Genomic DNA, 57,671 nt, shown 5'->3' with positions numbered 1-57,671 from the left:
CCAGGAGCGGTCATTTCCAGCAGCAGCGTGTTGAAGACGGTATGGTTCAAATAGGTCACCTGCCCATATTTCTCGCGCAGCGACACCCAGGCCTCATCGTAAATCTCTTCAATTAAGGCGGCTGCATCCCGCTCCCGATCATAAGGCTGGTACACCAGGCCGCAGGTTTGACAAACCACGAGCTTATGCGTGGCATAGGCTGCGAACATCTCGAAGCCCACGGCTGCGCATAGCGGACATGACATCCTTTCCCCTCCCACTTTACCTAGAATATTACTACTTTATGGTACATAACTTTCAATATTCCATGATTCGAGGGGAGTGGTGAAATGACCGAGCGGCGCATTCTCATCGGCAGCCCCGTCCGCCAGAAGGAAGAAATTCTCGTCTTGTTTCTTCAATCTTTGGAGAGGCTGCGCCAAACCGCCTGGAGATGCGATTATGTATTCGTCGACGACAATGAAGATCCCGCTGCCAGCACGCTGCTCGTCCAGTTTGCCGACGCCATCCATGCCAAGGGAACCGGTACGGTCAGGATCTTGGCGCGAAGCCCGGCAGCGTCCGATTATAGACGCGATGAGGTTACGCATTATTGGAATGACGATCTGATTCATAAAGTAGCTGGCTGGAAGGATCAATTCATCCAACTCGGCCGGGAAGAACAGTATGATGCGTTGTTTCTCGTGGATTCGGATTTGCTGCTTCATCCCGAGACGATGGAATCGCTGCTGGAGGCGGAGAAGCCGATCATATCCGCGATTTTCTGGACGCAGTGGTATCCCGAGAGCATGGAATTGCCCCAGGTTTGGCTGAAGGATCACTATTGGCCCTGGCAGACGGACAATGATCCGGCCGAGGCCCGCGACGAACAGATCAAGCTGCTCGCCAAGCTCCGAATGCCGGGCGTCTATGACGTCGGCGGATTAGGTGCCTGTACGCTGATCAAGCGCGAGGCGCTGGCGCAACCGATTTCGTTCCAACCCCTACCGAACTTGTCCCTTTGGGGCGAGGATCGGCATTTTTGCGTGCGCGCTGCCGCGCTCGGCATCGGCTTGTTCGTCGACACCCGCTATCCCGCCTTCCATATCTACCGGGATACGGATCTGCAGCGAGCCGGACAGTACCTCCGCACGACGGAACCGGCAGAAGCGGAGCAGCGGAGGCCGCTTTCGATTTTCATCAAATACGCGGGTCCGAAGCTGGTCCTCTCGATGACGGCGCGCAATGAAGAAGGGCGCTACTTGAGCGAGGCGCTGACACGGCACCGCGAATATATCGATGCCGCGGTCATCATCGACGACGGCAGTACGGACGCGACGCCGGATATCATCCACGAACGTCTCGCAGGCATCCCGCTGTACTATGTGCGCAATGAGGAATCCCGTTTCGCGAACGAGATCGATTTGCGCAGGCAGCAGTGGGACCGGACCTCCCGTCTTCGGCCGGCGTGGATATTGAATCTCGATGCGGACGAATATTTCGAGGACTGCTTCGCGCGCGAGATCAGGCAGATGCTCGATAAGCCGGAGGCGCATACTTATTTGTTCAGACTGTACGATTTTTGGAACGAGCACCAGTACCGCGACGACGCCTGCTGGCAGGCTCATATGACGTACCGGCCGTTTTTGGCCAGGTTTTCCCCAGGCTTCCCGTATCAATGGAACGAGGCCAAGCAGCACTGCGGACGGTTTCCGCGCAATATTTTCGATCCGGCGCCGGTGCTCTCGGATCTGCGGCTGAAGCATTTCGGATGGGCGCGGGAGTCGGACAGACGCCTGAAAGCCGCTCGTTACGCCGAGCTAGATCCGGATGCCAGATACGGTTGGAAGGAGCAGTACGATTCGATCCTTGGCATCCCGCGGCTGGTCGATTGGCAGGAGAACGAGTCTTCGATCGATTCAGGGGCTGTCCCAGCAGCCATGAAGTAGAGGAGTGAGACAAGAATGGCCAATGATTTCGATCCAAACGCAGAACCGCCAGCAATTCCGGTCACGCAGCTGCAGCTCAACCTGCTGAAACAGATTCTCGGCAAGCTTGCGGGTCTGCTGTCTTCCGTGCTTGCGAGTCCGACGCCCTCCGGCATTTCGCAGCTGAACACCCTAATGCGGGAGCTGCGGGCATTGGTGCTCGAGATCGACTTCCAGCCGGGGGAACAAGCAGCTCTTCTTGCCTTGCTGGAAAATTACATCACGCTGATCGAGACCCGCCCGTTCACCCCGCTGGGCACGGCAGCCGTCACCCAGGACCTGTTGAACCTGCTGGGCGGCTATATCCTGCTGTTTGCGATTCCGCCTTCGGATAAGGACGCGCTGGTCGCGCTCGGCCGAGCGAACGAGCAGCAGCTGGCAGCGATCTTCGCGCTGCTCGGAACCGCCGGCCCTCCGGGACCGCCGGGACCGGCTGGCGCTGCCGGACCCGCGGGACCGGCGGGGCCGGCAGGAGGACCGCCGGGGCCGGCCGGGCCTCCCGGGGCGCAGGGACCGCAAGGTCCGGCAGGGCCGCAGGGTCCTGCCGGAACTGCCGGCGCGGTCGGAGCTCAGGGGCCGGTCGGGGCTACGGGCGCCGGCTTGGTGGGCGTTACCCTATTCAACCCTATAGATGCGATCAACTATCCCCTCGGCCAGCTCGTCTCCTTCCTTGGGGCAACTTACTTGACGCTCGTCGCGGGCCCGTCGGGAATGCCGGGCAGCTCGCCGGATTTTGTTCGGCTTGGAGCTTCGGGCACCGGAGCGACGGGTGCGACTGGTGCGACCGGGGCGACGGGCGCGGGCTTGGTAGGCATCACGGCGTTTAATCCCCTGAATGCGCCGACTTATCCTGTCGGGCAGGCCGTTACGCTGAACGGCAGCACCTACGTCACCTTGGTAGCCGGTGCGACCGGCGTGCCGGGAAGCTCCCCGAATTATCAGCTCGTGGCGGCTGGCGGAGCGACCGGCAGCACGGGCACGGCCGGCGCTGCAGGAGCCGCCGGCCGGACCGGAGCGACCGGCGCCACCGGTGCTACCGGAGGTATCGGCGCGACTGGCGCGACTGGCTCTACCGGCTTAATCGGTTTGCCTGGTGCGACCGGTGCGACCGGCAGCGGGGCTACCGGAGCAACCGGAGGCACCGGAACGGCCGGAGTCACGGGCGCCACCGGGGCAACGGGTGCGACGGGCACCACCGGTACGCAAGGGCCGGTCGGGCCGACCGGTGCAGGATTAGCCGGCGTCACCGCCTTCAATCCCGCCAATGCGCCGACCTACCCTGCCGGTCAGGTCGTAACGTTCAACGGCAGCACGTATATCGCAACGGTCGCGGGGCCGACCGGTACGCCTGGCTCCTCGCCGGATTATTTGCTTCTTGCGGCAGCAGGCAGTACTGGCGGGACCGGGGCCACCGGTGAACCGGGGGCGACCGGGACTACCGGGGCCACAGGGACCGGCGTTACTGGAGCCACTGGCGCTACAGGAACTGCCGGCGCCACGGGCGCAACCGGCATTGGCGTTACCGGGGCAACTGGCGATACCGGTGGAACCGGGACAGCCGGGGTTACGGGCGCGACTGGCGCCACGGGCATTGCGGGCGATACCGGCGCGACTGGCGCTGCCGGGGCAACCGGCGCGACTGGCGCCACAGGCACTCCGGGAGATACCGGCGCGATTGGCACTGCCGGGGCAACCGGCGCTACGGGCGCTACGGGTACTGCGGGCGATACCGGCGCGACTGGCACTGCCGGGGCAACCGGCGCGACTGGCGCTACGGGCACTGCGGGCGATACCGGTGCGACTGGCACTGCCGGGGCAACCGGAGCGACTGGCGCTACGGGCACTGCGGGCGATACCGGTGCGACTGGCATTGCCGGGGCAACCGGAGCGACTGGCGCTACGGGCACTGCGGGCGATACCGGTGCGACTGGCATTGCCGGGGCAACCGGAGCGACTGGCGCCACGGGCACTCCGGGCGATACCGGCGCGACTGGCATTGCCGGTGCAACCGGAGCGACTGGCGCCACGGGCACTCCGGGCGATATCGGTGCGATTGGCGCCACGGGCACTGCGGGCGATACCGGCGCGACTGGCACTGCCGGGGCAACCGGAGCGACTGGCGCTACGGGTACTGCGGGCGATACCGGTGCGACTGGCATTGCCGGGGCAACCGGAGCGACTGGCGCCACGGCCACTCCGGGCGATACCGGCGCGACTGGCACTGCCGGTGCAACCGGAGCGACTGGCGCCACGGGCACTCCGGGCGATATCGGCGCGACTGGCACTGCCGGGGCAACCGGAGCGACTGGTACTCCCGGGGCAACCGGCGCGACTGGCGCCACGGGCACTGCGGGCGATACCGGCGCGACTGGCACTGCCGGGGCAACCGGAGCGACTGGCGCCACGGGCACTGCGGGCGATACCGGCGCGACTGGCACTGCCGGGGCAACCGGAGCGACTGGCGCCACGGGCACTGCGGGCGATACCGGCGCGACTGGCATTGCCGGGGCAACCGGAGCGACTGGCGCCACGGGCACTCCTGGCGATACCGGCGCGACTGGTACTGCCGGGGCAACCGGAGCGACTGGCTCCGGGGTTACAGGTGCTACAGGGGTCACCGGAGCCACGGGAACAGCTGGCGATACCGGAACGACTGGCGCTGCCGGGGCAACTGGAGCAACTGGCGCCACGGGCACTGCGGGCGTTACCGGCGCGACTGGCGCCGGAATTACAGGTGCTACAGGGGTCACCGGAGCCACGGGCACTGCGGGCGATACCGGAACGACTGGCACTGCCGGGGCAACCGGAGCAACTGGCGCCACTGGCACTGCTGGCGATACCGGCGCAACTGGCACTGCTGGGGCAACCGGCGCGACGGGCGTTGGCGTTACAGGTGCTGCAGGTTCTACCGGAGCCACGGGCGCGACTGGCGATACCGGCGCGACAGGAACGGCTGGTGCTACAGGCGCAACTGGAACAGCTGGGGCAACCGGCGTTACCGGCGCGACCGGAGCCACGGGTGCGACAGGCGCGACGGGAACGGCCTTTACCAACGTCAACGCCTTCGGCGCCAACACGACCGGCGCACTCATAGCCGTCGTACTTGGAGGAACGAACGTACCGGTACCGAACAATCAGGTACTGAACGGCGGCATTACGGTCAATGGCGCCAATGATACGTTTACCGTGCCGACGGCCGGCAGCTACATGATTTCGTATCAAATGAATTTAACGGCCGCGCTCTTGGTCAGCACGCGAATACTGATCAACGGCACTCCTTATACGCCGTCCGTGATCGCCCCGATCATCTCGATCTCGGAGTTCAACAATATGTTCATCACGACGCTTACCGCCGGTTCGACGCTAACCCTTCAACTCTTCGGCTTGCTTGGCGCCGCGACTTTGTTGACCGGCAGCGCCGGTGCGGCGGTTACCATCGTACATCTGTCATAATTCGAACTTCCCCTTTCCTCCGAAGTACCGCTTAACGCAAAAACCTCTCGCTTCCGCGCAATTCGGCGCAAGCGAGAGGTTTTTTCATGAACCGTTGATTAGGGTTCCTTTACGTAAAACCGCACTACCGGATTCCAATTCCACTGCTCGTAGAAATTGTCGCCGAGGTCGATGCCTTTGATCCACGCCGTCGCCTTCCCCGCTTCCTTCGCGGAAATCGCGACCATGACATCCGATGCGCTGCTTCGGTTCGATCGCACCCAACCGATCGAATCGGCGCATAGCGCCGTCGGCTGGAAATCCCCGCTGCCCCCCGGCGGCTTGGCAATGACGCGCTGCCGTCCGCCGGACAGGCCGATAAGGGCAAGCTCGGGCCACGGACGTTCGCCGGGGTTAGTCGACCAAGCGCCTTCCTTTGCCCTCGATACGAGGATGGCGTCTTCACCGTACCATGCGAAGTTCTGGTCGACGAAGCCGGCAGGCGTGTAAGCCTTCTTGTTCGTCGTCGGCACCGGCGTTACCGTCAGCCGCTTATTGGAGCTGGCTTCCCTCCCGACACCCGCGATATACGCCAGCCGATTCCCGCCTCGGCCGGGCTTCGGCGACCACTGAAACCATTGTTCGTTACGCGCCATGGCATCCAGCGTTATAAACGTTTTGCCATCCGCCGAGAGGACGCACAGCATATTGCCGTCCGCGGACAAGGATGCGGTCGGCGTCGCAAGAAAGGCCGCCCATTCGCCGTCGGCCGACCAGCGGAACTTGCTGGTACCGACAACGATCATGTCTTCGATCTGCTTGGGCAGCACGTACAGCGGCTCTTCCTGCAGGGGATCCGATGTCTCGGTGGGCAGCATGATTCGGCTGATCCTCACAGGCGTCCAGCCTTCCGGAAGCAGCTGCGCGGCCGAGGAAACCAGAAATCCGCTGCCGTCCGGCAGCCAGCTGAAATTGCCGATCTCCCCCGCAACCTCCACGGGCTCGTCGCCCGCATCCTGCCCGACCGTGTACAGCTTTTCTTCTTGCAGGTAGGCGATCCGGTTCTTGGCAGGCGACCACTCAAACCTCGTACCTCCCTCGGGAGCGGCTAGATGACTGTTCCCATTCCGCACGTCAACGACCCACAGCTGCCGCTGTTCTTCGCCCTGGTTATAAGCGATGCTGCGACCATCCGGAGACCATGCCGGATTGCGCGCAAAGGCGCCGTTCGGCGACAACCGGCGTTCCTCCCCCTTTTCCTTCACCCACAATGCGCCTTCGCGAATGAACGCAGCGGCTGTCTGCTCCTTCCCGCCCGGCTTCGCGTACGCCGACTGGACCGATGACTGCCTATCCGGCATCCCGTCTTCCGGCTGTAACGCCAGCGCCGCATTCCCCTCGGACGCAGAAGCCGGCAGCGGCAAGCCGCCGATCCAGATCGCTGCCGTTAACGCCAATCCCCGCAGCAAACGCAGTGCTTTGCTGCGGCCCAAGTAAACATTTCCGTCCATAGCGTCCTCTTTCCGCCGGCTCGTCATCAGCGGCTGTCCGCAGTCCGGCAGCTTAGTATTTGCCAATAGGCACCATATTATTGCCGCAGCATGCCGCACCACCTGCCGCCCGGAATCATAGACTATCTCGTCGGGCATACGCCCATATGAAATGTTGGTTTACGCGGTCGAATCGACGCTTGATCCTCCACCCTATATCCGTTAGCGAAGAAAGGCAGGAACGACGAATGGCAGTTTCCTATATGGATTACACCGCTCCGAACGTGCAGTTCACGTATGATTTGAAGAACAACAATTTCTTCACGAAGGATCCGCGCAACCTCATCAATGGATTATCGATCAATCAACTGAACACCCTCGGCAACGTGTCGCTGCTCGATATTTACCTTAGCACGGGCAACGTCGTCGAGCCTCATATCCATCAAAATGCATCCGAGCTCGTCTATTGCATATCCGGTGCGGCTGTCGTGTCCCTGATTAACCCGTTCACGAAACAATTGCTCAATTTCCCGATCCAACCCGGGCAAGTGGCGAACGTGCCGCAGGGCTGGTGGCATTACGAGATCGCTACCGCCGACAACACCCATCTGCTGGCCATCTTCGATGCGCCCGTACCGGAGTTCATTCCCGGCTCGGATCTGCTGCGCTTGACGCCTGCAAGCGTGTATGCCCATACCTATTGCTTGGATGAAGCAACCTGGAAAGCCGCGGTCGCTCCGATTACCAAAACGGTCGTCATCGGACCTCCGGTCGGCTGCCAGCCCGGTCAAGTCGCGGGAGCCGCGGCGGCTCCGCAAGCCCAGTATGCGCAGCATGCCCAGCAAGCTCAGCAAACCCAGCAGGGCGCCCATTATCCGCAAAACCCATACGGACAACGGGAACAGCCCGCATTCGGCTACGCTCGATTTCCGGCTCCCGTGATAGGCAACGGCTGGGACTACGGCAACTTTAACGGTTAAAGGAGGCCCTCCCAGTGGCGCAAGACCAACCTAACGGCGTGAACCCGGAACCCATCCCGCAGCCGTTCCGTCCGAGCGACGGCTTCGGCGGCCCGGACTTCGGCCCGCGCGACATTATGCGCGACAAAGAGAATTTGAATATGCTTGTCCCGCCCGTCACGGATAACGGACTGCTGCCGAACATGAAGATGTCATTCTCCGACACGCATATGCAGTTGAACAAAGGCGGCTGGTCGAGGGAAATTACGGTTCGCGACCTGCCGATCGCCACGACGCTGGCCGGCGTGAACATGAGCCTCCTTCCAGGCGGCGTGCGGGAGCTGCATTGGCATCAGCAGTCGGAATGGGCGTTCATGATTTGGGGCTGCGCCCGCGTCACGTCCGTGGATTGGCAGGGCCGCAATTTTATCGCCGATATCGAGCAGGGCGACTTGTGGTATTTCCCCGCGGGGCTGCCGCATTCGATTCAAGCTTTGGAGGGCGGCTGCGAGTTTCTGCTCGTGTTCGATGACGGTAACTTCTCGGACTTGAACACCCTCTCGATCTCGGACTGGTTCGCGCATACGCCGAAAGACGTGCTCGCCGCCAACTTCGGCGTTCCCGCCGATGCTTTTAAAGGCATTCCTTCGGAGCAGGTTTATATCTTCCAGGATACGGTTCCGGGTTCCATCGACAGTCAAGAAATTCAATCGCCCTACGGAACCGTGCCGCTCTCGTTCAAACATTCCATGCTCGCGCAGGAGCCGATCGTCACGCCCGGCGGAACGGTGCGGATTACGGATTCCAGCAACTTCCCCATCGCCAAAACGATCGCCGCGGCGCTCGTCGAGATCAAACCGGGCGCGATGCGCGAGCTGCATTGGCATCCAAACAACGACGAATGGCAGTATTATTTATCCGGCCAAGGCCGCATGACGGTATTCGGCGGGAACGGCGTCGCCCGTACCTTCGATTACCGCGCCGGCGACGTCGGTTATGTTCCGTTCGCGATGGGGCATTACGTGCAGAACACGGGCACGGATACGCTGTGGTTTCTCGAAATGTTCAAAGCGCCGCGCTTCGAGGACATTTCCTTGAACCAATGGATGGCGCTCACGCCTTATCAGCTCGTCAGAGACAACTTGAACGCATCGCCGGAGCTGATGAAATCGCTGCGGAAAGTAAAGTGGCCGGTCGTGAAATACCCGCCTCGATAGCGGCATAGGGATCTACGACGAAAACCACCCTCCGACCGGAGGGTGGTTTTCTATGGAACGATTCGTTTTATGGGCGAGAAGCGAGGTGCACGGGGTGCGCCTGTTGCTCGAAATCGGGTGCTTTTTCAGCCATGTGGTGCACTAAGTGAACCCCTTGCTCAAAGTCCGTTATTTTTCGGCCATCTGTTGCAAAATGGTCGCCTCGATCACTTAAGCGCCGACAACCGAACCCGCCGATCGTCTGCTCCGCTTCGCCGCCGCCAGACGCTGCAGGACGACGAGGCAGACGAACAGGAACATGCCGCCCGCGGAACACAGATACATGACGCCGTAATCGGAGGCCGACGAGATGGCACCCAGCAGGATCGCGCCGATGGCGACGCCGAAATCCGTGGAATTATAAAACATGCTGTTGGCCATGCCGTATTGCTCAGGCGCCGAAGAACGCAGCATCCAGGCTTGAATCGTCGGCTGGATCGCGCCGAATCCAAGTCCGTACAGCAGCGCGGATAAAATGAGCATCGGCATGGCATGCGTATCCGAAAGTACGACCATGCTGGCCGTGACGAACAATCCGGCAGGAACGAGTACGGCGACATGACCGTGCTTGTCGAAGATGCGTCCCGAGAACGGACGAACCAGGATGATCGTAATCGCGTTGAACATGAAGAACAGACCTACTTGCTCGATATGCACATAATCGCCGTACAGAGCGAGGAAACTAAGCAGACCGCTGTACGTGATCGACAATAGCGTGTTCAGCAGGGCGGGAAACAGCAGCTTGCGGTTGAAGCCGGTTTTGGCGACCGCGGCTGACGGCGAAACTTTCGAAGCGCTCGGCTGCGCGCCTGCGCTAGGCTGCGAGCTAGGTTGCAAGCTTGCAGGAGAACTTGCCTGCGAGCTTGCGGACAAGCTTGACTTTGATCCTTGTTCCGCTTTTGTCACTTGTTCGGTTTTTGATCCTCGTTCGGCTTCGGATACTTGTTCGGACGTTCCTTTCGCTCGGGAACGGGACAGCCACAGCACCGGGAAAATGAGCACAGCCGTCACCAATCCGATCATCGACAGCTGCGCGAAGCCCGCATGCTTCATGACGTTCAAACCGATCGAAGGTCCGACGGACATCGCCAGACTCGTGGACAGGCCGAAATATCCGATCCCCTCGCCCATGCGGCGCAAAGGAATGATACGCGACACGAGCGTCGGCAGGATCGTACTCGCCATCCCGAAGCCGATTCCGTAACCGATCCTCAGTACCAATAAGGTGCCCAATGAACCAGCCGCCGAATACAGCGCCGTCGTAGCGGCCGCGATGAAGAGACCCGCAAGCAGCAAACCCATTCGGGAGACGCGCTTCATGAGCGCTGCCGTCGCGAACCGTGCCGCGATGGCTGCCACGGCAAATACCGACGTTACCAGGCTGACCTGCACGTTGCCGGCATGAAACTCATCCTTCGCATAGGCGGGGAACGAGGACAACAACATCTGCAAGCTTAGGAATAATAGGAAGAAACAAGCCGTCAGGGCAATGAATGGCCTGGTCCATAATGGGGTTCGCTGCTGCTCTGGCTGCATATTCGCACCTCTGTTTATCGATTTAGTCATCTTCGGATACCACGCTGCTGAGCTTGCCGGCAATACGCCGCTGAATGCGCATCAGCATGTCCATCATCATGTCGTATTCTTCGTCCGAAATGCACTGCTTGACGTCGGCCGTCACGCTGTCTTCGATCGGCGTCGTCTCGCGGATGGTCTTCTGGCCCAGCTCCGTGCTGTATACGACAAAGCATCGCCGGTCCCGTTCTCCGGGCTTCTTATAGATAAGTCCCTTCTTCTCGAGAAGGTCCAATATGCGCGTCGTCGTCGGCTTGTCTTTCCCGGTTCGATCGGCGATGTCCTTCTGAATCAAGCCTTGCGCCTGGTCGATCTGATTCAATGCCGACCACTGCTCGGGCGTAATGCCGTGAGCGGCCAGACGTTGTTGGAATAACGCCGACAGCTTGCGGTGCGTAACGCCCATCGCGAATCCGATTGGCACATGAGAGGCAGATTGTGTCATCGTACCACCGTCCGTTTCTATATTAGTTGTTTAGACAACTATATGTGAGGCAACTAAATTTGTCAATGCATGATAACTGCGCACACATGGGAAGACGGGTACGACTCTATCCACTGCATACTTCTCGCCGTTAAGCTTGCTAATTCGGGAATTGTCGACGCAAGCAAGCAAACGGCAAAAGCCCCCGAGTCTCCATCCTGCTCGAGGGCTTGCGTTCCATACGTTCTAACACGTCGCTTGCATTTTCTTGCCGCATCTTGCAACTTGCTTTATCCTGCGTTACCGTACGAATTCTATCATTATCTCGCGTTATACAACCGATCCATCAACACGGCCGTTTGCGCCCGCGTGACCTGGCCTTTCGGAAGCAGGTTCTTGCCGTCTCCCTTCAGAATACCTTCCTTCACGAGCGCCGCCATGTTCCGAATCGCATAAGCGGCTATTTGTTTCGCATCGGCAAATGCCTTCAGATCCGCCTCAGTACCGACCTCGACCGTACGGCCGGATGCTTGCAGCCCTCTTACCACGAGCGCGGCCATTTCCTGACGCGTAATCGGCGCATTCGGATTAAACGCGTCCCGGCCGCTGCCGTTCGCGATGCCGAGCTTACGCGCGACGCCGATCGATTCGTAATACGGAGAAGCCGCAGGCACGTCGGCAAAGTTCGTTTCGAAGCGGGCGGACAGTCCGAGCGCTTTCACCAGCGCGTCCGTGAAAGCCGCTCGGGAGATGCTTGCGCCGGGACTGAACAAGGAAGCACTCGTACCGCTCATGATACCTTTAGCCGTCACCGCCTCGATGGCCGATTTGGCCCAAGCGAGCGTCTGAATGTCGGTGTAAGCCGTTGTCACGTAAGCGACGGCGTACTTGCTGAAGTGCGTCGCCTGGAATACCATCGCTCCGGCCTGCTCATCATAATGCCCGCTTGGAACCGGGACATGATTGCCAGCTTCGTCGATATACCAGATTGTTAGATGATCCGCATGCGATAATTCCTCTTCCGAAGGCGTATACGGAACCGTAATCGTGGCCGGCGCATCCGCATTGTTCCAACGCAGCGCCTTGCCGTCGGCTTGGAAGCCGATTTCGACGGCTTGCTTCACGCTGTCGCCGAGTTCGGAAGAATCCGCTTTGCGAATCGTGAGCTCCAGGGTGCCGACGCCTTCGAGATCCTTCGCGTCGAACATGCCGAGCGGCAGCAAGAACGTGCCTTGGGATGTTCGAACCGCTACCTGGCGGTCCGCGCTGTCCGCTCCGCCGAACAAGGCGGCCGGCAGCTGCAGGGCGTAACCGTCCGCGCCATTAACCGCTTGAAGATCTACGACAGCCGTCTTCTTGCCGTCGCTTCCTTTCTCCGAGCCGTTCCATGCCTTCGTTAATTCATCTGCCGTAACCGCACCCGATGCCATGCCGTTCGCCAGCTTCGGAGATACGGTGACGACTTCGTCCTTCACGACGTTCGGCTGATCCGGAATGATGACCGGTCCGCCTCCGCTGCCCGAGTCTCCGCCGAAGCTGAGCAGATAAGGCTTCTCCTGCTCGATCGTGAAATTCGACGTATCGACCGCGCCGCCGTTAATCAGTTCCTGCGCCGTGCCGGCCGGCTGGCCGTTCACTTCGATGCCGATCGTCTTGGAAGCGGCTGCCGGATCGTAGTCCGCGATATTGAGCAGCAGCTTACCGTCATACACGGTGCTTTGCCATTCGACGCCATCGACGATGGCGCCGGTTTCTTTATCCTTCAGTACGACGTTCATGAGACCCAGATTGGAAAGCGCCGCCCTGACCGTCGATTTGAGTGCCGAGGAATCAGCGAGTACCTGCGAACCGGCCATGACCGCATCCCGGTCGTCCGCGTTCAGCGGCTGATTGTTCTCGTCCTTGTCGAGCGAACCGCTGCCGACGACGATGACTTTGCCGCCGCCCGCTACGAATGCTTTGATCGCCGTCAGCGTCGGCGCGCTGACATTGGTCGCCTGCGGGACGATCAGCAGCTTATAGGCCGAGAGACCGCCATCAGTCGCTTGCTGCTCCGAGACGAATCCGGCTTTCTGGCCGCTCAGCGTGAGCGCTGAATAGGCATCGCTCAGCGTCGTGTTGTAGGCGCTGGAATAAACCAGCGACGGGAGCGAATAGAGAATGGCCGCCTGCGGCTTGATGTTCTGCAGCTCCGTCACCTCGTAGGACAACCGGTTCAGGTCAAGGCCGACCTTGCCGATCGCCTTCACGACGTCCGGACGCTCCAGCACGCTGCCGTAGAAATCGCTGTTCTTGTCATAGCTCCGTTCCCAGACCCAGATCGTCGACGCGGACTTGCCGTGCACCGCCGATTGGAATAGCGACGTCTCGGCGTGCTTTGCCTTTTGCGGTGAATAGTCGGTATCCCGATCGGCGATGATATGGGTTTCCGAGTTGAATACCGGCGCCGCGTGCATGGCATTTTGCAAATCGTAATACTTGTTCTCGTCCATGTAGCTGCTGACGTCGCTGGAGAAGTTCCAGTTGTCGTTGCCGTTCAGCGTCGTGAATTTGCTGAAGTCCTCCTGATTGATGCCGAACGAGACGGCATCGTCCATGCGCGCCATGGTTTTGGCGCTGACCGGAATGTCCGGCGCGAGCTCGTGAATGATGCCTGCCATCCAGGCATGCCATTCCGAGAAGTACTTGTTATTGAAGACCGTCCAATCGTAATTCGGCAGCGCCGCCTGCTTCCCAGCCGGCATGGCCACGTCGCCGAACGACGCGTAGTCCGTGCCGTACAGCTCGTTAAGCGCGCCAATGACGCCGTATTTCGCCTGCAGGAACTCATGCCACGGACCGACCGCATACGAATCCTTGCGCGTGTCGTAGTTCGGTTCATTGCTGATGACGAAGCTCTGCAGCGACTTGCAATCCTTCACCATCGGAACGATCGCCCGCAGGAACGCCTCGACGACGGCGCGCGCGCGCGGATCGTTGATGTTGTAATTCAGGAATCCGGCGTTGCCGTTCTTTAAATCCGGCCATTTCGCGAAGGCCCAGTCGGGGAAATAGTGCGGCGAAAGCAGCAGGCTGACGGCCACGTTATTCGCCTGCGCATTCTGCAGGACCGGAAGCACGCTGTTCGTAATCGCGTCCGTCGAGATGCTGTAATCCTCATCTTCGCCATTCGGAGCCATGACGGTGCTTCTAGGACCGATCTCCATCTGAATGATGTTGGCGCCGAGGTTATTGAAGATCGGAATATCGTTCTGCGCTTGGCTGAAGTGCCCGTAACCCGTAAAGAATACCGGCCGCTGCGCGATGGCATCCGATACCGACGTCTTCGTATCCGCGACGAGCGACGTTCCGCTGATCGCAGAACGGCTGGACACGTACTCCGGCACGGACATTGCCTGCTTGCTGCCGTCCAAATACGCCTTCAGGTTCGTCTCGGCTTCCGCGTACAGCTTCTGCAGCTCTTCCGCGACGTAGTTGGCGCGGGTGATGTAGTCATGGGCGATATCATCCTTGCCGTACGCGATGAACTGCTTGATGACCTCCAGATTCACCGTCTCGTAGTCGGCGGGAATGCCTTGTTCCTTGGCCTGCGCGAAGAGGTCCTCGAGCGCAGGAAGCTTCGCGTTCAGCGCATCCAAAGCAGCTGACAGTTCGTCTCCGTTCTGCTGGACGGATACGTCGATCGACTCCGTCCGCGCGGCCCCGCCTACGGTCACGGTTGCCGATACCGACCGGGAGCCCGTATTCTCGAACGTCACCCGAATCGTCTTCTTGACGACCTTGCCCGCCGGTACGCTGACATGCGTATCCAGATCGGCATCCGGCATGCTCACGGCGAAGTCGGCCGCATCCGTGCCGAAATTCGACAGCGTCAGCACGTAATTATAAGGCGTATTGGTTACGCCGGCGTTCGTTCCATGCAGCGCGGCTGCCCACGTCGTAATCGCATCGAGAAGCGACAGCGAACCCATGCTGGTCGCATCCTTAGGCGTGACGCCGATGCCCGGCGTCCATTCGATGAAGCTCTCGCGGCCGGTGCCGTCATTGTCGTTGACCAGCATCGTAAAGGCAACGTTGCCGGTCGGCGCTGCCGGAAGCGCAGCCAGCCACGGCATGACGATATCGTACGTGGTTTCTTTGGCCGACTCGTCCCGCGAGGCCTTCAGCTTGACGGAATCGACGTCCAGCTTCGCGCTGCCGCTGCTCCATCTGAATTTGCTGAGCGAGCCTCCGTTGTACGAGAAGCCATACTCCGGACCGTACGCATAGCCGTCCGCCGAGAATGCCATCTGGATGCTGTCTCCGATCCAGATATCGCCGCCCGATTTATCGAACTGCGTATCGTCCTTGACCTTCGCATGCACGTACAGGTTATCGGCGTCATATGCAAGCGATACATCGGCCGACAGATCGTCGGTGCCGTTCCAAGCGACGAGCTTCTTCACCTGCTTGCCGTCGGATGGAAGCTTAAAGCCCGTCTGGCCGCTCCAATCGGCAACATAACCGTTCTGATCGACGTTATCGGCCTTCTTCAGGCCCGCAACCATGCGGTCCAACGTATCCGCGACGTTATTCTTCAAGCCGAACAGCTCTTCGCCCGGCGTTCCCGTCCCCAGCGTGTACTGGTACGTGGATACGGCGCTCTTGGAGCCTGCGACTTCCGCGTACGCTTTGATTAGCGTCGCGTCGTTGACCGTAATCGGCCCCGTATACGTCTGCTTCGTGCCCGACGTCCGCGGATCCGTGCCGTCCGTCGTGTAGAAGATCGACGCGCCGGCCGTCGTCGTGGTCAGCGTGACCGCCGAGCCCGCCGTTACGGCTGAAGAATCGGGGGAAGCCGTCACGCCCTGCACTTCGTGCGTCATGACGCGCAGGTTGTCGAATTCGTATTGCACCGACGTTCTGCCTTGGATGCTGCCGCTGTCTTTGTTGTAGACGTAGAAGACGAAGTACGTGATCTCGGACCTATCTCCCGGCAGCTTCGTCAGGTCGAGCGCGTACGTCCGCCAGCCGTCCGCACCTTCGGTTACCGTCCATGGATTGCTGCCGTTCGACAGCGTATGCGTCGGAATGGCGTCTTCATAGATGGGCGTTTCGTCGTTGACCAGCTTGAAGCGCAGCGGCTCCATGTCGCCCGTGGTCGGGTTGCCCGTCGCCGGGTCGCCCAGCGGCTTCAAGTCGAATTTGAGCGTCTCGGCGCTCGACAGATCCACCGGGAGCGAGGTCGTGTTCCAATGGATTTCTTCCCATACTGCGTCTCCGCCCGGGTTTGGCACGGGGAAAGTCACGTTGTAGGACTGCTGCCCTTGCGTCTTATCGGCCTTGTCCGCCGCCGCGGCCATCTCGCCGTGATTCACCGGCCAGTCGGCCGTGTTATCGAAGCCGTTCAGGAGCTTTTCGGAAAGCGGAATGGTCGTATCGATCGTTTTGACTGCCCGCATATTATCGAATTTAAAGTTCAGCGACGTGCGCCCGTCGATCTCCCCGTCCTTGTTGTAGACGTAGAAGATCACTTTCTTTACTTCCGCCCGTTTGGCGGCAGGGATGCTGCCCAAGTCCAGCTCGAACGTATTCCAAGCGTCGGCATTGGGAATGGAAATCCCGCTCTCGTAGATGCCTTCGTCGTTCGCGTTGATCAATTTGAAATGAAGCGGGGCCGTGCCGCCGACCGGCTTGATATCGACCTTTAATTCCGTGGCGTCGGAGAGATCGATCGTGCTTGCGGATGTTTCCCAGCTGAATTCGCGCCAGGCGGCGATAATCTCATCATGGGCATCTTTGTCGGCCGGAACGGGAAACGTCACGCCGATCGACTGCGTCCCCTGCGTCTTGTCCTGCGTGTCCGCGACTCTCGCGACACCGCCGTCGTTACCGGTCCAAGCGGCCGAATTCTCGAAGCCGTTCAGGAGCACCTCCTGCGTCTGAACCGGATTTTCTGCTGCTAACGCGCGGCCTGCGGGCATAATGCCGAGACCGCTTGCGCCGAGCAGCAAGCCGGCCGATACTACGATGCTGCTTAACTTTCTTAACATAGTGGGACCTCCGTTACGTGAATTGGACTGCGGCTGCCGCATGACAGCCGCAGTCTGGTAGGCGTTACCCGTTGCGTAGATTATCGAAATAATAGCTGACGCTCGCGCGTCCGGCGATCTCGTTCGTAAAGCCCGACCACAAGTAGATATCGATGTTATCGATCTTCTGACGGTTGGCCGCCGAAATGCCGGACAGATCGATCGTGACCGTATTCCATTGATTGGCCGTCAGATGCGGCAGCTGCTGTTCATAGATGACGCCGCCGGTGACGTCATGGAGTTTGAATGCAATCGGTTCGCTATACGTACCCGGCGTTTGGGAGAGCGGATAGACATCCAGCTTGAGCGATGACGCGCCGGAGATGTTCACGTACGGACTGGCGATGTTCGTATAGTAGTTCTTCCATCCGCTGCTCACCGGATACGTCGCCTTAATGGACTGGCTGCCCTCGGTCTTGTGCGCCGTATCGGCGACGCCCGTCGCTTCCCCGGTCCACTGCGCCGTATTCTCGAAGCCGTTGATTGCCGCAACCGGCTGCGTGAACCGAAGGTTGTCGAAGGAATAAGCGACCGACGTCCTGCCGCCCAGCTCGCCCGTGAAGCCCGACCACAGGTACAGGTTGACGTTGTCGATCTTCTGGCGGTTCGCCGCCGATATGCCGGACAGGCTGACGGTGACCGTATTCCACTGATTCGCCGTCAGATGTGGCAGCTGCTGCTCGTAGATCACGTTGCCCGTCACGTCGTGCAGCTTCAAGTCGACAGGCTCGTTATACGTGCCGGGAGTTTGGCTGTACGGGTAGACGTCCAGCTTAACTTCCGTGGCGCTGCCCAGGTTCAGGTACGGGCTGCCGATCGCGTAGGCGTAATTCTTCCATCCGCCCGATGCGGCGTAGGTTACCTTCAAGGACTGGCCGCCTTCGGTCTTATGCGTCGTATCGGAGACAGCCGTCGCTTCGCCCGTCCATTGTGAAGCGCTTTCAAAACCGGTAATGAGCTGAACGCCGCTGCCCGGCGGAGGGTTAACCGTGCCGCTGCCGTAGCCCGAGGTCGGAACGGCCGGCGCGGGCGGCGTATTCGTCATGATCGTCGGAAGCTGGTTCATGACGGGCTTGAACGTCCAGTCGTTGCGGATCATGCCGAAGTTGAGCTCCGGATCGGTCGTGCTGACGCCGCCATCCTTGTACGTATACAGGATCATCGGTCCGGTCCACGCCAGCCACGACGACTGCGTCCATACCTGGAAGGCGCTCGCGATGTAATCGCTTTGCTGCTGCTCCGTCACCGTGTTCGGCCCCTTGGTCGGATAACCGAATTCCGTGGCCCAAATCTGCTTGCCGCCGTCCCCGTTGGCGGCCATCGTGTTATGCAGCTCGACCGTACGCAGCAAATGATTATACGTGCTGGTCGTCGTCGGCGCGAGCGGCCAGCAATACGGATGGACCGCCTCGGCGTCGAAGTAGTCTTTCCCGCCGTTCGCATAGATGCCTGTCAGCCACGCATATGGATCCACGATGCCGGATACCCCGATCAACGACGCGGAAGCTGCGTTCAGAATCGTCACCGGCACATGCACGTCGACGGAAGCCGCGCGAATCGCATCCGAGCCCGGCTTCAGGATATTGCTCGTATACAGGGCCGGACTCGACTGCGGCGAATTGTTCGGTTCGTTCCACAGCTCGAACACGGTCGCCCCCTGCGGCAGATAACGCCTTGCTGCCGTATCGAGAAACGTCTTCCACGCATTGACGTCGGACGGATAATAGCGCTCGTCGGTATGTCCTCCGTTCGCCCAGCCAGGCGAGTAGGAGGCGACGAGGATGACCTTCAGCCCTCTGCTGAGCGCTTTGGACACCATTTTGTCGGGCCAGCTCCAATCCCACGTTGCCGCGTTCGTCGGCTGAACCAGCGACCATTTCAGATCGATGCGAGTCCATCCGACCCCTGAATTCAAGACTTGATCGGCAGCGGTGTTCAATTCCGCATCCGTGCCGTAGTACCACTGGGCATTCATGCCGCCTCTGGAGTTGGGCGTGCCGTAGGCGCTGACGCCGGCGGCGGGACTGAATACGGAGAAGAGCATGGTGAGCATGACAACAAGCAAGGCATACGGAATGGCGCGCTTACGGTTCATTAGTCTTTCATACCTCCTCGAGATTGAAGAATGCTAGCATGCAAGCTGGCTAAGCAGGCGAGCCGCCCTTGTTCCGCTTCCCTCCCTCCGATCGTCGCCCGACGATCCCCGCATACGTCCTGCCTGCAGCATCACCTCCTTCACGTTAAGGCGGAGCTCCCCCGCCCTCGTCCACTTTGCACCCGATAAGCCATCGATCCGAATCCGCCCTTACCGCTGACCCTACCCTTTGATGCCCGTAAAATTAATGCCTTTCTCGATGGCCCCCTGCGTTCCCAAGAAGACGAGCAGCAGCGGGATCATCGACACGACGCCGCCGGCGCTGATCCAGTTCGCGCGCGGATTGCGTCCCCCCTGCATATCGTTCATCGCCACCGTGAACGTCCAGTTATGATGCGATTTGGTCACGACGTACGGCCATAGGAAGTCGTTCCACACCGGGATGAACGTCATGACCGCGACGATCGTAAACACGGGCACGGACATCGGTATGACGATGCGAAGAAACGTTCTCAGCTCCGATGCGCCGTCCACGCGCGCCGCCTGCAGCAGCTCCTTGGGCAGCTGGTCGAAGAAGCCTTTGAACAAGAAGATGACGAAGCCCCAGGCAAAGTGCGGCAGGATGACCGCCCAGAGATTGTCCACGAGATTCAGCTTCTGCATCAGCAGATATTGCGGAATCAAGACGGATACGCCCGGAATCATGATCGTCGCAAGGAAGTACATCAGCACGACGAACTTCGTCTTCTTGCTGCGCAGGAGCTGCGACAGCGCATAGCTGGCCATGGCGCCGAAGGTCAGCTGCCAGGCGATGACGATGACGCAGATCAGCAGGCTGTTGAAGAAGTAGTGATAGAATCCGAAGCTGACCGCGGCCTCCGAGGCCAGAATGTTCAAGCTCCGGTAGCTGTCGAACAGGCGCAGCCAATTGCGGGATTGCACAAGCGAGGTTACTTTGCCGTCCAGCAGCTTGCGCTCGCTGAAGAAAGCTTGGAACTGCTTGCCGAGCGGTTGATCCGACAGCGTACTCGCCTTTTCGATTTCCGCCTTGTTGCCTTGACCGTAGTACGTGAATTTGGACAAGCCGCTCTCCTTGATGCGCGGCAGCTTGGCTTTCATGACATTGTCGTTGAACACCTGCGTAGGAACGATGAACGGCTGCCCGACGTAGAATTCCGCAGCCGTCGTCTTGGAGTTATACAGCTCATGCCCGTCCTTAACGCCCGTAACTTTGATCTCTCCGATGTTCTCCCGCATGTTGGCCATCCAAGGAAACCAGGTCGCTTTCATGGCATCCTTGCGGTAGAATTCCTCGTTCTGATCCTGCTGTCCCGAATAATCGAGCGTGATGGCGATCGTCCGCGGGATGTCAGGCAGGAACTTCGGCGTTGTGGCATCGATGGATTCGTTGTCCATCATCGACGTCAGCAGCATCCACACGAGCGGAAGAATGCCGAGAATAATAAATACGACCGTAACGGCATAAGAGGTGACCGCGAGCTTACGTTCGCCTTTCTCAATGATGCGATGGCTCTTCATTGCGCTTAGTCATCCTCTCTTTGAAGGCGGAATTGTAGAACGGTCAGCACGGCGATGACGATGAACATGAAGAAGGACAGCGCTGCCGAGATGCCGAACCTGGACTGCACGAAGGCCGTCCGCTGAATCATGAGCGCGACGACGAGCGAGGCATCCGCTGGCCCTCCTTGCGTCATGACGAATATATTGTCGAACGACAGCAGGACACCGGACATGAAGCCGACGAATTGGATCAAAATGACGAACTTGATGTTCGGCAGAATGATAATCTTCATTCGGTGCCACGGTCCGCAGCCGTCGATTTTGGCCGCTTCGAATAATTCCGCCGAGATCGACTTGATCGCCGCGTAGTAGAGCAGCACGCCGATTCCGCCTCCCGTGAAAAAGCCGGGCAGGACGATGGCGAACTTCGTCATGTGCAGATCGTTCAGCCAGCCATAGGGTCCCAGGCCGATCTTGGCGAGCAAATAATTGAACAGGCCGCGGTCGGGATTGTACATCCACTTCCACAGCAGGACGCCGGCCACGACCGGAAGCACGCCGGGAATCTGGTACAGCACGCGGTAAAATCCGTTGAAGCGCTTGACCTGCGACAGGAACAAGGCCTGCACAATCGGCACCCAGAAGACGATCGCCACCGACAAGAGGAAGAAGATGAACGTGTTTTTCATCGCCACCCAGAACGTCTCGGATTTCAGAAATTCGAAGTAATTGCCGAGGCCGACGAATTTGCCGGGCGGGCTCACGATATCGTAGTTGAACAAGCTGATATAGACCGCATCGAGTATCAGATAATATTTGAATACGAAAAACACGATGATGGACGGCAGCAAGAACAGAATCGGCGTCCAACGAATGTTGAAGCGCGCGCGCGATCGGGTCTGCATCTGCTTCTGTGTCTGCGCCTGTGTTTGCGCTTGTGCGGCAGCCCCTTGTTTCAGCTCCACTTGATTTCCCATTTCCGCTCCACCTACCTTATGAAAACCATCGGGATCTCCGATTGGAAATCCCGATTTGCCGGTTCGCCGTTATTATTTTGCCGCTTTAAGGTCGTTGTTGTACTTATCGATAACTTCTTTCTGAGCCAGATCCTGCGCCTTTTGCAGCTCTGCCGCCGGATCCGCGTTCTTATCCAGCAATACTTTCTGGATCGGCTTGACGAGGTAGCTGCTCAGGCTGCTCTTCAGGAAGTACTCCAGATGCTGGTCCTTCGCCGATTCATTGACGGCATCCAGGTAGTCCTGCGGAACGTCCTTGATGAATTTCGTCACGTCGAAGTCCTTGAGCACGGTGAACGGACGCAGGCCGAGACCGTTGTCGACCTTGAATTGACCCAGCGCGTCCTGGGATTCCTTGGACATGGAGAACATCGCGTAATCGAACGCCGCCTTCTGCTGCTCGGGGGAGGATTTGGGATTCAGCATCCAGAAGCTGCCGCCGACTTGAGCCGGCGCTTTGCCCGATGGACCGGCCGGGAACGGCGCGAAGCCGATATCGTCCGGGTTCATGCCTCTGCCCACGAAGTTCGTGAAGCTGTCGGACGTGCCGATGATCATCGCGGAGCGGCCGCTGTAGAAGTCTTTCTCGTTCTCGCCGATATCCTGCACGACGTTCTTCTGCGTCACGTTGTATTTCCATTTCAGATCCTTGTAGTATTGAAGCGCTTTGACGGCCGCGTCGGACGTGAACGTCAGCTTGGCCGTTCCGTCCGGCTGCTGCTCCGTCAAGTCGCCGCCGGCCTGCCAGACGTAATACTCGAAGTGCCAATCCGCCCAGTCCATGCCGAGAATATCGAAGCCGACGATGCCGGCGTTCTTCTGCTGCACGAGCTGCGCGTCCGCCGCGAACTCTTCCCAGGTCTTCGGCGGTGCCGTGATGCCCGCGTTCGCGAACAGCTTTTTGTTATAGATCAAGCCGCTCGTGTACATGTCGTTCGGAATGCCGTAGATCTTGCCGTCCTTGGTCGCGAGGTTGAACGCGCCGTCGATGAAGCGGTCCTTATCCGGCGAGCCGTTGACGAGATCCGTAATGTCGGCCGCGATTCCCTTCGGAATGTAGACCTGCATATCCGGGAAAGCCGAGTACGACAGGTCCGGACCTTCGCCGCCGGCAACCGCCGTCAGGAATTTCTCGCGAACGTCCGGCTGCCAGGCTTCCACGTGCTTCACTTTAATGTTCGGATGCGCGGCATCGAATTTGGCGAACTGCTCTTCGACGAACGACTTGGCCGGATCATCCGGAGAAGGCTGATCCCATACCGTGATTTCCACGACGGCATCTGCTGCGGCGTCTCCTGTGTTAGCGGGAGCGTTCGTCGTGTCGTTCGCGCTTGCGTTCGTCCCTTCCGATGCGTTGTTCGTCTGCGAGGCGGCGTTGTTCGTGCCGCCTGCGTTATCCTCTTTCTCCGATCCGCAAGCCGACAGCAGTCCGGCTACGATCGTGGCCGCGACCAGTACGGAAGCCGATTTCTTGATTCCCCCATGCTTTTTCATGCGATGCGTTCCTCCTAATGGAATATCTGATTGGTTGTGCTTACGAATTAATCATAGCGGGAAAGGAACGGCCCGTTAATGGAAATAACGTACTTGTGAACTATGAATATCTTGACGTTGCGGCACTCGCCCGGCGATGCGAAAGCCGCCGGAACGGATTCCGGCGGCTTTCGTTTCAAGACATGCGGGCCGGTCTATATAACCGTCTGAGGCGTCGTTCGCGCCTGCAGGGCCCGTGCTCATTCGGCGTTTAGCGTGCGGAATTGATTCGGCGTCATGCCGGTCGCCTTGCGGAATACGCTGCTGAAATACGCGGCGTCCTTGAAACCGACCAGCTCGGCGACCTGTTGGATTTTCAAGTTGGGATCCCGCAGCAGCGACTCCGACTTGCGGATTCTGGCATTCGTCAGGTAGTTGACGAAGTTCTCGCCGAACCGCTCCTTGAACCGGCGGGAGAAATAGCTCGGGTGAAAGAAGAACCGTTCGGCGATCATCTGCAGATTCAGCGGCTCGTGCAAGGATTGATCGATGAACAGCTTGACCTCGTCGATCGCGATATACTCGGACGAATGACGCAGCTTATACAATTGTCCGATAATGTTGTGCACCATTTCGATGAGCGGCTTCGGAATTTGGCGCCAATGCTCCAGTCCCTGCAGCCAGTGCAGCAGATCGTCCAGCTCGCCGATCATCCATTCGGGGATGCCGGTCTGCGTCAGCAAATATTTGCGCAGCAGCAGATGGAATTCCACGCAGAAACTCTCGAGATGCGAGAAAGCGACTCCGCCGTCGGCGGCGATCGCCTCTACGCGCTGTTCGATCCAGGCGTGCATGGCAGCGGCGTTGCATTCGTTCAAGCAGCTGAGGAGGAACGCTTCGTCTTCTCTCGAGACGATGGAATGCGGCGATGCCTTGATATATTCGTTCTCCGCCATATAGACCCGTCCGGGACCGTGGATGATTCGATTGCGCAGCGACTGCTTCGCATGCTGGTACGATTGTTGAATGACCTCCATCTGACGAACCGCCGTGCCGCAGCCGATCGTCGCATCGAGCTTCAGATGACAGCGGATGCCCTCCAGAATATGTTCCAGCTCCCGCTGCAGCGACTCGGCTTCCACCGGCGTCTGCCCGCCGAGCACGTAGACCAGCTCGTTCTCGTGCATGACGTGGCGGAAGAGCACGCCGTTGCGGCCCGTCGCGGCCAAGACGGTAGAGATAATATTCTGCACCGCGAACCAGAGCAGCTTCTCGTCGTCCGTACGGAAGGAGAGATGCGGGAGCTTGAACGGCTCGAGCTGAAAGACGACCGCCGCAAAATAACCGCATGCGCGCGTCATCTCCAAGATTCGCTCGTCTCTTGCGGCCGCCTGCTGCCGCGAATCGTCGCCGTACTGAATCAGCTTGCTGAGCATCTGGTCGCGAAGGGATTCCTCGCTGCGGTCTTGCAAATGCTTGACCTGCTCGCCAAGCGACTGCTGCTGCCGGCGGCTGTCGATCTTGCGCATGATGCGCGTCAGGCTCTCCTTCAGCTCCTCCTTGTCCACCGGCTTCAGCAGATAGTCCGTCACGCCGTATTGGATCGCTTTCCGCGCGTATTCGAATTCCCCGTAGCCGCTGATCACGATGAACTGCAGCTCCGGCCTCATCTGCAGCGCCTCCTGCAGGAAGGCGAGGCCGTCCATCTGCGGCATGCGAATGTCCGTGATGACGATGTCCGGCTCTTCCTCGCGAAGCTTGGCCAGCGCTTCCATCCCGTCGCCCGCTTCCGCGATCACCGTCAAGGGCAGCCCCGTCGTTTGTATCTTCTTGCGAATGCCCTGCCGCATCAATTGTTCGTCATCGACGATCATTAATTTCATCGTGAGCCTCCTCCACCCGCATTTTTTTGACCCATACCGTCACCGTCGTCCCCTGCTCCTCGCCGCTGTCCAACGCTAAGCCGTAGTGATTGCCGAAGACGAGCTTGATTCGGTATTGCACGTTGAACAGGCCGATCGACGATGCGGCATTGCCCGCGTAATTCTGCTGCTGGCACTGTTCGAGCATCGTTTGCAGCGATGCGAGCCGCTCCGGATGGATCGGCGGACCGTTGTTCCACACGGTAATGGCGGCATCCGTATCCGACAGGCTGCAGGCCCGGATCCGGATCTCCCCGCCCGCGGGGAGATGGTCGATGCCGTGCATGAAGCTGTTTTCTACGAGCGGCTGGAGCAGCAGCTTCGGGGTTAGGATCGTTTGCAGTCCGTCTTCCATGTCGATCGAGTAGCTGAGCCGGTCCGAGAACCGGACCTGCTGGATGGACAAGTAAATTTCGAGCTGACGGATTTCCGCTTGAAGCGTGGACATATGTCCGGCGCTGATGTTATAGCGGAACATCTTGGCCAGGTTGGAGCTGATCATGCTGATTCGGTCGTCATCGTGCAAGGCCGCCAGACTGTCGATCATGCCGAGCGTGTTGTACAGGAAATGCGGATTGATCTGCGATTGCAGCGACTTGATCTCCGCATCCTTCTTGACGAGATCCGCCTCGTACACTTTGACGATCAGCATGTTGATTTCTTTGGCCATCTGATTGAACCGCCTGACGAAATAGCCGATCTCGTCCTTCGAGGACACCGGGACGGAGATGTTGTAATCGCCTTTCTCGATCGAGATGATCCCTTTCTTCAGCTGCTTGAGCGGCGTAATGATTTTGGAGGAGAGGATGCTGGCAATGATCATCGCCCCAAGCAAGCAGACGGCGCCGATAATCAGCGTTCGCAGCGCGAGCTCGTTCACTTGCTCTAGCAGCACGTTCAGCGGCACCTGCCCGACGAGCACCCAGGATGTGTTGTCGAGCTTGTTGGAGACGAACAGCGTCCTCTCGCCCTGATGGTCGGCGTAGAGATAACGGGAATTCACATGGTAGCTGAACGCGAATAACGGATCGAGTCCCGTCAAGCGTTCGCCGAGCTGTTTCTCGTCGAGCGCGAACATGACCTTGCCGTCCTTGGCATCGACAAGCTCGTACTGGCCCTGCTCCTCGTTGCCGATCTCGCCCAGCCAGCCTTTGATGAAATCGGAAGAGAGCCGGATGAACATCACTCCGACGACGGGATTATCCGAGTTGAAGTTGATCGTTTTGACCGCTTGAACGAAGATCAGCGTCTTCGTCGATTTCTTCGTCCGCGGATCGATGGCCACCGTAGGCAGCCAGACGCCTTTGCCGTCGTTCGCGATTGCAATCGTTTTCAATTGATCATAATCGATATCGAGGCTGCTGGCCTTGCTGAGGCCGCCGGAGGTCAGACGGTTGCCCCCGTTCAGCTGGCTCACCATGATCAAATCCGCGACGGGGTTGCGGGACATAAACTGGCTGAATTTCGTGGAATAATGGCTGTACGTCTCGGGATCGGCCCCGAGGTCTTTGACGAACTGCTGAAAATCCTTATCTCCGAAATATTCCCAGGCGAAATTCTTCACGTTCAGCATGTACGATTCCAGCGTCGCGGCGGACTGGCTGCTGATCAGCTCCATGTTGCCGATCGCCCGGTCCTTAATATCGGAGGACGTCTGCACGTAGTAATCCAAGCCGAGCGCAATAACCGTAATCGTAATGGTCACGAAGAAACAAAACCAAATTTTGCGATACAGGGATCTCGTAATGAACCGATACGGGATCAACAGCGCGTGGGTCGCCCTCGTATAGCTCTTGCTCGTCTTCATCTGCCCTAATCCCCTTGTCTCGCCATCGTCTATGGGTAAACGCCGAATGCTGTTATCGCAAATCAGCAAAGCCGAAATAAAGCCATGCCTGTAATTATAGAGGCAGCCGGCGATTTTGTTCATTAAATTTTTTACGTTTGGGTATGAAAATCTTGAAAGGTTGGCGGAGAGGGGAAACGCAAACCAAACAAGCATGCGATGACTCGCATGCTTGTCGGCAAAGTAACTTTAATCCAGTCTGTCATGACGACTCCGAAGGCTTGCCGTCGTCATTCCAAGATGCCGGTATTCAGAATCGTAACCTTCACCTTCGGTTCGATCTTGATCGTCGGATATTGCTCGCGCCAATTCATCTTCTTGTATAACTCCGGATGATACGCCGCCGCTTCCTGCCCGAACTGAAAGAAATCGCAATTCGTCTTTTGCAAGGTCGCGATCACGTTCTTTGACTTCGCGGTCAGGTCCGCCGCGATTACGTTCTCTACCTTGCGGGAAGGGTCAAACTTGCCGTTTTTCACTTTAAGCCCTTCTTCCAGCAATAGAAGATCCAGCTCTAAAGAAATCGCGATTTCGCGAATGCCTTTGCTGTCATAGGCAAAACGGTAACTCCTCTTCGTTTTCGTACCCGGGCGGAATAAGGTATAGAGGCGCCGGGACCGAAGAAAAGCTGGCCTTTGGCCGGCGCTCCTTTCATCAGCAGGGCAAGCAAGGTTTCGTCATTGTTCAGATTGACGCCTGTGTATTTCCCATCCCTGAACAAGGCCGTTCCTGCCAGACGAGCCCCATTGCCGAAGGGTTCGAAGCGATTGAGCAAGAAGTCGTTCATGAACCCCTCTCCGCCGAGGATATAATGAAATAATTTGTTGGACGGGATCCTACCTCTCCGTTTCTCGTCCTCCAGCAAGCCGACCAGAAAATCCGAAGTGGTCTGGCCGTTGATTTCCTTCTTGGCCAACAGTTTCGGGAGATCGCCGTCGTACAGGACCAAATCCGCGTATAACGTCTCAAACTGAGCCGCATTGTTCAAATAGTCCATCGGCTGATCTTTGGCGAATTCGGCACCGATCAAATACAACCTGGTTTCCAGCACGCTGAGGGTGCCCGGCATCTCTTTATTGATATTGCTTACCGTCTCGTAAATATTGGCGCCCGTGGATTCAAGATAGGAGTCGGAAGGCTTGCCTCCTCCTTGCGTCGTATCGCTAAGCTCGGAAACAACATAGCTGACCTTCAGCCGCTTGCCGTCCCCCTTGTTGTAATCGATCCCGGTTATATCGACAAAAAGCTGCTTATTCAGTTGAACCTGATCCCAGCAGCCCGACAACAGCAGGCAGACGGCCAGCGACGCAAGCAATCGCCTCATGCCCGGCTCCGCCCGGTCCCGCGCAATCCCGAAATCATAAGCAGGATAACCGGCAGCCCTACGATCATCAAGATGGAGAGCTTATCCTGCATCGAGCCATATTGCATAATGCTGTCGCGTTTCGATATAAAGAAGCTGGCGATAAAACAACCGCAGACGATAGCCCACACCCAAACATGCTGTTTGCCCAAGCCCCGACCCCGCAGATGTTGGAATGCTCTGGCCGCCAAGAAGAAATAGACAAAGACCGTAGCCGATACGATGCAGGCACAAGAGATGATGAACAAGATATCCACCCCCTGCAGGATTTTGAACCGGTAGTTCTTTAATAGGAATACGATCGGCTCCGGAATAACGGCAAGCTGTTTTAAACCCAACGTCATGGAGCAAACCAGGGTGACCGCGACATAGAGTACGATCGTACAGGCGTTGGCGATCGTCATCGCAAGAAGCAGCTTCTTCTTGCTTCGCGTCTCTATGTACGGGTAGGCATACAGCAGCAAATCGTAGCCCGCATAGGCGCTGAACGCGATGTAGATCCCTTTCATAACCGGATTCCATCCCTCCGTCAGCAGGGGAAGCAAATTCCTTATTTCAAGTCCTTGATTGCCGCTGAAAACGATAAATACGAAACCGACAATAGGAACGATAAGAAAAGATTGCGAGATCAACGCCAGATTTCTCAGACTTGACGTTGCCGCATACCCGATGACGATCAGAAGCATGAGCAGGATCGGCCACTTCGGCGTGAACGTAAACAACCAGCGGTTCAAAATATCGGCATACATCAAAGTCACCAAGAGACCGGAAATGGCGTAATAGCCTCCGTATGCGAAATTGATGACGGCGCCAATCGGTTTGCCGACGATAAGCGGCGCATAGGCATAGATATTCCTTGTCGGGTAGCGGCTCCCGAGCCACCACATGAGCATGATGCCTATTTGCGCGGCCAGTCCGCTAAGCAACACGGCGAGCCAAGAATCGCGACCGGCATGCAAAGCCGCAGCATGAGGCAGGGATATGACCTCGGTCCCCAGCTGCGCCATGATGATCAGCGTAATCAACTGCCTCCCGCTGATGGTTCCTTCTTTCATCATCGTTTCCAACTCCTCGGATTGCGCATCCTGGTCTGATCGCCGGCTGCCGTTCCCGTCGGCCGCTTCCGCAAGGTCCAGAGCGGCAGACGAAACAGCGTATCCTTCACATCGCTTAAACCGAAGGGAGGCTTGTAATAGGGAAGACCCATCGTATGCATGCGGCACAAATGAATGATGATCAGCATCAAGAAACAGACGAGGCCAAACAAGCCGAAAAACGAAGAAAGCAGGATTGCCGGATAACTCAGCAACCGCACGGCGCTGCTCATTTCGTACGATGGGATGATGAAGGAGGCCAGTCCCGTCAAAGCGGCTACGATCACCATCGTCGTGGACACTAAATTCGCTTGAACGACTACCGTTCCGATGACGATACCGCCGACTACGCCGATGGTTTGGGCGACCGGACTCGCTAACCGGACGGTCGCTTCCCTTAGTATCTCCAGCAGGAGGATCATGGAAAGCGCTTCGATCACCGGCGGAAGCGTAATATATTTGAGCGAACTTTGCAGCGTATGGACGAAGGCACTCGGCAGAAGCTCGGGATTAAAGGAGCTGACCGACACGTAGAAGGCAGGCAGGGCGATCGTTATGAAAAAGCAGCAGATGCGCAAAAACCGTAAGAGGGAGCCTAACATCCAGCTTATTTGATAGTCTTCCGGGCTTTGGAAAAAGGACCAAAACGACACCGGCAGGATGATGATGTCCGGGGATCCCGTTGCTGCAATGACGACCTTTCCCTCCATCAAATAGGCGCGCGCGCGGTCAGGCCGCTCCGTAATGAGCATCTGAGGAAACAGGCTGGATTTCTTCTCCTGAATCAGCTCGTCGATAAATCCCGGCGCTTCGACGTAGTCAATGTCGATGCTGTTAAGCCGCTTGTCCAACTCTTCCACGATTTCCGGTTTCGCGATCGACTTCATGTACATGACGGCTATCTTCGTCTGCGAGAGCCGTCCGAGCGTATACTGTTTGATGACGAATTCCGTAGAGTTGATGAGCTTGCGCATGAGGTTGAGGTTCGTATCCAAACTTTCGATGAACGCTTCGTTAGATCCGCGCAATACCCGCTCGTTAATCGGAATATTGATGGAGCGCTCTTTTTTCAAATCGACGCCAAGCAAGTAAAGCCTGCTCTCTTTGCCCCGATGCAGTACGACCTTGCCGTTCATGACCGCTTGAGACGCTTCCTCCAATTGCTCGGTTTCCGCATAGTCGAGTATCGACACGACATCGTGCACCGCGTCCTGCGGTCGAAGAAGCAGCGGCCTCAGGATGTAGTCCTGCACTTGGGAAGGATCGATCATCGTTTCGAGATAATACAGCGCATACGCTATCCCCCCGATGACCAACCGCTTGGATTGAAAGTCGCTTTGATTCGCAAACATGCGTTCGAAATACTGTTCTGGCGCTTCAATCGATGCGCTTGGCTTCACGTCGATTGCCTCCTCCCGTCTTCGTCGTCTATTCGCTTACTTTAACCGGATTATTCCCAAAACATGTAAGGATGGAAGCGGAATGATACCGAGCGCGCGAATAAAAGTCGTCAAACTCGAAAAAAAAGGCCGCCGATGCGTCGGCAGCCTAACCAAGCTATACGTCCTGCGAATAACCGCCTCATAACCGCGTCTACCCGACTCCGCCTATTCCCAAATCGATGCCATTTCCCAACCTTTAAACGTACGCATCGTTACTCCCTTAGGATCCGCGGCGAATAGACTGACCCCATCGCCGGACGCCAGAGTCGGATAGATTCGGGCCGTCAGACACAGCTCAGCGTTGACGAATACCTCCAGCACGGAGTGATCCAAGAAGAGATGAAGCTTGACATCGCTTTCAGAAGCGAAGTCCAGCTCGCCGCTTACGATCGACTTGTTCGGCTCGTCCGCCAAGCTCGAACGGGTACGATCGATGGAGACGGTGCCATTCGCCGGATCGAACGTCAAGACGGTCTCTTCCTCGCCGTTGGGCGAGCGGAGCAGCTTGATGCCGAAGGCCGGCGTATCGGATTCCAGCTGGAATTCGGCGGTAAATTCCAACGCCCGCCCGCGAATCGGCAGCGGCTCCTCCGCGGAGACGATCCGTTTCTCATCCAGCTGAATGCCATTCCTTCTCAGCATTTGCAGTTCCGCGGCAGGCTCCATGCGCAGCGTATGGTCCGCACCTAAGCTCAACACGCGCGGAATGGATTGAATCCCGGCCCAGCCCGCATTGCCTTTGAATTCCCGTCTGTCCGCTTCCGGAATCCATCCCCACATCAGACGTCTGCCATCGGGACCTATCATGCTGTTCGGGGCATAGAATCCTTCGAATCCATTGGCGTCCAAAGCCCCGCTTATCTCGGGCGTAAAGGTATAATCGGCCTTCCAGGTTCCCGTCAAATATTTGACCTGTCCTCCCGGCGAATAGACCAAGACATGCTTGTCCCCGAGCTTGAAGAAATTCGGGCATTCCCAGATCCCTTCCGTACCCTCGCACAGCTTATTCAGGAACTGCCACTGCAGCAGATTGGAGGATCGGTACACCAACGCGCAGCCCTTGCCCTCGTGAATGCCGCCGACCGCCATGTACCAGATGTTTCCCTCTTTCCATACGAAGGGATCCCGCCAGTCTTTGATCGTCATGCCGCCATGCGCCTCTAAGGTCAGCACCGGGTTGTCCGGGTGCTTCTCCCAGCTCGCCATTCCGTCCCGGCTCGTCGCGAGCCATTGCTCCGGACCGTCCGCGGCGCTGCGTTCGCCTTCGCCGACGCTCGTATATAAGATCGTCGGCACGCCGTCGTCGTTGACGGCACAGCCGGAATAGCAGTGGAGCTCGCCTAATTCAAGGGAAGGATGCAGCCCGATCGGCAGATGCTCCCAATGAACGAGATCCTTGCTCTTGGCATGGCCCCAGTGCATGGTGTCCCAATGATCCGCGTCGGGGTTGTATTGATAGAACAGATGGTATTCTTCGTTAAAATAGAGCAGTCCGTTCGGATCGTTCATCCAATTCTTCTCGGGGAGAAAATGGTAGATCGGACGGTATAGATTCATGGTCATCACCCTTTCTGTTTCGTATTATAGCAGTTTCTCCAATTCCGCTAGAAGCGTTTTTGTCAAAATAATCCTCGCTTCGCCTCGCCGCTGCCCCTCTCGGCCAATTCAATCCGCCTTCGTATGCCGGCTGGCTTTGACATGCTTGAGCTGCGCTACGATAATGACGCTGATGATGACGAGCAGAAACCACGAGCTGATCTTGCTGACGCTCACCAGCCGCCATGCTTGGTATTGATCCGGATATTTCCAAGCATTGAAGAACGTCGCGATATTCTCGGCCAGCCAGATGAAGAAGCCGACGATGAAGAAAGCCGCCGTCAAGGGCATGCGGTACGTAACGTTCCGCACCCGGTAGATGATCCGGGTTCGCCGGAAGACTAGCACCACGAGCGCCGTCAGCCACCATCGATAATCGGGAACGAAATGATGCGTGAAGAAGTTCAGGTAGATCGCGCCTCCGAGCAGCCAAGCCGATGCCGGCCCCGGCCAGCCGGTCATGCCCATCTTCAATCTTCGCCATACCTGGCACATATAGCTGGCAACGCTGGCATACATGAATCCGCTGTAGAGCGGCACGCCGAACAGCTTCGTATACGCCGGCTCCGGGTAAGCCCAGGACCCCATCCCGACCTTGTAGAGCTCCAGCAGCAGTCCGATAATATGAAACACGCAGATCACTTTAAGCTCATCGCGCGTCTCTAATCCGCTACGGTACATGAGGTACTGTACGGCGAGCAGCACGATTAGAATCGCGTCGTACCGATGAACGAAAGGCAGCCGAACGACGCCCGAAAGCGCCAGCGTACCGAAGATGGCGACCGGAAACAAGCAGCTCATCGCCTGATGATAGGCGAAATGCAAGAGTTGAAGCATGGATTTCATAGATGATAGCTCCTCGCCGGGCAGCATGGAATCGAATCGCAATTCATGTCTCCCTATTCAATATAGAGACAATCGCCCTCGTTATTCCACCGCGCTCCGATTAGCCGATTGTTGTGTTTCACCGTTTCACAAAAGTTAATTTATCATGATATATATCGTTTTACAATATATAATTTATGCAAATAAATGTTTTATTATTGTTTATACCAACTTACTATCCTAGTATTTGCTTAAGTATGTACCTTGCTTCAACTGCAAGGATCTTGCAAACGCGCGGCGTCGCACAAGAGCCTCGGCGAGCTCTATTGGTATGTTCCGATCAACTATATTCCGATCAAGAAACTAAAAGAAGGCTGCCGGGATATGCTCGGCAGCCCTTTGTCAGTCTTCCTATTCCCGCCATTTCGCCGATTGCGAAATGCTCTTGCCGTTCACCTGCATCTCGTGCAATTCGCCGTACAGCACCTCGATGTCCCAAGACGTCCGGCCCGTCGTTTCATCGCTTGATTGCTTATAGATGCCCCACGCCGTTCCCGTGCTCCAGAAGCAAGAGAAGTCCTCCCGGTACAGCTTGGGCGAGAAGGACATCGTCCGGCCGACCATATCGCAGCGATAACCGCTGATCGCGGGAAGCAATGCCCAGCTTGCCATCGAACGGGCGTAATGGTTACCGCATTCGACCTCGTTCCACGGATTCCGGCGAATGCCGTCATGACGTTCGCGCAGCGCTTTGACTAGCGTCAGCCCCTCCTCGACCAAGTCCTCGTAGATCAAGTGCGCCGCCACCTGGTATTCGATCCCCGTCCACACTTCGTCGGAATAGATGAACGGAAATTTAGGCCTTCCCCCGCGAGGCCAGGAGCATAACAGCAGCCCTTTCTCATCGCCGAGCGCATACGTTCGCTGGACATTGGCATGCTGCGAGAAATCCGTTCGAAAGTTATAGCGGTACACCGAACGAACGGCCGCCTTCACATGCGCCTCGGGCAAAATATAACCCAGTCCGGCGACATGCGCCATAAACTGCCCGATCAGCTGGTCGGACAGACAGCCCGTGCCTTGCTGATAACGATAAGCGTCCACATCGTCGAGCCTTTGGATGTAATACTCCCCGCCCCACAACATCGCGTCCATGGCGGCGCTGCCCCGCATCCAAGCTTCCGTATAGAATTGGCTGCGTTCTTCGTCGCCGATATGCGCGGCCATTGCCGCTCCGGCTTTCAAGGCGGCATAGAACATCGTATTCGTCAACGTGTTCGGGCCGTAGAACTCTACGTCGTACGTATTATGCTGCTCGCTGTCCAGCACGAAGTCGCCGTCGGAATCCCAATACCGGCATGCAAAATCGAGCGCCAGTCGCGCCTTCGGCCATAACTCCCGCAAGAACGCATCGTCCCCGCTCAGCTTCCACTCCCGATAGAGACGCACGATCGTGCCGAGTTGGCCGTCCGCCGCAGGAACCATATCCCATCGCTCGCCGCCGAACGCTTTGTTCGTGCGGAAAGACATGCTTCCTTCTTCGTCCGTCTCCAGCAGAAACTCTACCCGGCGCATCGTCCTCTCCAGCGAGGGGAAGAGAAACGCCAGCGTCTGCGCGTAATTCCACACATGCGTGCACGATCCCTCGCAGCTGCCCCGATGATCGAAGCCTCCCTCCCACCCGAGCAACGTGCCGTCTTGAATTCGAAAGCAGGTCGTGCTGCGGAGCACCGTGATGTTGGCCGCGAGCGCATCGATGACGTAATCCGGCAGTGTGCTGCCGAACAACGCGCGGTGAAAGTCTCTCGAGCTGCCTTCGAGGCGGGCCATATTCGCGTAGAGATATGTCCCGGCAGTCCAAGCGTCCGCGAATAAAGCCGCATAGTAATTACGTTCCATGCCGATCCCGTCGCCAACCGGCAAGATATGCCCCTGCCATTCCTTCGGCCGGTTCGGATAATGCCAGGTCAGCACGAATTCGAAGACCCGTTCCTCGCCAGGCGCAAGCGTATGCCGAATGCACACCGAGCCGTACCGCTCTTTGCCGCCCGCATGCAGCTTGCCCGTACCCGACTGCGTATTCTTCCAAGCTTCCAGTCTGCCGTCTTCGGAGAAATCGGTCCAGAACTCCTGAATGCCGTCCCACCAGGCGCCGGGAAGCCATTCCTCCTTCATGCTTACGCCGTCATCGCGCGTCATAAGCGACATCGTGCCGTTACGCGGATGCTTGGGAGGAAGGTCGGGCGAATAGAAGAAAATGCCTTGCAGCCCCTGCTCCGACCGGCATTCATTGCGGACCTCGCCGGCGAGCCGCATGTTATGGAACAATTCGCGCCCCTCGTATCCGGCCGCGTTCGCAAGCGACCCGGCAATCGAGACTTCCGCAGATTGGTCCGCCGTATTCGTTACGCGGTAACGAATGACCGCGCCCGGGATGCCGGACTCGTCGGGATTCAGCGGAATGAAAGGCGTAAAGGCTTCCATGGCGACCTTCACCGGCAAGAAACGGTCCGTGAAATCCACTTGGACGAACGGGTACTCGCCCCGCAGCACCGAAGCGTCCAATCGCGGCAATCCCGCCAGCTCGTCGGCGAAGAAGCCGTGCGAATTGGCGAAGGGCGGCGTCAGCTTGGCTTCAAGCACCTTGGCGACCGCCTCGCCTTCGCCGGCCTTGACTCGAATGGCAAAGAACGAATATGGCAGCGCATTGCCTTTGCCCTGGCTGTTGAACAGTTCCCAATCGCACAGCTGTCCGCGCGAGCCGACCGAGACATTGCCGGTGCCGATGCCTCCGAGCAGGAATTTGGCTTCCCGCGCATCATGCGAATAGGAACGCTGCGGCCCCCTGCGAAACAGTTCCTCCGCCGTGTACGGGCTATTATCGCGTTTATGATCATCATGATCGGAATGGACATTATGCTCGTGTTTCATAAGTTCTCTCCTTTCGCTTCCAGCAGCAATACCCAATCCTCGCCTCTCCCGCTCGACGGCGGGACGAATCGATGGATGCCTCCTCTGACGTACGTTCCCGCTTCCGCCCAGCCCCCGCTGAGGGGATCGAAACAGGAAGCGGCGACAACCGGAGCTTCCAGCCGCTCCGGCACCGCTTCGAAGGGAATGCCGTTCGGCGTATACAGCAGCGCATAGCCGCCGCCTCTTGACGCAGCCATGCGGTTAGCGCCGGCCGGTTATCCGCGATCATAGCCGGGTCCGGCACGCGGTCAAGCCCCGTCCGCGTCTCGATCAACGTCCGGAGATGGCGAATTTGCGTTGCGCCTGGCCGATCCAATGCCTGTTCCCAGATGCCGGAGGCTTGATGAAACTTGTCTCCATGTCGGAAGCAGGGCCTCGTAGAGACCCAGCTCCTCCGCCGTGTCGACGATGTAATCGACGTGATCCCAATAGGAGTAAGGCCCGTCGGTGTCCGGCCGCAGCGGGTCGGGAAGACTGTCCGCGCCAGGCTTGAACGGCAGCCGGCCGTGCGCGTTCGGCGACGATACGCCATCGAACTCCGCCAGCGTAACCGCTTGAATGACGTTGTATTCCCATTTCGCCCGATTCTCCAATACCGGCCTCTTCCCGGTTCAGCTTGTGGAACAGCTCCCATGCCGTATCGCCCTGCCAGAAGAACGGCGTACCGCCCTCCCGGACGAGAAATCTCCGATTATCGCTGACCCGCAGCAATTGAATCGCGTGTTCAGTCATCTCTCATCCCCTTGCCTTCATAATTTGCCTGTCCGTCTCCTAGTAAGGATAGGACCGCAGGCTGTCCGGCGGAAGAGAAAATCTTAACTTGTTTTCGTGAAAATCATGATGATTGGGATGCTCGGTCCGCTGCCAGCAGCGCAGCACCGCAGTGCCATCTGGGCGCACGCTTACTAACCCTCCCGATGTGAATCGGGAGGGTTAGATTTGTCCTGACGGTCCGACAGGCTGCCGCCGCGTACCTGAGTCAAAAGCCAAGCGCCAGCAGCCAAGCGTAGCCGCCGACATGCTAACTACCAAGCGCCAGCACATGAATGCGCCGTTAGATCAGAGCCAGCGCCAACAGTCAGGCGTGACCGCTGACATGCCATGCGCCTACGCCCAAGCCGAGTCATTCGCTCGTATTGGAATTGTAAAATCAAAATAAGTGCAATGATGCAACTATTTTCAGGAAAAACAAGGACCTAATTAAAATAAGTGCAGATTTGCAACTATTTGTATGAGGTTGAGCAGAATGCTCAGTTATTGTTCGGAATAAGTGCAGATTTGCACTTATTTTCAAATGAACGGCGATTTGGAAGGAATTAAGTGCAGATTTGCACTTATTTTCAATTTGGAAGCGGCAATGCACTGCCCCGCAGCGCTCGCTTCAATGCATGATTTTATGTCAATACTAGTAGCTCGTCACGAGTTCACTTGTTGAATCAGAGCAGGAGGCACGCATGTATTTAGCCCGTTTAAACGACCAATGGTCCTCATTCGCTCAAGAAGCCGGTCTTAGCGAAGCTGCCGCCATCCGGATTACGAACACGGCCCAGCTCAAGCCCGCGGATGGCCCGTCGTATTGGCTGGAATTCGAGCGGGAAGGCAGACGTTTTCATCTGTATCATCTGCATGGCCTTCCCGGCCATGCAGATGATCTGAGAGAATTGAGCGAGGCCTACGCCGATGCTTCTCCTGAAGCGGCGTTCGGAATTCCCGAACGGCAAGCGGCGGCCATCATGGAAGCTGTCCATGCCTTCATGCAGCAGCATTATGCAGCCATTCAAACCTCCGTTGATTGCGGGAACGGCATCGAGCAGGCCAGATCATACATACACAATGTTCGCATGAAGCATTGGCTGCCTCGCTTTCCAAGCTGATTTCCGCGGCCGGTACGCCTTTCTACTCTATCTCTACCGGCTTTCCACCTGCTGTTTCCTTGATCAAACCGACTGCCCGGCACAGCTCGACCAGCTGGTGCGCCCCGTCATATTGCCTGCGGTTGCGGGCATGGATCGACTGCAGCGCCTCCGCGGTCACGCTTCGGGCTTTCTCCAGACTGTGCTGCTCCACGGCCTTCACGATTTCCTTCATTTTCTCCAGAAAATACACCGTCCTGCGCAAGGTCCGGATCAGTAAGATCTGCCTGATATGCGTCGTGTTGAACAATCTGTACCCGTTATCCGGATCCCGCTCCGGCTGCAGCAGCCCTTCCCGCTCCCAATGCCGGATCGCCGACGCCGGCACGCCGGTAAGCTCCGCGGCTTCCCCGATCGTCATGACGTTCTTCGGCAGCTTGCCCGGAATGACCGGCAGTCCCGGATTGCGAAGCAGTTCCATCGTACGGTCGGCGACGGTCTTGTCCTCCTGCAGATTGGCCTGTTCCCGGTTGAGCAGCCAAAACGCCGCATCCATCTCGCCGGCTTGAATGTGACGGAGCACCTCGCAGCCGACCGCTGTGCCGAAGCCCGCGAACAAGGCGCGCAGACAGCGAAAATACGCCGCATGCGTCTTCGTATACAGCCGATAGCCGTTCGCCGCCCGCTCCGGGAGCGGCACGACGCCCCAAGCTTCGTAATGCCGCAGCGCGCTCGTGCTGATGCCGAGCTCCCGCGCGATTTCAACGGGCTTGTAATAGACCGGTTCCACCGCCTCACCCCTCCTCTTCCACGCGTCGACTGTTCTCCTACTATAAGCAATCAGGCACCGGAAATAAAGAGCCGCGCCTGTCTCCGGATCAGACCGGCTTACCGACCGCCGGCCCCTGGCACGGCTGCTGCTTCCCGCGTAATCAAAAAAACATGGCTCCCTATCGAACCGCTGGACCGCTTCCTTCGTTTCTCTCTGTGATGACCCCAATCTCAAGGAGGAATGAACCGATGAAGAGAAAACGTTTAGGCCTGTTCGGTTTACTGCTTGCACTATGTATTACTTGCCTGGCACCGGTGGGCAGCTCGGCCGCGGCGGCCGCCAGCGCCACCGTTACGACGGACGGCCAGACCGCAGCCGCGCTTGGCCTGCTGCTCGGGGACGGGGACGGCGTAACGGTCGCCTATCTAGGGAAGAGCGCGACCCGCGTTCAAGCCGCGATCATCTCGCTTCGCCTGCAGGGAAAGCTGGCGGAGGCGCAGGCATTCGAGGGAACGGACAATTTCAATGACGCCGCATCCGTCGGCGCGAGCAACCAAACGGTGCTCGGTTACCTGAAAGCGCATCCCGAGCTCGGCTGGAACGGAACGGGCGGAGGCAGCTTCAATCCCCTCGCGCCAATCAGCTCCCAACAGTTCTACAAGGTGCTGCTGGAATCGCTCGGCTACCGTTCCGGCAAGGACTTCGACTACGCGAAGGCCGAGACCTTCGCCGCCAGCAAAGGCCTAACGCAAATCTCGGGTACGGCCAGTCTAATGAACGCCCACATCGCGACCGCGCTGGTGGAGGCACTTAGCGCAGATACGATGGACGGCATGACGCTCTTTGCCTCGCTGCAAGCGAAAGGCGTCTTATCCGCGTCGGCGGCTCTGCCTGCCGCGGAGCGTCTCCTTCTTCATCGCGACGCGAAGCTTGGCACGCTCTTCACCGACAGCAAGGGCCGGACGCTGTACTTCTTCACGAAGGACGCCGCCGATCCGAACAGCTGTGCCCTCGACTGCCTGAAAGCTTGGCCGATCTATGCGGCGCAAGACCTGCAAATCCCCGCTGGGCTGAATGCCGCGGACTTCGGCGTGCTGAATCGCGCGGACGGCACCGCGCAAACGACGTATAAAGGCTGGCCGCTCTATTATTTCGCGAAGGATCAAGCGCCGGGAGACACGTTAGGCGAAGCCGTCGGAGGCGTCTGGTTCGTCGCCAAATCGGATTACGCGGCGATGCTCGGCACTTCGAAGACGCTAGGCAACTATTTGACGGATGCCAAGGGCATGACCCTGTATTATTTCGACAAAGATACGGCCGGCACGAGCGTATGCGAAGGAACCTGCCTGACGAATTGGCCGGCTTATCAAGCCGACGGCTCCTCTCTCCCGACGGGCGTCAACCCCGCGGATTGGGGTACGATTACCCGTTCCGACGGAACGAAGCAGGCGGCTTTCAAAGGGTATCCGCTTTACTATTTCATTAAAGACGCCCATGTCGGCGATACGCTGGGACAGGACGTGAATCACGTCTGGTTCGTTCTGGACCCTGCCGCGTTCAAGGGCACGACGGCTCCGGTCGCGAAGACGTACAACATCGACATCATGGATTACTCCTTCGGCATGGGTCCCCTCACCGTCGAGGCCGGTTCCCATATCGTCTTCACGAATCACGACGACATGCAGCACAACGCGGTCGCGGTCGACGGCAGCTTCAGCATTCCGCTTCTCTCGAAGGGCGAATTCGCTACGATTACGCTGACGAAACCAGGCGTTTACGATTATTTCTGCCAGCCGCATAAGAAGTTCATGACCGGTCAGATCATCGTCAAATAAGCCTAAGAAAGGCGGTATCGCAATGCCAAAACAACGACTACGAGCAACCCGCCGCCCTGCGCTGGCCGGAATCGGCCTCCTGCTGCTGGCCTGCTGCCTCATGCTCTCGGCATGCGGCAAGTCCGGCAGCAGCGATTCATCCCAGCCTTCGAATAACACGGCTGCAGCCCAGTCGGATGCCGGCAGCAACGACACGCCAGCCGGCACGGGAGACAATGACGTGCCGTCTGGCACCGCGGATAACGCCAAGGGCGGCAACACGGCGGCTTCCGGCAACGTGAATGGAAGCGGCGACGATCAATCCGCGGCGGCTCCCACCGAAGGAAAGGCCGATGATTCGGGCCATGACGCCGGCGACGACCACCCTTCGGCTTCGAATCAGGGCGGCGACGATAAGCCGAAGCCGGCCGATTCGGGCCATGACGCGGGCGACGATCATCCTTCCGCCTCGGATAAGGGCGGCGACGATAAGCCGAAGCCGGCCGACTCGGGCAAGGACGCGGGCGATGATCATCCTTCCGCCTCGGATAAGGGCGGCGACGATAAGCCGAAGCCGGCCGACTCGGGCAAGGACGCGGGCGATGATCGCCCTTCCGCTTCGAACCAGGGCGGCGACGACAAGCCGAAGCCCGGCACGGGCAAATCCGAACCCGCGCCAGCCGCCAAACCGAAGACCTACAACGTCGAAATCAAGGATTTCGCGTTCTCTCCCGACAAGCTCAGCATTAAGCCGGGGGACAGCGTCACCTTCACCAATCGCGACGAAGTGAAGCATTCCGCCACCTCCGTCGACGGCGTATTCGATACGAAGCTGCTCGCCCAAGATACGTCCGTGACCATCGTGTTCAAAGACGCCGGTTCGTTCAGCTATATCTGCACCCCGCATCCCGCGATGCAAGCCGTCGTCGAAGTGAAGAAATGACGGTTGCGCGATCGCCGTTTCACGTTACAATGAAGACTATAAACCAAGCCCGTCGTGGAGGCGCCTTGCATGCAAAACCTGTCTGATTACGAATTGATGCTTCTCGTCAAAGGCAAGCAGCATGCCGCGCTGTCCGCTCTGTACGATCGGTATGCGGGACTCGTCTACTCCTTTGCCTGGAAAGCATTGCGGGAAGAAGCGGCGGCCAAAGACATCGTGCAGGCCGTCTATCTCCGGCTGTGGACGACCGAATCGTCGTACGATCCCGAGAAGGGTAAATTCACGAATTGGCTGCTTACGATCGTGCGCAACATAACGGCTGACGTACTGCGGAAGCGGCGCAAAGAAAACGTGGGCGTGCTTCACTACTTGCGGGAAGACCTCGAGCGCATCCCCGATCGGCTGAGCCTGTCGCCGGAGCAGCAGGCGGAGCATCAATTCGTGAAAGAACAGATTCGCGGTGCCTACAGGCATCTAAGCAAACAGCAAATCACGCTCTTGGAGCATTTCTATTGGCAGGGCTACACGCTGAGCGAGCTGGCGGCGCTATACGACCAGCCGCTCGGCACGGTCAAGAATCGGCTCCATCAAACGTTGAAAATATTGCGAAGACACTTGTCTGCAGAAGGAGTAGGAACGGGATGACGGAACGAGGACGAATGCCCATATGCGAAGACTGCCTAAGCTATATAGCCGGCTTGTGCAGTGATGAAGAAAAGCGCGTGTTCGAGCTTCATCTCCCGACTTGCGACGGCTGCCGGCAAGAGCTTGAAGATTTGCGAATCGTGTGGGAGGCACTTCCGGCTAATATGGAAATGATGGAACCGCCCAAAGAACTGAAGGAACAAGTCATGAATGCCGTCCGCGAAGCAACGGTCGCGGAACAACCTGCCAGCGACGGCAAACGCATGCCGCCACCATTCACGCTCGGAAAGCCGGGCTGGAATCGGCTGCCGCGCAGGCGCAAGCCGATTATGGCCCTCCTCGGCACCGCCGCTGCCGCCGCGATCGTGCTGCTCTCCGTCTGGAATGCCGAGCTGCGCCGGGACGCCGCCGCCGCGCCGCTGCCCGTGGAGCAGGCGCTGTCCGTTCCCGCGTCCAGCATTCAACAGCTCGTGCCGTTGAAGTCGAAGGCGCCCGCAACCGCAGAGTCTTCCGGCGTAGCCTGCATCGTCGACAACGGGCAGAGCCGGCAGTTCGTCGTTTATCTGTTCGGCGCGCCTCCGACGCTGGGCGAGGAGGCCTATCAGGTATGGCTGATCAAGGACGGCAAGCGGAGCAGCGCAGGCACGTTCCGGGTCGGCGGGAACAGCCGCGGCATCGGCTTGCTGGCCATGCCGATTCAAGGCGAGAAGCTCGATTTCGATGCCATCGGCATCACGCTGGAGCCGGATGAACGCGGAAGCCAGCCGCGCGGGAGCAAGATGTACGGTTCGGCGTAAATCGGGGCCGCAGCTCCGGTCGTATCATTATTCGGCCGATCGGCTAACGGCACCCAAGTCATAGTCGGATTCCATAGGGCAGACTGCGGTCTGTCCTATTTTTATCGCCGCGTTTGCTCTCTGCGGCCGCATTGAAGCGGGCTTGGAGGTCGCTTGTTCGTTTGAAACGCACGGTCGTTTGTGTCACTATGGAAGAGAATGAACTACGTTTCCTACACGAAACCGATAAAGGAGCGCGATCCCCGTGAAAATCAATTATCATGGCCATGCCTGCATTCAAATCCATACGGGCGGCAAATCGCTCGTCATCGATCCCTTCCTGAGCGGCAATCCGGCTGCCAAAATCAAGCCGGAGGCGCTTAAGGTCGACGCCGTGCTGCTGACGCATGCCCATCAGGACCATATCCTGGACGCGGCGCCGATCGCGATCGCCAATAACGACGCTCCGGTCGTGTCGATCGTCGAGCTCGCGGCCTACATGTCGTGGCAAGGCGTGAAAAATTCCGTCGGCATGAACATGGGCGGCACGTTCGATCTTGGCTTCGCGCAAGCGAAAATGGTCCAAGCATTCCACAGCTCGGGCATCGTCATCGAAGAAACGAAGCAAATTTTATACGCAGGCATGCCGGCCGGCTTCCTCGTGTTCGCCGAAGGCCTGACGATTCTGCATGCCGGCGACACGTCGCTGTTCGGCGACATGAAGCTGATCGGCGATCGCCATCCGATCGACGTCGTCTTCCTGCCGATCGGCGACCACTATACGATGGGACCTGACGATGCGCTTCAAGCGGCGCAATGGTATAACGCGAAGCTGACCGTGCCGATTCACCACAGTACGTTCCCCGGCATCAAGCAGGACGCGGAGCAGTTCGTTCGCCGCCTGGAAGATCTCGGCCTGAAGGGCAAAGTGATGGAGCCCGGCGACGAGCTGGAAGTAGCGGGACGTTAGCAACGACTAAGAGAGATAGATGGGATTTTGAAAAGTTTTATGGTAAGCGATCGTTTTCCACCCCATTGACGGTAGATTATTCTTATCCTACTTGCAAGCAGCCGGAGCAGCTCAGCATTGAGCGCTTCGGCTTTTCTTATTTGGGTCCGCAGCCGAAACTTTGCCATCTTAAGACCCGTCTATAACGTGGGGGTGTGGTTTGAGCATGAGACTATTTAGACATTGGGGATTGATTTCACTCGCGCTTCTAGCGATGATCGCTGCCGGCTGCGGCCTGCTCGGCCAAGCAACCTGTCATACGACCGAGTTGGAATGGGATGACTTCCTCGTCATCAATCACATCACGTATTCTCAAAACCACGACGGAACCCGGCCCGTGACAGCCGAACAGCTTGGGGAACGGGTAGGGGAAACATCCTATATGCTGAACAATCATGCTTGCGCGGGTCATGTGTCTAAGAACGGGGATGCGGCATTCCTTCCGGTCGGTACCCCTGTTTATTCCTTACAAGGGTACGAATCGGACTATCGCGTCGCAGCGGATAACAAGGTTTACGAAGTGACGGATAATCCGAATGCCGCAACGTTCGGACAGCTCCTCGACATTGAAGGCAAGGTGAGGATCGTCAGCCTGGAAAGCGAAATCGACGGCAGTCCGATCGGCGACTTCAGCCCGGAAGCATCATCCGCATTCGTGCGTGCGCTGCTGACTCTGCCCTATGTCGGCTTCGATGCGGTATACGAGAAAATCAAGCACGACAATGGCATATACCTTCGCCTGCATCTTCGGGACGGCACGTCTTTTCGAATGGTCTTCTATCCGCAGGGAAATGCTTTCGCCAACGGTGCTTTCGGAACCGATGAGTTGAAATCGTTGATTCTGTCTCAGCGGCAGCACATTAAAGCCGCAGCCGGATTGTAGCTGGCGGAGGTATCGTAATGCTGTGCCTCCGTTCGCTTGGTTTCGTTCGTTGTATCTCCGTTCGCCGGGATTCGTTCGACCATTGGCATGACTGCATGCCAAATAAAACGGGAATCGATCATCCGATCGATTCCCGTTACTTCGCTTGCCGCAAGGCTTCATCCGCAGCGCCATTCGTTCAGCGGTTCGGCCCAGCCCAAGCTCCCCCCGTGTTAAACCAGCTTCGCCACGACTTCCGCCAGCTTGTCCAGGTTTTCTTCATTCCCGGGGCCGGCATAGTTCTTCACCTGCTCGAAGACGGCAGCCGTCTCGAACTGCTGACGGAAGATCATGCCCGTTCTGCCGCCCAAGTCCTCGAACACGGCGGTAAGGCGGAAGACCGGAGCGACCACATGCTTCAGGACGATGCGCTCGGGGCTGGTAATCTCTACGAATTCGTTCGTATTCGGATAATCGGCGCCGTTCGGACCATGCATGACGAATTCCCAAATGCCGCCCGGGCGCGGATCGAACGCACTGAACGTATTCGTGAAGCCTCTTGGTCCCCACCAAGCCGCAAGAAGCTCCGGATCCGTCCACGCTCTGAAGATCGTCTCCCGCGGCGCCTCGATGACGCGCACGGCCACCAATTCGTTCTCCCCCGGCGTTACCTGACTTATCTGTTGATTCGCCATGTCTTGTCCCCGCTTTCTTTTTGGTTGTCCTAAGCATTGCGACCGTTCCCTCATGCAATCATTTATTCATGCACTCATGCAGCCAAGCCTATTCACTCGTTTACTCGGACAAGCATTTTCCCAACGTATCCAGCATGATGCCGGTGCCATGCTCCCGCTGCGCCGCCGTATCGTGTCCGTCCAGAAACGCGCCCTGCTCGGTAAAGACAAGCCGCGTGCCGTTCTCCGCGGTCTTGAACTCCACCGTTACGACGGAGACCGAGACCCGCGCCTCGTTCATATCGAGAATATACGAGTACACGATCCGCTCCCCCGGAACGATTTCCTGATAATACGCTTCGAAATTGATCTTCATTCCGTCCGGAAACGTGTTCCGGCTGCTCTCCCGCCCTCCGACGCGAAATTCGAAAACCTCCGCCTTCGAAAACCATTCGGCCTTCGCTTCGGGATCGGACCAAGCGGCGAATACACGGTCCGGCTTTACGCCGTAGACGCGTTCGATTACAAACGTGGCATGTTCAGCCGAGCGTTCAGTTGTCTTCATGTTCATCCTCCTTCATTAGAATCGTCTTCTTGCTCCGAGAGAAATCGTCCCAGTCTGTCGAGGTTGTTCTCCATGCTTTTCTTCCGTTCGAAGAAATGCTTCTCATGGCTTTTCTTCATCGTTTGCAGCAGTCCGATAAAATCGTTCACGGACAAGCTCTCCTTCGACGCCATCAGGCTCGATACATGCTCCAGCTCGCCGAGCAGCTTCTGCTGCACGCGAATCGTTTCTTTCACGCGGGACGTCTGCTGCGCCACGATGTCCGCCGGACTGAATTCCCCGCCCGTCAATACGTCCCTGACTTCGTCCAGCGACAGATTCAGCTCCTTGAGCGCCAGAATTTGATGCAGCCTCGCAATGTCGGCCTCATTGTACAGCCGGTGGCCGGAATCGGATAACGACGATGGCGAGAACAGGCCGATGCCGTCGTAGAAGCGCAGCGTCCGAACCGTCAGGCCGGTCAGCTTCGCCAATTCGCCTACCTTCCACGTTTGTTTCATAATCATCTCCTTTGGCTCTCGGCCGTTTCTACCGGTACCTCTACTATAAAACATGACGTTACGTAAGGAGCAAGCGAAATGCTGCCATCATCGAAAAATATTTTCCGCTTGCCCGCATAAGAAGCAACTATCCCGCCGTACGCTGTTCGCAAGCGCGGGCGGAACGTCGCAGGACGCTATCGATATTCAGCCGTTCACGATGCCGATCATAAATCCGTCGTATCCTTTGCCCCCGACGGTTTGGATCGCGGTCGCCGAGATGCGCGGCTCCTTCGCGAGCAGATCATAGAAGGCCCGCACGCCTTGGACGCGGGGATCGGTGCTATGGCGGCTCACGACTTCGCCTTCTCGAACGACGTTGTCGCCGATGATGACCGTTCCGGGATGCGAGAACCGCAAGGCCCATTGCAGATAGGCGGGATTGCTCGGTTTATCCGCATCGATGAAGATGAGATCGAAGGATTCCGTCCCCTCCTGCTCCAGCTTCGCCAGCTGTTCCAGCGCGTTTCCGGACCGGATTTCAACCCGATGCGTCAACCCGGCCAGGTCCACGTTAGCCTGCGCGACTTCCGCGTGTTTCGGTTCCAGCTCCAGCGTAATCAACCGTCCTTCGGCAGGCAGCGCCCTCCCCATCCAGATCGTGCTGTAGCCGCCTAACGTGCCGATTTCTAGAATCCGCTTCGCATTCGTCATCCGGGCAATCAACTGCAGCAGCTTGCCTTGGTTCGGAGCTACGTCGATCGGCGGCAGATCCGCCTCCCGGTTCGCCTCCAATACCTGCTCTAATATAGGATCCTGCGGAATTAGCCGCTCCGTTATATACTCGTCGACAAGATTCCAAGCCGTATTCGCGTTCATGTCGCCAGCTCCTCGAATCGAATTTGGTGTTGCTTTCGACTTCATTGTAGCTCCATTGGAATCATAAATATAATATATCTTTGGCTCATACTGATATAATAAATATATGATTCCCATTGACTGGCTGAGAAATGTATGGAGGACTATTTGAGAACGTAAAGAGAACTTATCGAGGAATTACCAAAGACTTATTGCGGACTTAGGAAGGAGACCGGTTATGAACTTGCATGCCCTGCGACTCTTTCACGTGGTCGCTTCGACGGGAAGCGTCACCCGCGCTTCTGAGCTAGTAAACATCAGCCAGCCGGCCATAACGGCGCAGATCAAGAAATTCGAGAAGGAGCTCGCCTTCCCGCTCCTCCAGCCCAGCGGGAGAGGCATTGCCCTGACGAATGCCGGCGTCCAGATGGCCTCGCTCGCCAGGCGGCTGTTCGCGATGGAGCAGCAGATCGAACAATTTTGCGAGACATACCGGCGCGGCACGAGCGGGCATATCCGAATCGCCGCTACGTATCTGCCGGCGCAGTTCCTTATTCCCGCTTGGATCGCCAAATTCAAGCAGCGCTACGAGCAAGTGGAGATGACGATCACGACGACCAACTCGTCCGACGCGCTGCAGCTGCTGCTGAACATGGAAGCGGACATCGCCGTCTACGGCGGGCTGCCGGAGGCATATCCCGATACGATTCAATCCGAGCAGCTGTTCCGGGACGAGCTGTGGTTCGTCGTTGCGCCGGATCATCGCTTCGCCGGCCAGCATGTGCCGCTGCATGAAATGATGAACGAGCCGTTCGTCATGCGCGAGGAAGGGAGCTCCACGCGCGAGCGGCTTCTCGCGCTGTGCAGAACCTACAGCGTGCCGATGCCGCGGATCGCCCTGCAGTTCAATGGCCTGCATGAGGCCATAACGGCCGTCATCGCCGGCTACGGCGCGAACTTCGTCTCGTCGCTCGTCGTCCGCGACTACGTCCGGCGCGGCGAGCTGAGCCGCGTGTTCGTGGATGACGTCCGGCTGCTGAATACGATCGCCATCTGTACCCGGAAGAACGAGCCCCTGTCCGCCGCAGCCGCGAACCTGGTCGCGCTTATTCGGCAGGCGCTTGATTGACCGAATCCGGCGATCCCAAGGCGCCCTAACGCTGCCCTCTTGGCTCGCCGTCCCCACTCGATGCTCGGGCAGCTGCCCATAACAAAAAAAACGTCCCTCAGCCATCGTACCGGCTGAAGGACATCGATGATTTTATTGGCATGAATAAGGACGATCATTACGAAATCGCTGCAGCCTTGATCCGCCGTACTTCTTGCTCGCGCTCATCCGGCGTCATTCGCGGACAGACGAAGCATTTCGTTCCGCCCTCGCGGCGGTCGTACTGGCAGCAGCCCGAACGCATGACCCAGCGTTCGCCCTCTTGATAAGGATTGTCGACGTGTCGAACCTGCCACTGGAACGGATTCCGTTTCCGCTGGAACGCTTCCGACGGGACTGCCTCCGATAGCAGCCGGAAGTGATGCTCGAAACGTTCCATGATTGCGGCGGGCAGCCCCATCTTCTGCACGTAATCAACGACCATGGCCGCGATTCCGCCGAATTGCGCCCAGATCTGCTCCGGCTTCATGCCGCTCGCCGCAGCGATCGCGGCTACGGCTGGCGTGACGTCTTCCATCATGAATCGTTTCCAATCCTCCGCTACGAAGGCATCGCCATCCTCGGCAGGAATCGGCTGCGTCCGTACTTCATGAATGCGGTAACCGAAATGCGGATGGCCGTGGCCTTCCTCGTAATCGATCTGAAAGGTGAGATTAGACAGCGGAAGCTCCAGCACTTCGCCGTACATCGCCAGGAAGATCAGCTTCGTTATGCTCAAATTGCACAGCGACGTGCCGATGAATGATCCCGGCAGCTTCAAGTCGACGGCCTGAACGACCTTCCCCGCCTTGCGCATCATTTCTTCCAGCCTGTCAGCTTGAAAAAAGCCCGTCGCCGGCATTTCATCCAGCACATGCTCTACCCCTCCCGGGGAAATATGAAAATAGGTGTTCACCAGCGAAAAATCGTATGCCGTCGTCGTCATTTCTTCGTCCGCTCCCTATGATAATGATTATCATTTCCGTTTATTCTATCATATTGAACGGAGGCACACAATTATTCATCTGATTCTAGCAACGGACGACAACGGCATCAATGAGGCCCCAGGAATAACGCTCAGGCTGCCGGCAAGCCGCTTGCCTTCAGCATCCTGTCTTCTCCGACCTTCCCCGATTTTCGGCTGACCGTTTTCCGCGCATTCGGCTAGGCCTTTCACCCTTGCGCCTAGAGGTGAATAGTCTGAATCAGCCTACTACTACAACGGAGGTTCTAGCATGATTCCGGGATATCCTTATTACAGTCAAGAAACGAAATGCAAGCAGGAGCCGGTTACATTTCCTCCCCAGCACCAGGATCGGCAGCCCGGCTTGGAATATCTCATGTCCCCCTTGCCGATCTCGGATAATCCGGGCTACCTGGGAAGCGGCAAATTAGCGGGTAAAATCGCGATTATTACGGGCGGCGACAGCGGCATCGGGCGCGCGGTGGCCATCGCCTTCGCCAAAGAAGGCGCGGATGTCGCGATCGTATATCTGTACGAACGCGAGGACGCCTCCGCGACCAAGCGAATGGTCGAGCAATACGGCCGCCATTGCTTGCTGATCGAAGGGGATCTGCGGCGGCCGGCGTTCTCTGCCGAAATCGTCGATTGCACGCTCGCCCATTACGGCAAGCTCGACGTGCTCGTATTGAACCAAGGCGTCCAATTTCCGCAGAAGAGCATTCTGGATATTTCCAATGAACAATTGGAGGATACGTACCGGACGAACATCTTCCCCCATTTCTATCTGACGAAAGCAGCGCTTCCCCACCTCCGTCCTGGAAGCGCCATTATCAGCACCGCGTCGGTTACCGCCTACGCGGGAGCCCCCTTGCTCGTCGATTATTCGTCCACGAAAGGCGCGATCGTCTCGTTCACCCGTTCCTTGTCCCTGCAGCTCGCAGAGAAGTGCATCCGGGTCAACGCCGTTGCTCCCGGTCCGATCTGGACGCCGCTCATCGTATCCAGCTATTCCGCCGAGTACGTGAAGACGTTCGGTCTGGAGACGCCGATGAAGCGCGCCGGCCAGCCGTTCGAGCTCGCACCGGCGTACGTCTACTTGGCCTCCGACGATTCGTCGTTCGTCACAGGCCAAGTGCTGCACGTGAACGGCGGCATTATGACGGAAACCTAATTCACTTCAACACCACCTTTGCGGGCGTTTACGTGAAAAGATCCCCGACTGCAGAGGCAATCGGGGATTTGGGCTGTAGTTTAACGTTAACGCGCGTATCGGATGTCTTTTGCAAGAAATAATGGTAAAATGCTAGGTTAGAACGTATACCTACATCAATCCACTTGGAGGTGCGCCCCAACATGGCGACGACTCGAACATTTGCCTTTATCGGTTCTTACGCGGACGCGGACGGCCCTGGTTTATACGCCTGCTCTTACGACGAGCAAAGCGGCGCCTTGACGCTGCTTGACCAGGCGAACGGCCTGCAAAATCCGACCTTCCTCGTTCCCGACGAGCAGGACCGGACCGTTTATGCCATTATGGAATGCAAGGATGCCGATGGCAAGAAATGCGGCGGCGCTGCCGCGTATCGCTTCGATTCCGCGACAGGGAAGCTGGAGAAGCTGAACGAAGTCATTACGCTTCCCGCGACGACCTGCCATATTACGCTCGACGCTACGCGACGCGCCGCAATCACGGCAAGCTATCACGGCGGCATGGTCGGCCTGTCTCCGATTCTAGATGACGGACGTATCGGACCCACCGCCGACATTCACCGGCATGAAGGCTCCAGCGTCCATCCTGCCCAAACCCAGGCGCGGGCCCACTCGGTCATCGTCGATCAGGCAAATCGGTATGCCGTCGTTTCCGATCTCGGTCTGGACAAGCTGTTCGTCTACAAGCTGGATGTGCCGAACAATCGCATGACGCTCCACGGCGAGACAAGTATCGCTCCCGGTTCGGGACCGCGCCATTTCGTATTCCATCCGGAACTTCCTTACGCTTACGGCATCAACGAGTTGAACAGTACGTTCACCGTTTACGCTTACGATGCGGAAGAAGGACGCCTGGACGTCATTCAGACGATCTCCACGCTGCCGGACTCTTATGTTGGCGAGAATGGCTGCGCGGATATTCACCTCTCCCCGGACGGCGCGTTCTTATACGGTTCCAACCGCGGGCATGACAGCTTGGCGGTATGCAGCATCGACCCGGCGAGCGGCCGGCTCGAGACGGTGGAATACGCGCCTACGCTTGGCGGCCACCCGCGCAACTTCGCGATCTCGCCCGATGGACGGTTCGTGCTCGCAGCCAACCGCGACGGCAATAACATCGTGACGTTCAGCCGCGATGCCGCAACCGGCAAGCTGCAGCCGACAGGCAGCGAGCTAAGCGTATCCAAGCCGGTATGCGTGCGTTTTGCGGAATTAACCGAGTAGCGGTTCATTATGAACCGGGATCCGATCCCAATCCTTGGCGACAAACAAGGAGCGGAAGTAGGTTGATAAGCCGCAAACCGGCAGCTTAGCGCTAAGTTGAACGGCCGACTGCCGTAACCGATTATTTAAGCATCCAAAGGAGCAGGGCGGCATTTTGCCGCTCCTGCTCCTTTTCCGTTGCTGGCACTCTTCTTGGTTACTTACGCGCTCCGATGAGGGACTGCTTCCGTTCATCGATCTTCTGTCCCGCGGTTCGTTTCTAGCTCTCGATCCGCAGTACGATCCGGCCTCTTCCATGACCTTGCTCGCTCCGCTCGTGAGCTTGCCGCACCTCGCTCAAAGGATATGCGTGCTGCACGACCGCTTTGACCCGCCCTTCGTCCATCAAGTCGGCGATGGCCGCCAAGTCTTCTCTTGTCGCCAAGCTCGAGGGCAGCACGCGGATGCCAAACTCCATACCCCGCTCGACCGGCGGCTTGCCGGTTATCGTAATCAGCGTGCCCCCGCGCTTGATGACCGGCCACGAGCGTTCCAGCGTCTCTCCGCCGATCGTATCCAGCACGAAGTCTACGTCCTGCGCCGCATGCTCGAACGGCTCTGCCATATAATCCACCGCAACGTCGACGCCGAGCGAACGAACGAAGTCGATGTTCGCCGGCCCCGCCGTGCCGATAACTTGCGCGCCCTTGCACTTCGCGAATTGCACGGCGAATAATCCGACGCCGCCGGCCGCTCCGTGAATCAAGACGCGGTCGCCGGCCTTCACGCCCGCGCTCTCGATCGCGCGCCATGCGGTCGTCGCTCCGCCGGATATCGCGGCAGCCTCATCGAAACCGACCGATTCGGGCTTGAGCGCGATCGCATCCACGGCTGCCGTCGTAAAAGCCGCATAGGTTCCTTTCGCGCTGCGACCGAAAACCTCTTGTCCCTTTTGGAACGCGGTTACGCCGGGTCCGGTCCCTTCGACGACGCCGGAGAAGGCCGTCCCCGGAATCGCGGGAAATTGGACGGGCATGGGGAACGAGCCTTTCCGAATCTTCCAATCGACGGGCAGTACGCCCGCCGAAACGACGCGCACGAGCACTTCGCCTTCCAGCGGCCGCGGAAGGGGAATGCGTTCGAACCGTAAGACGTCGGATCCTCCGAATTGATGATACCGGACGACGGTTTGCATGACGGGCTCTATCATCGGCTGCTTCATCCTCTCCATGGTCAAGATCAACATGCAGCAAAAATACCCTTCTCCTGCAATCGCATGCAGGATAGAATATAATCTATAATGCAGCACTTACTGAGTATACTCAGTACTTTTGTTTGATTGTGAGTATACCCAGTAATATCTTGCACGTCAAGGAGAATGAATGCATCCATGAGCAATTCGAATCCCGTATCCTCGGCTTCCCAAGCCGCAATTCCGACGGCCGGTCAAGTCCTCGAGAAGCTGTTCACGACGACTCACCGTCTGCATCTGCTGTTCGAAGCTCGGCTCGCCGAATACGGGCTGCCTGCCTTCATAACGGGTCCCCGGCTTCGTTTTCTCGTCACCGTCGCGGAAGCCGGCACCATCCGCATGGGCGATATGGCCGTCAGAAGCGGCATCGCGCCGCGTACCGTCACGCAATTCGCCGATGCGCTCGAGCAGGAGCGGCTGCTCCTTCGGCTGCCCGACCCGGAAGACCGCCGCTCGACGCTGCTTCGGCTGACCGATAAGGCTTTGCCGCTGATGGATCGGGCGCGGTCTGCCATGAAGGAGTCGGCCGAGCAGGTGCTGGGCCATCTGGAGCCGGACAAGCGGGAACAATTCCATGCGCTCCTGCTTCTACTAGGCGCCGCGCCAGCCGCAGATGCCGAATAACCTAGGGTAAGCCGTTATCAATAATGTACAAGGTTAGGCCTTCGGCAGCACCTAGCCGGTGATTCTTATTCGTTTAACGTTATTCGTTCAAATACGTCGTAATCCGGTTGGCGGCGGCTTTGGCAACGGCCTCCGCGGACTTGCTTCCCGCGAAGAAGGCGGCCGACTCTTCCTTGATGATGCCGAGCACCTTCTCGTCCTTGCCCTCGTAGTTGCCGACGGACGGCAGCAGCTTCAACGCGGAATCGATCTGCTCTTGCGTCATCATCAGCTGCTTTTCGCCGCCGTTCTTGTTTTTGATCATCATTTTCGCCCCGCCGCTCTTCTGCTGCTCGGCGAAACGCTCCAGCTTCGTCCTGGCCGCGGCTTGGTTCACGGGGAACGCCATCATGGCAGGCGAAGCCTGCATCTCCTCGGACAGCAGAAACTTAACGAACTCCCATGCCGCCGGCTTCACCTTGGAGCGGTCGTTCAACGCAAGCGCCAAGTCCGACGTGAACGGCAGTCCTTCGTCTTTGCCGGACCCCGGCGGTTGAAGCACTTCGCCTTCCCCTTCGCCGAGCATGCTCGGCAGAATCGCGAGCTCCATCGGCGCCGACATGCTCATCGGCATGAAGACCTGCTGCATCCTGCCGAGATTAGCGTCGGATACCGCTCCGCTGTCGTAAAGCTGCTTCACCTGCTCCAAATAGCCGCGGAACGCTTTTTCGTCGAACGACGCTGCCTTCCCTTCCTTCGTCACCAATTGGTCGTATACCGTCTTCGTCAAATAACCGAGCAGCTCTTCGGGCTTCATGCCGCCGAGCACCTGCGGCTTCGTGCCGTCCGCGTTCGTCCGCGATGCGATTTGTCCGCATAGGGCGATGAACTGCTCCCAGGTCCATGTTTTATCGTCGACGCCCCCCGCCTGCTTGATCGCCGCTTTATTGCCGACCAAGACATCGAGCGAATAACCGACCGGGATGGCATACCAGGTTTTGCCGCTCGTCAAGCCTTTCAGCACGCGTTCGTAATACGCGTCGGCATTAAAATCCTTGTCCTTGCCCGCGATCCCGGTCCAATCCGCGAACATGCCTTTGTCCAAATAACGGTCTACGGGGAGATAATTCGTCGAGATGAGATCCGCGGCTTTGCCGGACATCAAGGCGGTGCCGACGGCGTTCACGTATTTGTCGATGTCCTCCTCCGCCGGACCGTTGTCCTTGCCGGCGATTCGAATCGTGTTCTTGCCGCTCGTATCCGTCGGAACCGTCTCCCGGACCTCGATATCGATATCCGGATGCGCCTGCTCGAATCGGGCTGCAGCTTCCTCCAGGAACCGGTCTTCCGTGAACACGGACACCGTTACCGTTTGTTTGCCGGCTGCATCGCCTTCCGCCGTATCCGCGGCCGCTTCAGCGGCTTCGCCGGGTGAATTGCCGCTGCCGCCGGAGCTGCAGGCAGTCAATGCCGAAGCCAGCAGCAGCGTTGAAGCTGTCGCCCCCATCCATGTCCAAGCCTGCGTTTTCGTAGTCGTCATCGCAATCCTTCCTCTCGTTCATGATTTATTCCAGCCGCACGCGGTCGCCGTCCCCGAGCGGCTCGCTCGCTTCCGTGACGATCCTCTCGTCCGGCAGCAGCCCGTTCAGCACGACCGCGGTATCGTCGTTCGTCTCGCCGGTATCGACGTACGTTTTCTTGACGAAATACGAGGAGCCGAGCGGCCCTTCCTTGACGGTCAGCGCGAACACGTACGTGCCTTCGTCGTCCGCCTCCAGGGCGGAAGCCGGGATCTTGAAGCCGGGACGCTCGCTCTGCTGGTCGATATAGACGGCTGCCTTCAAACCGGGCTTAAGGCCGTCTCCGCGCACGTCGATCTTCACGGACTTGGCGCCGGAATCCCCGCTGCCCGCTGCTCCGCCTTCACCCTGACCGGAAGCGTCCTCGATGCTTGCGATCGTACCCTTCAGCCGCCGTGCCGACGAATCGTCGATCTCCACGTCGACTTCCCGGCCGATCTGCAGCGAAGAAGCGGCGTCGCCGGTCGCGGCGATGCTCAGCACGTATCCGGAAGCGTCGCTCGCCAGCAGGCAAACCTGTTGTCCCGGCGAGGCGGTCGTTCCTTCCTCCGCGGTCAGCGACGTGACGATTCCGGCAAACGGCGCGCGAAGCACCTGCCCGTCGCGGATTTGCTTCTGCAGATCGTCAATCCGGCGGCCGGCAATGCTCATTTCCAGCTTCTGCGATTCGATCGCTTGTTTCTGCCTGTCGACCGCCGCATCGTCCGCCCCCTGCTGCAGAAGCGGCTTCAACTCGTTGATGAGCTGCGAGAGCTTGATCTGCTGCTGCGCGTAACGTGTCTTCTCATCCTCCAAGGACCTTTCCGTCGCGTAGGTATCGAACGTAACGATCGGGTCCCCTTGCTTGACGCGGTCGCCTTTCTCGACATGCACCTTCACGACTTCCCAATTCCCGAGCGGCAGGAGCGGCGCCGAGTAGGCTGCCTGCAGGTAGCCTTCCTCGTTCACGCTAAGGTCAAGGCTGCCCATGGACGGCGACTTTACGGTAACCTTCGGCAGCGCCAGCCCCTGAATCGTATTCGACAGATAGGTCAGCACGAGCAGCCCCCCGATGAACAGACCGAGCGCCCAGCGCAGCATGCGTCGTCTTCGTTCCACGTTCATTCCTCCTTTCGCCCGCATCATGGCGACCTTCCCGGTTACCCCTTTATTCCCGAACGCTGGATGCCTTCCACCAGCTGATCCTCCCCGTACAGAAAAAGCAGCACCATCGGCGTCATGTACAGCGTCGAGGAGGCGAACGCCACGCCGCGCGCCCCTTCGTTAATGCGGGCCAAATAAACCGAGAGCGGCTGGCGGAACGGCTCCGTAATGAAAAGCAGCGGCTGCTCGACCATATTCCAGTTGTCCGCGAAGAGCAGAAGCGCCAGCGCGGTCATGCCCGGCTTGACGATCGGCAGCACGATGTGCCGGAATGCCCGGAAATGGCCGGCTCCGTCGATTCTCGCGGCTTCCAGATAAGGGTCCGGGATTCCGGCCGTGAACTGACGCATCAGAAATACCCCGAATGCCGCGAATACGCCGGGCCATATGATGGCGCCGTACGTTTGAAGCAACCCGAGCCTATCCGCAATCAAATAATTGGGGACGAGCGTCACTTGAAACGGCATTAGCATCGTCAGCAGGTAGACGAAGAACAGGCCGTCGCGGCCGGGGAAGGCCAGCTTCGCGAACGCATAGCCCGCCAGCGTACCGATCGCCGTCTGTCCGATCAGAATCGGCAGGGCGAGCCGGACGGAATTCCAGAACAGATTCAAAAATTTCGATTGGAGCAGCAGCACCTCCGCGAACGGCTTCAAGGTTACCCGCTCCGGTATCCAGCGAATCGAGACCCGCTCCGTCGGCATCGCCGCTGCGTCGGCATCCTCCGCATCCACGGCATCCTCGCCGTCCAGCGCTCCGTAGTGATGCGCGATTTCCCGTTCGGACATCAAGGCGTTCGTGACCGTCAGCGCGACCGGAAACAGCGCGAGCGCCGAGAGCAGCAGCAGCAACGCGAGCTTCATGGCAATCCGCGTCCGGTTTGCGGCCATGTTCATTCCTGCACCTCCCATGCACGGCGCTCCGCTCGGAACAGCACGAATACGGTCATGCCGATCACGAGCGACAGCAGGACCGCCGCG

46 protein-coding genes and 1 pseudogene (2 of these 47 running past the window's edge) are annotated in these 57,671 nt (G+C 58.2%); 15 read left to right on the top strand and 32 right to left on the bottom strand.

What is annotated here, in order from left to right:
- On the bottom strand, window positions 1-245 hold the start of the coding sequence (locus GT003_RS01800; RefSeq protein ID WP_161693784.1) for a class I SAM-dependent methyltransferase. The gene continues 607 nt to the left of window position 1, outside the view; only the first 245 of its 852 coding nucleotides appear in the window; its start codon is at window positions 243-245; its stop codon lies beyond the left edge, outside the window.
- Window positions 246-329: 84 nt separating this feature from the next.
- On the opposite strand from GT003_RS01800, the gene GT003_RS01795 reads away from it, so the two are divergent.
- Window positions 330-1,928, top strand: coding sequence for a glycosyltransferase (locus GT003_RS01795; protein ID WP_161693782.1), 1,599 nt, complete (start codon window positions 330-332; stop codon window positions 1,926-1,928).
- 15 nt (window positions 1,929-1,943) lie between these two features.
- A complete protein-coding gene (locus GT003_RS32795; protein WP_161693780.1) occupies window positions 1,944-5,420 on the top strand; it encodes a BclA C-terminal domain-containing protein in 3,477 nt (1,158 codons plus the stop codon).
- Between the two features lie 98 nt (window positions 5,421-5,518).
- On the opposite strand, the gene GT003_RS01785 is transcribed toward GT003_RS32795, so the two are convergent.
- On the bottom strand, window positions 5,519-6,910 hold the full coding sequence (locus tag GT003_RS01785; RefSeq protein ID WP_161693778.1) for a TolB-like translocation protein: 1,392 nt from the start codon (window positions 6,908-6,910) through the stop codon (window positions 5,519-5,521).
- A gap of 227 nt (window positions 6,911-7,137) precedes the next feature.
- Between GT003_RS01785 and GT003_RS01780 the strand changes: the two genes are divergently transcribed.
- Both GT003_RS01780 and GT003_RS01775 read left to right on the top strand, forming a co-directional pair.
- Complete coding sequence (locus GT003_RS01780) at window positions 7,138-7,869, top strand: cupin domain-containing protein (protein WP_161693776.1); 732 nt, start codon at window positions 7,138-7,140, stop codon at window positions 7,867-7,869.
- Between the two features lie 14 nt (window positions 7,870-7,883).
- A complete protein-coding gene (locus GT003_RS01775) occupies window positions 7,884-9,065 on the top strand; it encodes a cupin domain-containing protein (RefSeq protein WP_161693774.1) in 1,182 nt (393 codons plus the stop codon).
- Window positions 9,066-9,275: 210 nt separating this feature from the next.
- Here GT003_RS01775 and GT003_RS01770 read toward each other — a convergent pair whose 3' ends face one another.
- The 19 genes and pseudogenes from GT003_RS01770 to GT003_RS32960 form a co-directional block, all read right to left on the bottom strand.
- Window positions 9,276-10,640, bottom strand: a complete 1,365-nt coding sequence (locus GT003_RS01770) for an MFS transporter (RefSeq protein WP_161693772.1) — start codon at window positions 10,638-10,640, stop codon at window positions 9,276-9,278.
- A 22-nt stretch (window positions 10,641-10,662) separates the two neighbouring features.
- On the bottom strand, window positions 10,663-11,124 hold the full coding sequence (locus tag GT003_RS01765) for a MarR family winged helix-turn-helix transcriptional regulator (protein WP_161693770.1): 462 nt from the start codon (window positions 11,122-11,124) through the stop codon (window positions 10,663-10,665).
- Between the two features lie 299 nt (window positions 11,125-11,423).
- Entirely contained in the window at window positions 11,424-17,135 is a 5,712-nt protein-coding gene (locus GT003_RS01760) for an S-layer homology domain-containing protein (protein ID WP_161693768.1), read from the bottom strand.
- Window positions 17,136-17,199: 64 nt separating this feature from the next.
- Window positions 17,200-19,269 carry a cellulase family glycosylhydrolase gene (locus GT003_RS01755; RefSeq protein ID WP_161693766.1) on the bottom strand — a complete coding sequence of 690 codons (2,070 nt, stop codon included), beginning with the start codon at window positions 19,267-19,269 and terminating at the stop codon, window positions 17,200-17,202.
- A 222-nt stretch (window positions 19,270-19,491) separates the two neighbouring features.
- Window positions 19,492-20,808 carry a carbohydrate ABC transporter permease gene (locus GT003_RS01750; RefSeq protein WP_161693764.1) on the bottom strand — a complete coding sequence of 439 codons (1,317 nt, stop codon included), beginning with the start codon at window positions 20,806-20,808 and terminating at the stop codon, window positions 19,492-19,494.
- A gap of 5 nt (window positions 20,809-20,813) precedes the next feature.
- Window positions 20,814-21,767: a carbohydrate ABC transporter permease gene (locus GT003_RS01745; RefSeq protein ID WP_239565646.1), complete on the bottom strand. Its 954-nt coding sequence runs from the start codon at window positions 21,765-21,767 to the stop codon at window positions 20,814-20,816.
- Window positions 21,768-21,839: 72 nt separating this feature from the next.
- Window positions 21,840-23,300 (bottom strand): extracellular solute-binding protein, encoded by a 1,461-nt coding sequence (locus GT003_RS01740; protein WP_161693762.1) that lies wholly within the window; start codon window positions 23,298-23,300, stop codon window positions 21,840-21,842.
- Between the two features lie 239 nt (window positions 23,301-23,539).
- Window positions 23,540-25,162: a response regulator gene (locus GT003_RS01735; RefSeq protein WP_161693760.1), complete on the bottom strand. Its 1,623-nt coding sequence runs from the start codon at window positions 25,160-25,162 to the stop codon at window positions 23,540-23,542.
- Window positions 25,140-27,008 carry a cache domain-containing sensor histidine kinase gene (locus GT003_RS01730; protein WP_161693757.1) on the bottom strand — a complete coding sequence of 623 codons (1,869 nt, stop codon included), beginning with the start codon at window positions 27,006-27,008 and terminating at the stop codon, window positions 25,140-25,142. The genes GT003_RS01735 and GT003_RS01730 overlap by 23 nt, the downstream gene beginning before the upstream one ends.
- Window positions 27,009-27,277: 269 nt before the next feature.
- The gene (locus GT003_RS32365; RefSeq protein ID WP_346266553.1) at window positions 27,278-27,571 is read right to left on the bottom strand and encodes a Ger(x)C family spore germination C-terminal domain-containing protein; all 294 of its coding nucleotides are present in this window, start codon (window positions 27,569-27,571) and stop codon (window positions 27,278-27,280) included.
- A complete protein-coding gene (locus GT003_RS01725; protein WP_239565648.1) occupies window positions 27,562-28,371 on the bottom strand; it encodes a Ger(x)C family spore germination protein in 810 nt (269 codons plus the stop codon). Before GT003_RS01725 ends, GT003_RS32365 begins: the two co-directional genes overlap by 10 nt.
- The gene (locus GT003_RS01720) at window positions 28,368-29,468 is read right to left on the bottom strand and encodes a GerAB/ArcD/ProY family transporter (protein ID WP_161693755.1); all 1,101 of its coding nucleotides are present in this window, start codon (window positions 29,466-29,468) and stop codon (window positions 28,368-28,370) included. Before GT003_RS01720 ends, GT003_RS01725 begins: the two co-directional genes overlap by 4 nt.
- Window positions 29,465-30,904: a spore germination protein gene (locus GT003_RS01715; protein ID WP_161693753.1), complete on the bottom strand. Its 1,440-nt coding sequence runs from the start codon at window positions 30,902-30,904 to the stop codon at window positions 29,465-29,467. Before GT003_RS01715 ends, GT003_RS01720 begins: the two co-directional genes overlap by 4 nt.
- A gap of 207 nt (window positions 30,905-31,111) precedes the next feature.
- Window positions 31,112-32,503 carry a glycoside hydrolase family 32 protein gene (locus GT003_RS01710; protein WP_161693751.1) on the bottom strand — a complete coding sequence of 464 codons (1,392 nt, stop codon included), beginning with the start codon at window positions 32,501-32,503 and terminating at the stop codon, window positions 31,112-31,114.
- Between the two features lie 108 nt (window positions 32,504-32,611).
- Window positions 32,612-33,388, bottom strand: coding sequence for a DUF817 domain-containing protein (locus GT003_RS01705; protein WP_161693749.1), 777 nt, complete (start codon window positions 33,386-33,388; stop codon window positions 32,612-32,614).
- A gap of 390 nt (window positions 33,389-33,778) precedes the next feature.
- A complete protein-coding gene (locus GT003_RS01700; RefSeq protein ID WP_161693747.1) occupies window positions 33,779-36,298 on the bottom strand; it encodes a GH116 family glycosyl-hydrolase in 2,520 nt (839 codons plus the stop codon).
- Complete coding sequence (locus GT003_RS32360; protein ID WP_161693745.1) at window positions 36,295-36,537, bottom strand: putative collagen-binding domain-containing protein; 243 nt, start codon at window positions 36,535-36,537, stop codon at window positions 36,295-36,297. Before GT003_RS32360 ends, GT003_RS01700 begins: the two co-directional genes overlap by 4 nt.
- Before the next feature lie 51 nt (window positions 36,538-36,588).
- Window positions 36,589-36,933, bottom strand: coding sequence for an apiosidase-like domain-containing protein (locus GT003_RS32355; protein ID WP_239565649.1), 345 nt, complete (start codon window positions 36,931-36,933; stop codon window positions 36,589-36,591).
- Between the two features lie 49 nt (window positions 36,934-36,982).
- Window positions 36,983-37,072 (bottom strand): annotated as a pseudogene (locus GT003_RS32960) (hypothetical protein); the annotation flags it as partial.
- A 722-nt stretch (window positions 37,073-37,794) separates the two neighbouring features.
- Between GT003_RS32960 and GT003_RS01685 the strand changes: the two are divergent.
- Window positions 37,795-38,214: a hypothetical protein gene (locus GT003_RS01685; protein ID WP_161693742.1), complete on the top strand. Its 420-nt coding sequence runs from the start codon at window positions 37,795-37,797 to the stop codon at window positions 38,212-38,214.
- A gap of 22 nt (window positions 38,215-38,236) precedes the next feature.
- Here GT003_RS01685 and GT003_RS01680 read toward each other — a convergent pair whose 3' ends face one another.
- Window positions 38,237-38,983: a MerR family transcriptional regulator gene (locus GT003_RS01680; RefSeq protein WP_161693740.1), complete on the bottom strand. Its 747-nt coding sequence runs from the start codon at window positions 38,981-38,983 to the stop codon at window positions 38,237-38,239.
- A 230-nt stretch (window positions 38,984-39,213) separates the two neighbouring features.
- On the opposite strand from GT003_RS01680, the gene GT003_RS01675 reads away from it, so the two are divergent.
- The 6 genes from GT003_RS01675 to GT003_RS01650 all read left to right on the top strand — a co-directional run bounded on the left by GT003_RS01675 (window position 39,214) and on the right by GT003_RS01650 (window position 45,035).
- The gene (locus tag GT003_RS01675; protein ID WP_161693738.1) at window positions 39,214-40,800 is read left to right on the top strand and encodes a plastocyanin/azurin family copper-binding protein; all 1,587 of its coding nucleotides are present in this window, start codon (window positions 39,214-39,216) and stop codon (window positions 40,798-40,800) included.
- Between the two features lie 22 nt (window positions 40,801-40,822).
- Window positions 40,823-41,722, top strand: coding sequence for a plastocyanin/azurin family copper-binding protein (locus tag GT003_RS01670; RefSeq protein ID WP_161693736.1), 900 nt, complete (start codon window positions 40,823-40,825; stop codon window positions 41,720-41,722).
- A gap of 69 nt (window positions 41,723-41,791) precedes the next feature.
- The gene (locus GT003_RS01665) at window positions 41,792-42,367 is read left to right on the top strand and encodes an RNA polymerase sigma factor (protein ID WP_161693734.1); all 576 of its coding nucleotides are present in this window, start codon (window positions 41,792-41,794) and stop codon (window positions 42,365-42,367) included.
- Window positions 42,364-43,164, top strand: a complete 801-nt coding sequence (locus GT003_RS01660; RefSeq protein ID WP_161693732.1) for an anti-sigma factor — start codon at window positions 42,364-42,366, stop codon at window positions 43,162-43,164. The genes GT003_RS01665 and GT003_RS01660 overlap by 4 nt, the downstream gene beginning before the upstream one ends.
- 244 nt (window positions 43,165-43,408) lie before the next feature.
- A complete protein-coding gene (locus GT003_RS01655) occupies window positions 43,409-44,113 on the top strand; it encodes a metal-dependent hydrolase (RefSeq protein WP_161693730.1) in 705 nt (234 codons plus the stop codon).
- Between the two features lie 205 nt (window positions 44,114-44,318).
- Window positions 44,319-45,035 carry a hypothetical protein gene (locus tag GT003_RS01650; protein WP_161693728.1) on the top strand — a complete coding sequence of 239 codons (717 nt, stop codon included), beginning with the start codon at window positions 44,319-44,321 and terminating at the stop codon, window positions 45,033-45,035.
- Window positions 45,036-45,247: 212 nt separating this feature from the next.
- Here the strand turns inward: GT003_RS01650 and GT003_RS01645 are convergent, their stop codons facing one another.
- From GT003_RS01645 to GT003_RS01630, 4 genes are all read right to left on the bottom strand, one after another.
- Window positions 45,248-45,709 carry an SRPBCC family protein gene (locus GT003_RS01645; RefSeq protein ID WP_161693726.1) on the bottom strand — a complete coding sequence of 154 codons (462 nt, stop codon included), beginning with the start codon at window positions 45,707-45,709 and terminating at the stop codon, window positions 45,248-45,250.
- Window positions 45,710-45,809: 100 nt separating this feature from the next.
- Window positions 45,810-46,253 (bottom strand): SRPBCC family protein, encoded by a 444-nt coding sequence (locus GT003_RS01640; RefSeq protein ID WP_161693724.1) that lies wholly within the window; start codon window positions 46,251-46,253, stop codon window positions 45,810-45,812.
- Between the two features lie 2 nt (window positions 46,254-46,255).
- Complete coding sequence (locus tag GT003_RS01635; protein WP_161693722.1) at window positions 46,256-46,753, bottom strand: MerR family transcriptional regulator; 498 nt, start codon at window positions 46,751-46,753, stop codon at window positions 46,256-46,258.
- Window positions 46,754-46,939: 186 nt separating this feature from the next.
- Entirely contained in the window at window positions 46,940-47,611 is a 672-nt protein-coding gene (locus GT003_RS01630; protein WP_161693720.1) for an O-methyltransferase, read from the bottom strand.
- Window positions 47,612-47,828: 217 nt separating this feature from the next.
- Here GT003_RS01630 and GT003_RS01625 point away from each other — a divergent pair, with 217 nt between their 5' ends.
- Complete coding sequence (locus tag GT003_RS01625) at window positions 47,829-48,719, top strand: LysR family transcriptional regulator (RefSeq protein ID WP_161693718.1); 891 nt, start codon at window positions 47,829-47,831, stop codon at window positions 48,717-48,719.
- Window positions 48,720-48,876: 157 nt separating this feature from the next.
- Here the strand turns inward: GT003_RS01625 and GT003_RS01620 are convergent, their stop codons facing one another.
- Window positions 48,877-49,683, bottom strand: coding sequence for a (2Fe-2S)-binding protein (locus tag GT003_RS01620; RefSeq protein ID WP_161693716.1), 807 nt, complete (start codon window positions 49,681-49,683; stop codon window positions 48,877-48,879).
- Window positions 49,684-49,972: 289 nt separating this feature from the next.
- Between GT003_RS01620 and GT003_RS01615 the strand changes: the two genes are divergently transcribed.
- Entirely contained in the window at window positions 49,973-50,872 is a 900-nt protein-coding gene (locus GT003_RS01615) for an SDR family oxidoreductase (protein ID WP_161693714.1), read from the top strand.
- A gap of 182 nt (window positions 50,873-51,054) precedes the next feature.
- A complete protein-coding gene (locus GT003_RS01610) occupies window positions 51,055-52,134 on the top strand; it encodes a lactonase family protein (protein WP_161693712.1) in 1,080 nt (359 codons plus the stop codon).
- A 259-nt stretch (window positions 52,135-52,393) separates the two neighbouring features.
- On the opposite strand, the gene GT003_RS01605 is transcribed toward GT003_RS01610, so the two are convergent.
- On the bottom strand, window positions 52,394-53,359 hold the full coding sequence (locus GT003_RS01605; RefSeq protein WP_249043553.1) for an NADP-dependent oxidoreductase: 966 nt from the start codon (window positions 53,357-53,359) through the stop codon (window positions 52,394-52,396).
- A 144-nt stretch (window positions 53,360-53,503) separates the two neighbouring features.
- On the opposite strand from GT003_RS01605, the gene GT003_RS01600 reads away from it, so the two are divergent.
- Complete coding sequence (locus tag GT003_RS01600; RefSeq protein WP_161693710.1) at window positions 53,504-53,989, top strand: MarR family winged helix-turn-helix transcriptional regulator; 486 nt, start codon at window positions 53,504-53,506, stop codon at window positions 53,987-53,989.
- A gap of 79 nt (window positions 53,990-54,068) precedes the next feature.
- On the opposite strand, the gene GT003_RS01595 is transcribed toward GT003_RS01600, so the two are convergent.
- The 4 genes in view from GT003_RS01595 to GT003_RS01580 are tightly spaced (at most 41 nt apart) and all read right to left on the bottom strand, a layout consistent with a single transcriptional unit that may run on beyond the window.
- A complete protein-coding gene (locus GT003_RS01595) occupies window positions 54,069-55,508 on the bottom strand; it encodes an ABC transporter substrate-binding protein (protein ID WP_161693708.1) in 1,440 nt (479 codons plus the stop codon).
- A gap of 25 nt (window positions 55,509-55,533) precedes the next feature.
- The gene (locus GT003_RS01590; protein ID WP_161693706.1) at window positions 55,534-56,646 is read right to left on the bottom strand and encodes an efflux RND transporter periplasmic adaptor subunit; all 1,113 of its coding nucleotides are present in this window, start codon (window positions 56,644-56,646) and stop codon (window positions 55,534-55,536) included.
- Window positions 56,647-56,687: 41 nt separating this feature from the next.
- Window positions 56,688-57,587 (bottom strand): carbohydrate ABC transporter permease, encoded by a 900-nt coding sequence (locus GT003_RS01585; RefSeq protein ID WP_239565650.1) that lies wholly within the window; start codon window positions 57,585-57,587, stop codon window positions 56,688-56,690.
- Window positions 57,584-57,671: the 3' portion of a carbohydrate ABC transporter permease gene (locus tag GT003_RS01580; protein WP_161693704.1), read on the bottom strand. Its footprint extends 788 nt past the window's final position; the window shows 88 of its 876 coding nt (coding positions 789-876); its start codon lies beyond the right edge, outside the window; its stop codon occupies window positions 57,584-57,586. Before GT003_RS01580 ends, GT003_RS01585 begins: the two co-directional genes overlap by 4 nt.

Source organism: Paenibacillus sacheonensis, assembly GCF_009909195.1.
Taxonomy (GTDB): Bacteria; Bacillota; Bacilli; order Paenibacillales; family Paenibacillaceae; genus Paenibacillus_Z; species Paenibacillus_Z sacheonensis.
Note: the sequence above shows the minus strand (reverse complement) of the source record. Positions and strands in the feature narration are given on the sequence as shown.

Bases quoted from the DNA above. Each gene is read 5' to 3' on its own strand.
- GT003_RS01620 (WP_161693716.1), bottom strand. From the start codon at position 49,683: ATGACGACGACGGCATACGATTTTTCGCTGGTGAACACCTATTTTCAT.
- GT003_RS01585 (WP_239565650.1), bottom strand. From the start codon at position 57,587: ATGAACATGGCCGCAAACCGGACGCGGATTGCCATGAAGCTCGCGTTG.
- GT003_RS01600 (WP_161693710.1), top strand. From the start codon at position 53,504: ATGAGCAATTCGAATCCCGTATCCTCGGCTTCCCAAGCCGCAATTCCG.
- GT003_RS01785 (WP_161693778.1), bottom strand. From the start codon at position 6,910: ATGGACGGAAATGTTTACTTGGGCCGCAGCAAAGCACTGCGTTTGCTG.
- GT003_RS01760 (WP_161693768.1), bottom strand. From the start codon at position 17,135: ATGTTAAGAAAGTTAAGCAGCATCGTAGTATCGGCCGGCTTGCTGCTC.
- GT003_RS01750 (WP_161693764.1), bottom strand. From the start codon at position 20,808: ATGAAGAGCCATCGCATCATTGAGAAAGGCGAACGTAAGCTCGCGGTC.
- GT003_RS01745 (WP_239565646.1), bottom strand. From the start codon at position 21,767: ATGGGAAATCAAGTGGAGCTGAAACAAGGGGCTGCCGCACAAGCGCAA.
- GT003_RS01615 (WP_161693714.1), top strand. From the start codon at position 49,973: ATGATTCCGGGATATCCTTATTACAGTCAAGAAACGAAATGCAAGCAG.
- GT003_RS32795 (WP_161693780.1), top strand. From the start codon at position 1,944: ATGGCCAATGATTTCGATCCAAACGCAGAACCGCCAGCAATTCCGGTC.
- GT003_RS01700 (WP_161693747.1), bottom strand. From the start codon at position 36,298: ATGAAACACGAGCATAATGTCCATTCCGATCATGATGATCATAAACGC.
- GT003_RS01640 (WP_161693724.1), bottom strand. From the start codon at position 46,253: ATGAAGACAACTGAACGCTCGGCTGAACATGCCACGTTTGTAATCGAA.
- GT003_RS01610 (WP_161693712.1), top strand. From the start codon at position 51,055: ATGGCGACGACTCGAACATTTGCCTTTATCGGTTCTTACGCGGACGCG.
- GT003_RS01625 (WP_161693718.1), top strand. From the start codon at position 47,829: ATGAACTTGCATGCCCTGCGACTCTTTCACGTGGTCGCTTCGACGGGA.
- GT003_RS01720 (WP_161693755.1), bottom strand. From the start codon at position 29,468: ATGATGAAAGAAGGAACCATCAGCGGGAGGCAGTTGATTACGCTGATC.
- GT003_RS01710 (WP_161693751.1), bottom strand. From the start codon at position 32,503: ATGAATCTATACCGTCCGATCTACCATTTTCTCCCCGAGAAGAATTGG.
- GT003_RS01740 (WP_161693762.1), bottom strand. From the start codon at position 23,300: ATGAAAAAGCATGGGGGAATCAAGAAATCGGCTTCCGTACTGGTCGCG.
- GT003_RS01670 (WP_161693736.1), top strand. From the start codon at position 40,823: ATGCCAAAACAACGACTACGAGCAACCCGCCGCCCTGCGCTGGCCGGA.
- GT003_RS01795 (WP_161693782.1), top strand. From the start codon at position 330: ATGACCGAGCGGCGCATTCTCATCGGCAGCCCCGTCCGCCAGAAGGAA.
- GT003_RS01635 (WP_161693722.1), bottom strand. From the start codon at position 46,753: ATGAAACAAACGTGGAAGGTAGGCGAATTGGCGAAGCTGACCGGCCTG.
- GT003_RS01645 (WP_161693726.1), bottom strand. From the start codon at position 45,709: ATGGCGAATCAACAGATAAGTCAGGTAACGCCGGGGGAGAACGAATTG.
- GT003_RS01705 (WP_161693749.1), bottom strand. From the start codon at position 33,388: ATGAAATCCATGCTTCAACTCTTGCATTTCGCCTATCATCAGGCGATG.
- GT003_RS01780 (WP_161693776.1), top strand. From the start codon at position 7,138: ATGGCAGTTTCCTATATGGATTACACCGCTCCGAACGTGCAGTTCACG.
- GT003_RS01725 (WP_239565648.1), bottom strand. From the start codon at position 28,371: ATGAGGCGATTGCTTGCGTCGCTGGCCGTCTGCCTGCTGTTGTCGGGC.
- GT003_RS01595 (WP_161693708.1), bottom strand. From the start codon at position 55,508: ATGACGACTACGAAAACGCAGGCTTGGACATGGATGGGGGCGACAGCT.
- GT003_RS01685 (WP_161693742.1), top strand. From the start codon at position 37,795: ATGTATTTAGCCCGTTTAAACGACCAATGGTCCTCATTCGCTCAAGAA.
- GT003_RS01675 (WP_161693738.1), top strand. From the start codon at position 39,214: ATGAAGAGAAAACGTTTAGGCCTGTTCGGTTTACTGCTTGCACTATGT.
- GT003_RS32360 (WP_161693745.1), bottom strand. From the start codon at position 36,537: ATGGCTGCGTCAAGAGGCGGCGGCTATGCGCTGCTGTATACGCCGAAC.
- GT003_RS01755 (WP_161693766.1), bottom strand. From the start codon at position 19,269: ATGAACCGTAAGCGCGCCATTCCGTATGCCTTGCTTGTTGTCATGCTC.
- GT003_RS01735 (WP_161693760.1), bottom strand. From the start codon at position 25,162: ATGAAATTAATGATCGTCGATGACGAACAATTGATGCGGCAGGGCATT.
- GT003_RS01605 (WP_249043553.1), bottom strand. From the start codon at position 53,359: ATGTTGATCTTGACCATGGAGAGGATGAAGCAGCCGATGATAGAGCCC.
- GT003_RS01660 (WP_161693732.1), top strand. From the start codon at position 42,364: ATGACGGAACGAGGACGAATGCCCATATGCGAAGACTGCCTAAGCTAT.
- GT003_RS01765 (WP_161693770.1), bottom strand. From the start codon at position 11,124: ATGACACAATCTGCCTCTCATGTGCCAATCGGATTCGCGATGGGCGTT.
- GT003_RS01730 (WP_161693757.1), bottom strand. From the start codon at position 27,008: ATGAAGACGAGCAAGAGCTATACGAGGGCGACCCACGCGCTGTTGATC.
- GT003_RS01630 (WP_161693720.1), bottom strand. From the start codon at position 47,611: ATGAACGCGAATACGGCTTGGAATCTTGTCGACGAGTATATAACGGAG.
- GT003_RS01665 (WP_161693734.1), top strand. From the start codon at position 41,792: ATGCAAAACCTGTCTGATTACGAATTGATGCTTCTCGTCAAAGGCAAG.
- GT003_RS01770 (WP_161693772.1), bottom strand. From the start codon at position 10,640: ATGCAGCCAGAGCAGCAGCGAACCCCATTATGGACCAGGCCATTCATT.
- GT003_RS01650 (WP_161693728.1), top strand. From the start codon at position 44,319: ATGAGACTATTTAGACATTGGGGATTGATTTCACTCGCGCTTCTAGCG.